This window comes from Bifidobacterium sp. ESL0819, assembly GCF_052606245.1.
Genome location: NZ_CP199587.1, coordinates 1,211,104 through 1,268,774 on the forward strand (window position 1 = coordinate 1,211,104; position 57,671 = coordinate 1,268,774).

51 protein-coding genes and 1 riboswitch (1 of these 52 running past the window's edge) are annotated in these 57,671 nt (G+C 60.1%); of the genes, 34 read left to right on the forward strand and 17 right to left on the reverse strand.

Annotated features, from left to right (window positions below; genetic code table 11):
- Nucleotides 1-82: 82 nt before the first annotated feature.
- The 3 genes from ACUIAD_RS05045 to ACUIAD_RS05055 all read right to left on the reverse strand — a co-directional run bounded on the left by ACUIAD_RS05045 (nucleotide 83) and on the right by ACUIAD_RS05055 (nucleotide 3,107).
- A complete protein-coding gene (locus ACUIAD_RS05045) occupies nucleotides 83-1,375 on the reverse strand; it encodes an MFS transporter (RefSeq protein ID WP_110451848.1) in 1,293 nt (430 codons plus the stop codon).
- A 261-nt stretch (nucleotides 1,376-1,636) separates the two neighbouring features.
- A complete protein-coding gene (locus ACUIAD_RS05050; protein WP_445342959.1) occupies nucleotides 1,637-2,710 on the reverse strand; it encodes a LacI family DNA-binding transcriptional regulator in 1,074 nt (357 codons plus the stop codon).
- A gap of 61 nt (nucleotides 2,711-2,771) precedes the next feature.
- On the reverse strand, nucleotides 2,772-3,107 hold the full coding sequence (locus ACUIAD_RS05055) for an MTH1187 family thiamine-binding protein (RefSeq protein WP_110451850.1): 336 nt from the start codon (nucleotides 3,105-3,107) through the stop codon (nucleotides 2,772-2,774).
- A 200-nt stretch (nucleotides 3,108-3,307) separates the two neighbouring features.
- Between ACUIAD_RS05055 and ACUIAD_RS05060 the strand changes: the two genes are divergently transcribed.
- From ACUIAD_RS05060 to glnA, 16 genes are all read left to right on the forward strand, one after another.
- Nucleotides 3,308-4,825 (forward strand): glycine--tRNA ligase, encoded by a 1,518-nt coding sequence (locus tag ACUIAD_RS05060; RefSeq protein WP_110451851.1) that lies wholly within the window; start codon nucleotides 3,308-3,310, stop codon nucleotides 4,823-4,825.
- Complete coding sequence (gene dusB / locus ACUIAD_RS05065; RefSeq protein WP_110451852.1) at nucleotides 4,812-5,990, forward strand: tRNA dihydrouridine synthase DusB; 1,179 nt, start codon at nucleotides 4,812-4,814, stop codon at nucleotides 5,988-5,990. The genes ACUIAD_RS05060 and dusB overlap by 14 nt, the downstream gene beginning before the upstream one ends.
- Before the next feature lie 230 nt (nucleotides 5,991-6,220).
- Nucleotides 6,221-7,393, forward strand: coding sequence for a cell division protein FtsZ (ftsZ, locus tag ACUIAD_RS05070; protein WP_110451853.1), 1,173 nt, complete (start codon nucleotides 6,221-6,223; stop codon nucleotides 7,391-7,393).
- 18 nt (nucleotides 7,394-7,411) lie between these two features.
- Nucleotides 7,412-7,879: a cell division protein SepF gene (locus ACUIAD_RS05075; protein WP_445342960.1), complete on the forward strand. Its 468-nt coding sequence runs from the start codon at nucleotides 7,412-7,414 to the stop codon at nucleotides 7,877-7,879.
- Between the two features lie 41 nt (nucleotides 7,880-7,920).
- Complete coding sequence (locus tag ACUIAD_RS05080; RefSeq protein WP_445342961.1) at nucleotides 7,921-8,205, forward strand: YggT family protein; 285 nt, start codon at nucleotides 7,921-7,923, stop codon at nucleotides 8,203-8,205.
- Nucleotides 8,206-8,296: 91 nt separating this feature from the next.
- Nucleotides 8,297-9,694 (forward strand): DivIVA domain-containing protein, encoded by a 1,398-nt coding sequence (locus tag ACUIAD_RS05085; RefSeq protein WP_445342962.1) that lies wholly within the window; start codon nucleotides 8,297-8,299, stop codon nucleotides 9,692-9,694.
- A 12-nt stretch (nucleotides 9,695-9,706) separates the two neighbouring features.
- On the forward strand, nucleotides 9,707-10,237 hold the full coding sequence (locus ACUIAD_RS05090; RefSeq protein ID WP_445342963.1) for a signal peptidase II: 531 nt from the start codon (nucleotides 9,707-9,709) through the stop codon (nucleotides 10,235-10,237).
- Complete coding sequence (locus ACUIAD_RS05095) at nucleotides 10,234-11,163, forward strand: RluA family pseudouridine synthase (RefSeq protein ID WP_110451858.1); 930 nt, start codon at nucleotides 10,234-10,236, stop codon at nucleotides 11,161-11,163. The genes ACUIAD_RS05090 and ACUIAD_RS05095 overlap by 4 nt, the downstream gene beginning before the upstream one ends.
- 43 nt (nucleotides 11,164-11,206) lie before the next feature.
- The gene (dnaE, locus tag ACUIAD_RS05100; protein WP_110451859.1) at nucleotides 11,207-14,764 is read left to right on the forward strand and encodes a DNA polymerase III subunit alpha; all 3,558 of its coding nucleotides are present in this window, start codon (nucleotides 11,207-11,209) and stop codon (nucleotides 14,762-14,764) included.
- Nucleotides 14,765-14,846: 82 nt separating this feature from the next.
- Complete coding sequence (gene hisD / locus ACUIAD_RS05105; protein ID WP_110451860.1) at nucleotides 14,847-16,244, forward strand: histidinol dehydrogenase; 1,398 nt, start codon at nucleotides 14,847-14,849, stop codon at nucleotides 16,242-16,244.
- Complete coding sequence (locus ACUIAD_RS05110) at nucleotides 16,241-17,389, forward strand: histidinol-phosphate transaminase (RefSeq protein WP_445342964.1); 1,149 nt, start codon at nucleotides 16,241-16,243, stop codon at nucleotides 17,387-17,389. The genes hisD and ACUIAD_RS05110 overlap by 4 nt, the downstream gene beginning before the upstream one ends.
- A 131-nt stretch (nucleotides 17,390-17,520) precedes the next feature.
- The gene (gene hisB, locus ACUIAD_RS05115; protein ID WP_110451862.1) at nucleotides 17,521-18,123 is read left to right on the forward strand and encodes an imidazoleglycerol-phosphate dehydratase HisB; all 603 of its coding nucleotides are present in this window, start codon (nucleotides 17,521-17,523) and stop codon (nucleotides 18,121-18,123) included.
- Nucleotides 18,120-18,899, forward strand: a complete 780-nt coding sequence (locus ACUIAD_RS05120; RefSeq protein ID WP_445342965.1) for a hypothetical protein — start codon at nucleotides 18,120-18,122, stop codon at nucleotides 18,897-18,899. Before hisB ends, ACUIAD_RS05120 begins: the two co-directional genes overlap by 4 nt.
- Nucleotides 18,900-18,931: 32 nt before the next feature.
- On the forward strand, nucleotides 18,932-19,705 hold the full coding sequence (gene hisH, locus ACUIAD_RS05125) for an imidazole glycerol phosphate synthase subunit HisH (RefSeq protein ID WP_445342966.1): 774 nt from the start codon (nucleotides 18,932-18,934) through the stop codon (nucleotides 19,703-19,705).
- 1 nt (nucleotide 19,706) lies between these two features.
- Nucleotides 19,707-20,438: a bifunctional 1-(5-phosphoribosyl)-5-((5-phosphoribosylamino)methylideneamino)imidazole-4-carboxamide isomerase/phosphoribosylanthranilate isomerase PriA gene (gene priA / locus ACUIAD_RS05130; protein ID WP_445342967.1), complete on the forward strand. Its 732-nt coding sequence runs from the start codon at nucleotides 19,707-19,709 to the stop codon at nucleotides 20,436-20,438.
- Between the two features lie 46 nt (nucleotides 20,439-20,484).
- Nucleotides 20,485-21,822 carry a type I glutamate--ammonia ligase gene (gene glnA, locus ACUIAD_RS05135; protein WP_110451866.1) on the forward strand — a complete coding sequence of 446 codons (1,338 nt, stop codon included), beginning with the start codon at nucleotides 20,485-20,487 and terminating at the stop codon, nucleotides 21,820-21,822.
- A 9-nt stretch (nucleotides 21,823-21,831) separates the two neighbouring features.
- Here glnA and ACUIAD_RS05140 read toward each other — a convergent pair whose 3' ends face one another.
- Genes ACUIAD_RS05140 through ACUIAD_RS05150 form a run of 3 tightly spaced genes read right to left on the reverse strand, consistent with a single transcriptional unit; the run spans nucleotide 21,832 to nucleotide 27,469 of the window.
- Entirely contained in the window at nucleotides 21,832-22,665 is an 834-nt protein-coding gene (locus ACUIAD_RS05140) for a hemagglutinin (RefSeq protein WP_110451867.1), read from the reverse strand.
- A gap of 50 nt (nucleotides 22,666-22,715) precedes the next feature.
- Entirely contained in the window at nucleotides 22,716-26,810 is a 4,095-nt protein-coding gene (hrpA, locus tag ACUIAD_RS05145) for an ATP-dependent RNA helicase HrpA (protein ID WP_445342968.1), read from the reverse strand.
- The gene (locus ACUIAD_RS05150; RefSeq protein ID WP_445342969.1) at nucleotides 26,807-27,469 is read right to left on the reverse strand and encodes a class I SAM-dependent methyltransferase; all 663 of its coding nucleotides are present in this window, start codon (nucleotides 27,467-27,469) and stop codon (nucleotides 26,807-26,809) included. The genes hrpA and ACUIAD_RS05150 overlap by 4 nt, the downstream gene beginning before the upstream one ends.
- A gap of 223 nt (nucleotides 27,470-27,692) precedes the next feature.
- Here ACUIAD_RS05150 and hflX point away from each other — a divergent pair, with 223 nt between their 5' ends.
- The 3 genes from hflX to ACUIAD_RS05165 all read left to right on the forward strand — a co-directional run bounded on the left by hflX (nucleotide 27,693) and on the right by ACUIAD_RS05165 (nucleotide 31,222).
- Complete coding sequence (gene hflX / locus ACUIAD_RS05155; protein ID WP_445343802.1) at nucleotides 27,693-29,159, forward strand: GTPase HflX; 1,467 nt, start codon at nucleotides 27,693-27,695, stop codon at nucleotides 29,157-29,159.
- A gap of 98 nt (nucleotides 29,160-29,257) precedes the next feature.
- Nucleotides 29,258-30,220, forward strand: a complete 963-nt coding sequence (locus ACUIAD_RS05160; RefSeq protein WP_445342970.1) for an L-lactate dehydrogenase — start codon at nucleotides 29,258-29,260, stop codon at nucleotides 30,218-30,220.
- A gap of 72 nt (nucleotides 30,221-30,292) precedes the next feature.
- Complete coding sequence (locus ACUIAD_RS05165) at nucleotides 30,293-31,222, forward strand: cation diffusion facilitator family transporter (RefSeq protein WP_445342971.1); 930 nt, start codon at nucleotides 30,293-30,295, stop codon at nucleotides 31,220-31,222.
- Between the two features lie 105 nt (nucleotides 31,223-31,327).
- On the opposite strand, the gene lexA is transcribed toward ACUIAD_RS05165, so the two are convergent.
- Entirely contained in the window at nucleotides 31,328-32,032 is a 705-nt protein-coding gene (lexA, locus tag ACUIAD_RS05170) for a transcriptional repressor LexA (RefSeq protein WP_375314993.1), read from the reverse strand.
- A gap of 406 nt (nucleotides 32,033-32,438) precedes the next feature.
- Between lexA and ACUIAD_RS05175 the strand changes: the two genes are divergently transcribed.
- Nucleotides 32,439-32,720: a LysM peptidoglycan-binding domain-containing protein gene (locus ACUIAD_RS05175; protein ID WP_445342972.1), complete on the forward strand. Its 282-nt coding sequence runs from the start codon at nucleotides 32,439-32,441 to the stop codon at nucleotides 32,718-32,720.
- Nucleotides 32,721-32,876: 156 nt separating this feature from the next.
- Nucleotides 32,877-33,359 (forward strand): transcriptional regulator NrdR, encoded by a 483-nt coding sequence (gene nrdR, locus ACUIAD_RS05180; RefSeq protein ID WP_445342973.1) that lies wholly within the window; start codon nucleotides 32,877-32,879, stop codon nucleotides 33,357-33,359.
- 125 nt (nucleotides 33,360-33,484) lie between these two features.
- Here nrdR and ACUIAD_RS05185 read toward each other — a convergent pair whose 3' ends face one another.
- Nucleotides 33,485-35,719 carry a HelD family protein gene (locus tag ACUIAD_RS05185; protein WP_445342974.1) on the reverse strand — a complete coding sequence of 745 codons (2,235 nt, stop codon included), beginning with the start codon at nucleotides 35,717-35,719 and terminating at the stop codon, nucleotides 33,485-33,487.
- 273 nt (nucleotides 35,720-35,992) lie between these two features.
- Here ACUIAD_RS05185 and mraZ point away from each other — a divergent pair, with 273 nt between their 5' ends.
- The 12 genes from mraZ to ACUIAD_RS05245 all read left to right on the forward strand — a co-directional run bounded on the left by mraZ (nucleotide 35,993) and on the right by ACUIAD_RS05245 (nucleotide 50,527).
- Entirely contained in the window at nucleotides 35,993-36,475 is a 483-nt protein-coding gene (gene mraZ, locus ACUIAD_RS05190; RefSeq protein WP_110451874.1) for a division/cell wall cluster transcriptional repressor MraZ, read from the forward strand.
- Nucleotides 36,476-36,486: 11 nt separating this feature from the next.
- The gene (gene rsmH, locus ACUIAD_RS05195; protein ID WP_181414425.1) at nucleotides 36,487-37,578 is read left to right on the forward strand and encodes a 16S rRNA (cytosine(1402)-N(4))-methyltransferase RsmH; all 1,092 of its coding nucleotides are present in this window, start codon (nucleotides 36,487-36,489) and stop codon (nucleotides 37,576-37,578) included.
- Nucleotides 37,575-38,066 (forward strand): hypothetical protein, encoded by a 492-nt coding sequence (locus ACUIAD_RS05200; protein WP_110451875.1) that lies wholly within the window; start codon nucleotides 37,575-37,577, stop codon nucleotides 38,064-38,066. Before rsmH ends, ACUIAD_RS05200 begins: the two co-directional genes overlap by 4 nt.
- On the forward strand, nucleotides 38,063-39,844 hold the full coding sequence (locus tag ACUIAD_RS05205; protein ID WP_445342975.1) for a peptidoglycan D,D-transpeptidase FtsI family protein: 1,782 nt from the start codon (nucleotides 38,063-38,065) through the stop codon (nucleotides 39,842-39,844). The genes ACUIAD_RS05200 and ACUIAD_RS05205 overlap by 4 nt, the downstream gene beginning before the upstream one ends.
- Nucleotides 39,845-39,890: 46 nt before the next feature.
- The gene (locus ACUIAD_RS05210; RefSeq protein WP_445342976.1) at nucleotides 39,891-40,772 is read left to right on the forward strand and encodes a UDP-N-acetylmuramyl peptide synthase; all 882 of its coding nucleotides are present in this window, start codon (nucleotides 39,891-39,893) and stop codon (nucleotides 40,770-40,772) included.
- Nucleotides 40,773-40,781: 9 nt separating this feature from the next.
- A complete protein-coding gene (locus tag ACUIAD_RS05215) occupies nucleotides 40,782-42,308 on the forward strand; it encodes a UDP-N-acetylmuramoyl-tripeptide--D-alanyl-D-alanine ligase (protein ID WP_445342977.1) in 1,527 nt (508 codons plus the stop codon).
- Between the two features lie 74 nt (nucleotides 42,309-42,382).
- Nucleotides 42,383-43,486: a phospho-N-acetylmuramoyl-pentapeptide-transferase gene (gene mraY, locus ACUIAD_RS05220; protein WP_110451878.1), complete on the forward strand. Its 1,104-nt coding sequence runs from the start codon at nucleotides 42,383-42,385 to the stop codon at nucleotides 43,484-43,486.
- A 79-nt stretch (nucleotides 43,487-43,565) separates the two neighbouring features.
- Nucleotides 43,566-45,005, forward strand: coding sequence for a UDP-N-acetylmuramoyl-L-alanine--D-glutamate ligase (gene murD, locus ACUIAD_RS05225; RefSeq protein WP_445342978.1), 1,440 nt, complete (start codon nucleotides 43,566-43,568; stop codon nucleotides 45,003-45,005).
- On the forward strand, nucleotides 44,989-46,212 hold the full coding sequence (locus ACUIAD_RS05230) for a peptidoglycan glycosyltransferase FtsW (RefSeq protein WP_445342979.1): 1,224 nt from the start codon (nucleotides 44,989-44,991) through the stop codon (nucleotides 46,210-46,212). The genes murD and ACUIAD_RS05230 overlap by 17 nt, the downstream gene beginning before the upstream one ends.
- Nucleotides 46,213-46,282: 70 nt before the next feature.
- Nucleotides 46,283-47,515, forward strand: coding sequence for a UDP-N-acetylglucosamine--N-acetylmuramyl-(pentapeptide) pyrophosphoryl-undecaprenol N-acetylglucosamine transferase (locus ACUIAD_RS05235; RefSeq protein WP_445343803.1), 1,233 nt, complete (start codon nucleotides 46,283-46,285; stop codon nucleotides 47,513-47,515).
- Between the two features lie 130 nt (nucleotides 47,516-47,645).
- Entirely contained in the window at nucleotides 47,646-49,253 is a 1,608-nt protein-coding gene (gene murC, locus ACUIAD_RS05240; RefSeq protein ID WP_445343804.1) for a UDP-N-acetylmuramate--L-alanine ligase, read from the forward strand.
- Entirely contained in the window at nucleotides 49,250-50,527 is a 1,278-nt protein-coding gene (locus ACUIAD_RS05245) for a cell division protein FtsQ/DivIB (RefSeq protein WP_445342980.1), read from the forward strand. The genes murC and ACUIAD_RS05245 overlap by 4 nt, the downstream gene beginning before the upstream one ends.
- On the opposite strand, the gene dtd is transcribed toward ACUIAD_RS05245, so the two are convergent.
- The 4 genes from dtd to ACUIAD_RS05265 form a co-directional block, all read right to left on the reverse strand.
- Nucleotides 50,520-51,020, reverse strand: coding sequence for a D-aminoacyl-tRNA deacylase (gene dtd / locus ACUIAD_RS05250; protein ID WP_445342981.1), 501 nt, complete (start codon nucleotides 51,018-51,020; stop codon nucleotides 50,520-50,522). The genes ACUIAD_RS05245 and dtd overlap by 8 nt on opposite strands.
- A 144-nt stretch (nucleotides 51,021-51,164) precedes the next feature.
- A complete protein-coding gene (locus ACUIAD_RS05255; protein ID WP_110451884.1) occupies nucleotides 51,165-51,353 on the reverse strand; it encodes a hypothetical protein in 189 nt (62 codons plus the stop codon).
- Nucleotides 51,354-51,411: 58 nt separating this feature from the next.
- On the reverse strand, nucleotides 51,412-51,930 hold the full coding sequence (locus tag ACUIAD_RS05260; protein WP_445342982.1) for a GNAT family N-acetyltransferase: 519 nt from the start codon (nucleotides 51,928-51,930) through the stop codon (nucleotides 51,412-51,414).
- Nucleotides 51,931-51,999: 69 nt separating this feature from the next.
- Nucleotides 52,000-52,317, reverse strand: a complete 318-nt coding sequence (locus ACUIAD_RS05265) for a DMT family transporter (RefSeq protein ID WP_110452275.1) — start codon at nucleotides 52,315-52,317, stop codon at nucleotides 52,000-52,002.
- Nucleotides 52,318-52,325: 8 nt separating this feature from the next.
- A riboswitch (guanidine-III (ykkC-III) riboswitch) is annotated at nucleotides 52,326-52,389 on the reverse strand.
- 200 nt (nucleotides 52,390-52,589) lie between these two features.
- Here ACUIAD_RS05265 and ACUIAD_RS05270 point away from each other — a divergent pair.
- A complete protein-coding gene (locus ACUIAD_RS05270) occupies nucleotides 52,590-54,029 on the forward strand; it encodes an FtsX-like permease family protein (protein ID WP_445342983.1) in 1,440 nt (479 codons plus the stop codon).
- Nucleotides 54,030-54,423: 394 nt separating this feature from the next.
- On the opposite strand, the gene ACUIAD_RS05275 is transcribed toward ACUIAD_RS05270, so the two are convergent.
- From ACUIAD_RS05275 to ACUIAD_RS05295, 5 genes are all read right to left on the reverse strand, one after another.
- A complete protein-coding gene (locus tag ACUIAD_RS05275) occupies nucleotides 54,424-54,603 on the reverse strand; it encodes a hypothetical protein (RefSeq protein ID WP_445342984.1) in 180 nt (59 codons plus the stop codon).
- Between the two features lie 57 nt (nucleotides 54,604-54,660).
- Nucleotides 54,661-54,840, reverse strand: coding sequence for a type II toxin-antitoxin system RelB/DinJ family antitoxin (locus ACUIAD_RS05280; RefSeq protein WP_445342985.1), 180 nt, complete (start codon nucleotides 54,838-54,840; stop codon nucleotides 54,661-54,663).
- A 521-nt stretch (nucleotides 54,841-55,361) separates the two neighbouring features.
- Nucleotides 55,362-57,005: an ABC-three component system protein gene (locus ACUIAD_RS05285; RefSeq protein ID WP_445342986.1), complete on the reverse strand. Its 1,644-nt coding sequence runs from the start codon at nucleotides 57,003-57,005 to the stop codon at nucleotides 55,362-55,364.
- A 34-nt stretch (nucleotides 57,006-57,039) separates the two neighbouring features.
- Nucleotides 57,040-57,342, reverse strand: coding sequence for an ABC-three component system middle component 6 (locus ACUIAD_RS05290; protein ID WP_445342987.1), 303 nt, complete (start codon nucleotides 57,340-57,342; stop codon nucleotides 57,040-57,042).
- On the reverse strand, nucleotides 57,293-57,671 hold the final stretch of the coding sequence (locus ACUIAD_RS05295) for an ABC-three component system protein (protein WP_445342988.1). Its footprint extends 584 nt past the window's final position; 379 of the gene's 963 nt are visible here — the last part of the coding sequence; its start codon lies beyond the right edge, outside the window; its stop codon occupies nucleotides 57,293-57,295. Before ACUIAD_RS05295 ends, ACUIAD_RS05290 begins: the two co-directional genes overlap by 50 nt.

Genomic DNA, 57,671 nt, shown 5'->3' on the forward strand with positions numbered 1-57,671 from the left:
ATCCTTTCCGGTCCCCGCCGGACCTGGCTGGTCGGGCGGGATCCGCTGATGGTCGATGTGCATGAATGGATTTGCACGGGGTTCAGCCCTGAGTGACGGCAGTCTTCTGCGAATCCCTGATGAAGGGGTCGCCATCCACCTGCTGGTCGTCGCGCTTGAGCACGAAGATACCGTAGATCAGAGCGACCAGCACCACCAATGAGATGGTATAAAAGGTGACCTGGTCTCCGGCCCGGTCGTGGAGCATGCCCAGCGGTGTGGACAGAGCTACTTGGCCCACCTGGGAGGCGATCTGGAAGCCAACCATGTAGAGGGTGGCAGACAGCTTGGGGTTGAAGTGCAGTGTGAAGTAGCGGAAGGCCGGCAGGCTGAAGAGCGGGACTTCGATGGAGTGGAAGAGCTTGACGATGGAGACCATGACCGGGTCGTGGAAGAAACCGCACAGTCCGATTCTGGCGAACATGACCGTGGCCCCTAGCAAAAGGGAGTTGCGAACGCCGATCTTGCGCATGATGACGGGTACGACGCCCATCATGGCCGACTCCAGGAAGACCTGGAAGGAGTTGAGGACGCCATAAACCTGGTTGCCTAGCTGCGGAGTGGCGAAGAGGTTGGCATAGTAGGTGGGAAACATCTGCTGGTCAAAGACCGTGTAGAAGGTGTTGGTGAAGATCATGAAGACGATCAGCAGCCAGAGGGCTGGCATACCCAGCACGTGAAGCATATCGCCCAAGGAGGGCTGAGACCTCTCGCCCTCGGGGGTCGACTCGCGGCTGATCTCCTCGCGCTGTTCGTCGGGGATCCAGAAGGCGTAGACCAGCAGCATGCAAAGGCCGAAGGCGGAGCCCAGCCAGAAGTTGATCATGGGGTTGATGTTGAAGACGAAGCCGGCGATCAGAGCCACAATGGCGTAGCCGAAGGAGCCCCAGGCCCGGGACTGCCCATATTCGAAGCCAAACTTGCGAGAATAGCGCTCGGTGATGGCCTCGATCAGGGAGCAGCCTGACATGAAGCCGGCCGAGAGGACCACAGCGCCCAGCATGGCGCCAACTATCATGTTGGTACGCATGAGCGGCGCATAGATGAATTGAACGAAAGGTCCCACCAGAGCGGCGATGGCGGCGATGAAGATGGCCAGGCGACGCTTCACGCCAAGTTCGTCCTGGATGACCCCGTAGACAAACATGATGATCAGGGTTGCCACGGAGTTGATGGAGTAGATGTTGCCTACCTGCGTGTTGTTCATCCCCAGGCCCGTCACCAGCCACCGCTGGTAGAAGGACCACCAGATGCCCCATGCGCAGAAGAAGAAGAATATTCCGGTGGAGGATTCCAGATAGGATGGGTTCCTCCACGCCGATGATTTGGCGGCCATGCTGCCCCTCTCTCCTTAGTTGTGCACCGCTTCTCCGCAGTGCCTCCAGGTTCGCTGCACGTCCTATGTGCAGAGCGAATCCTGGTATGTATAGTAGGCTGTCAATCGATTTACGTCAAACGATTGACGAACGCTGTGCGTTCCTAAGAGCACGACTAGTAGCTAGCAAAGGATCCTGACCGATTGGCGATTGCCGCTAAGCCTGCCGGAATTCGATCCTGGCTTATCATCTTGCTAGGGCAGGGGGGGGCGATCCTGGATTTAGTGGCTGGCTACGACTGGGTCCAAGGCGGCATCGAGTCGAGTGGAGCCCTTGCGGATCAGGGCGCAATGGATCCGCACCCCGTCAGTTTGATCAAGCGGTGGCAGGATGGCACGGGTTTTAGGCAGCGGCAGGGCAACGCGACGGGGGTTGATTTGCGCCAGCAGTCGCCGCACTGCCCAGAAGCCCATCTCGTAGTGGGGCAGTTCGACCGTGGTCAAGGGGGGTGCTGTGGTTTCGGCTACGACCTGGTGGTTGTCCACGCCTACCAAATTGAGGTCCCTGGCGATAATCAGATGCCGGGCAGCGGCGGCCTGATACAGGTAGAAAGAGCGCGAATCATTGAAGCAGAAAACTCCATCGGGATGCTGACCGTCCACCAGATCATTCACCTGGTCCATGGCTTCCTGATTGAAGCCCACTAAGCGAATCAAGGCTTTACTCGCAGGTAACCCAGCCTCCTTGAGAGCGGCCTGGTATCCGCGCATTCTGTCTGCTTGTGCCGGCAAATCCTGTGTGGTGCCCAGGTAGGCCACTCGGCGGCAGCCTGATTCGATCAGGTGACGGGTGGCATCGTAGCCGATCAGAAATTCGTCAGGGGCGATGCTGGGGCAGCGGTTGTCCCGCTCTACCGCGTTGACCACCACGGTAGGGCAGGAGCGCAGAGCCTGGGGCAGGTCGACATTCTGGTCATACATTTTGGCGAAGAGGAAGCCGTCCACCCCATAGCGCTTCAAAGCCCGGATCTGCTCGGATTCCCGGACGCTTCCATCGGTGGAGACGGTGAGAAGCACATAGCCGCGCTCGGCCGCCGCATCCTGTGCTCCCTGAATGATGGCGCCTGCATATGGTGTGGTGGCCACATCTTCGCTGATGAAGCCCAGCATGCCGGTCTTGCTGGTACGCAACGACCTAGCCATGGGATTGGGCCGATAGCCCATAGTCTTGGCTGTACTGCGCACCTTTCGGGCGGTTTCCGACTTGACTCTGCCCTTGTCGTGGCCGTTAAGCACCAAGGAGACGGTGGAGACGGAGACGCCTATGCGTTCGGCGATCTGCTTCATCGTGATCATGGGCATACCTTAACTTGCTCAGGCGATTTCAGCGCGGCCGATTTTCGGTGACAAGGAGGCTTCAGCGATTTTTTCCTTCCAGGATCCGGTCGATCAGCTCCACCTTCTCATGGATCTGGTCCCGCTTGCCGGGGCGGATGTCCAGCCTGAGGCTGACGCCGGTCCGATATCCCTGCTCGGCCAGGACCCGCGTGGCCTCTTCCGTAACCTCCATGACCTTGTGCAGATCCCCTTCGATGACGGTGCTCATGGCGTTGGTCTGATTGGGCAGTCCCGAATCCCTGATGACCTTGATGACCTGGGCCACGTAAGTGGACATCTCCTCGCCCTGGCCAGAGGGTGCAATCGTGACCTCGGCTACGGTATTCAGATAGGATGGGTCATTCATATCGGGCATATCGGGAACCTTTCCACATCGATTGGTGTTCGTAGGCAGGATGCCCGGTGTCCCCAGCGGTCACCTGCGCGGCCTCCCGTTCCTCCTTCGATGGTAGGCCTCTACGCTGACAGCCGGTCATCCGCCGAAGGTATGCTGGAGGCCGGTCATCAGGTCGTATGTCCCCCGAGGAGGGGGTTTCCGAGCAGAAGGTGTGATCAGTGGCAGTATCGAAACTGGATGAGGTCATCTCCCTGGCCAAGCGTCGGGGATTCGTCTTCCCTGCAGGGGAGATATACGGCGGGACGCGCTCGGCCTGGGATTACGGCCCCCTGGGCGTAGCGCTCAAGGACAATATCAAGCGCGAATGGTGGAGGACTATGGTCGTTACCCGCGACGACGTGGTCGGCGTAGACACCTCGGTCATCCTGCCCACGGCGGTCTGGGAGGCCTCGGGCCATGTCTCCGTATTCAACGACCCGCTGATCGAGTGCCTGAACTGCCACAAGCGGCACCGGGCCGACACCTTGGAGGAGGCCTACGCTGAGAAGCACGGCCACGATCCGGAAAATGGCCTCAAGGACATTCCCTGCCCGGATTGCGGCACCAAGGGTCAGTGGACCGAGCCGCGGGACTTCAACATGATGCTGCAGACCCACCTGGGACCTGTCCAGGACGAGAAGAGCCTGCACTACCTGCGCCCCGAGACCGCTCAGGGCATTTTCGTGGACTTCAAGTCCGTCATGGCATCCTCCCGCTCCAAGCCTCCCTTCGGCATCGCCAACATGGGCAAGAGCTTCCGCAACGAGATAACTCCCGGCAATTTCATCTTCCGCACCAGAGAGTTCGAACAGATGGAGATGGAGTTCTTCGTCCATCCCGGTACCGACGAGCAGTGGCATCAGTACTGGATCGACGCCAGGACCCGTTGGTACGTGGACCTGGGCGTCAAGCCCGAGAACCTGCGCCACTATGAGCATCCCAAGGAGAAGCTGGCCCACTACTCCAAGCGGACCGTGGACATCGAGTACCGGTTTGGCTTCCAAGGCTCAGAGTGGGGCGAGCTGGAGGGCGTGGCCAACCGCACCGACTACGATCTCAAAGCCCATGCCGAGCACTCGGGCGAGGATCTGAGCTACTTCGACCAGGCCAGCGGGGAACGCTACATCCCCTACGTGATCGAGCCCGCGGCCGGTCTGACGCGCTCGCTTATGGCATTCCTGGTGGATGCCTATGACGTGGATGAAGCCCCCAACACCAAGGGCGGAGTCGACCGGCGCACCGTACTGCGTCTGGATCCGAGGCTGGCCCCGATCAAAGCCGCTGTCCTGCCTCTATCCAAAAAGCCTGACCTGCAGCGGATCGCCCATGACCTGGCCGCCGACCTGCGCCAGAACGAGTGGATGGTGGACTACGACGAGTCCGGCGCTATCGGACGTCGCTACCGTCGTCAGGATGAGATCGGCACCCCCCTGTGCATCACCGTGGATTTTGACACTCTGGATGACAAGGCAGTCACCATTCGCAACCGCGACTCCATGCAGCAGGACCGGGTGGCCCTGGATCAGGTGGAGGACTATGTGCGCCGGGTCGTCGGCGAGCAGCGGGTGCGTTACCCTATGGGCCCGGCTGATCTGACCGGTGCACGTGCCGCTGACGGCTACACGGACCTGGCCGGCGAGCCGGGCACGGACGAGAGCGAACCGATCAAGGTGGCCGAGGCCGGTGGCCGGTACTGAGACTGATCGCGCCGCTTCCAAGGTCGCTCCGGTTCAGCTCGGCCCTATTACCGTGCCTGTGCCGGTCATGCTTTCACCTATGGCGGGTGTGACCAACTGGCCCTTCCGCCTGATCTGCCGCGAGTATGGACCTGATGGGCTGTATGTGGGGGAGATGGTCACGGCCAGGGCCTTGGTGGCGCGCAATCCCAAGGCCTTCCGGCTCTGCCGCTTCGCCTCGCAGGAGAGGGTGCGCTCCCTGCAGCTGTATGGTGTAGACCCTCAGATTATGGAGCAGGCCACGCGGATGGTGGTCGATGCTGGCTGGGCTGATCACATCGACATGAACTTCGGCTGCCCGGTTCCCAAGGTCACTAGGCATGGCGGCGGGTCCGCCCTGCCCTGGAAGACCGACCTCTTCTCCGAGCTGGTTCATCGCGTGGTAGCTGTTTGCTCTCCTGTCGGAATCCCTGTCACTGCAAAGATCCGGGTGGGCATCGACCACCAGCACGAGACCTTCCTGGAGGCTGCTCACATCGCCCAGGAGGAAGGGTGCGCCGCTGTGACCCTGCACGCCAGAACCACGGCTGAATACTATGGCGGTCATGCCGACTGGGATCGGATCGCTCAGCTGGTCCAGGCCGTCGACATCCCTGTCTTCGGTAACGGGGACATCTGGACCGCTGAAGATGCCTTGGATATGTTTGCACAGACCGGATGCGCAGGCGTGGCTATTGGCCGGGGCTGCCAGGGCCGCCCCTGGCTCTTTGCAGACATCGCGGCGGCCCTGGCAGGTTCTCCGGAACGGCAGGAGCCCACCCTGGGCCAGGTGGGGGCCATCATGGCTCGCCATGCCCGGCTCCTGGTCAAGTTCTACGACGGCGATGAGCGCATGGCCGTCCACGATATGCGCAAGCACGTGGCCTGGTATCTCAAGGGCTTCGCCGTAGGAGGACAGGTGCGCCGCGACTTCATGGCCTGCGAGAGCCTGGATGAGCTGGACCGCTGCATAGCTGATCTGGACCAGGACATGCCCTATCCGCGCGCTGTGGCCGGCAAGCCCCGGGGTCGGGTCCGCTATGCCAAAAAGGTCCGTCTGCCCTATGGTTGGCTGGATTCGCGGACCACCACCCATCAGGAGCGCGAGACGCTCTTCGGCAACGACCCTATGGATGCGTCCTACTGAAGATGGAAATATTCTCGTCGCCAACCATGCGCGCCCAGATCTAGAATCAGGGTTTAGAATACGGACAGAACGGCGTGGAGGTTCTCTTGAAAGCCGGGGTAGTCGGCTGCAGTATCCCGTGCCCAAGGCCCACGGCCGTAAGAGAGGGTCGGAACGCCTGTGGGCAAATGCGTGTTGGCGTATACGACCTGCGCTAGAGTTGAGCGTAACGTGAGTGACAGGAGCATACTGTGAGCGAGATTGCCCAGAATGACAATTTCAACGACAAGACCAACATCAAGGTCGTTGGTGTTGGTGGAGCCGGTGGCAATGCTGTCAATCGCATGATCGCCGAGGGCTTGCAGAATGTCGAATTCGTGGCCATTAACACCGATGCCAAGGATCTCCTGCGCTCCGATGCCGATGTGAAGATCTCCCTTTCGGATGCCAATAGCCGCGGCTTGGGGGCCGGAGCCGATCCGGAGAAGGGCGCTAAGGCTGCTCAGGACCATCAATCCGACATTGAAGAGGTCCTCAAGGGCGCCGACATGGTCTTCGTCACAGCTGGGGAGGGCGGCGGCACCGGCACCGGTGCCAGTCCGCTGGTTGCGCGCGCGGCCCGTCAGCAGGGCGCGCTCACTATTGCTGTGGTCACCCGGCCTTTCACCTTTGAGGGACCCAGGCGCTCCGCTTCCGCCGAATCGGGCATCGAGAACCTGCGCAAGGAGGTCGATGCCCTTATCGTTATTCCCAATGACCGGCTTCTGGATCTGTCCGATCGCACGGTATCGGTCATGGATGCTTTCAAGACTGCTGATACGGCCCTGCTGGCCGGCGTTCAGGGCATCACCGACCTGATCACCATGAACTCGTACATTCACGTGGACTTCTCTGACGTCACCGCGATCCTCAAGGATGCAGGCACCGCCCTCTTCGGCATCGGCGCGGCCAGGGGCGAGGATCGAGCCACCCAGGCGGCCGAGATTGCCATCTCCTCTCCGCTCCTGGAAGAGAGCATTGAGGGAGCGCATGGAGCCCTGATCAACGTCGCTGGCCCCACTGACCTGAGCATGCAGGAGGCATCTGCCGCCGCCCAGCTGGTGCAGGATGCCATCCATCCCGAGGCTCAGATCATCTGGGGTCTGGCCTTGGATGACGCTTATGGGGACGAGGTGCGGGTCACGGTCATTGCTGCGGGATTCGATCCCACTCCCAAGAAGGAGGAGACCCCGGCTCCGACAGTGGATTCGACTGCAGCACCGGCAGTGGCAGCCCCGGTCCAGGAGCCTCAACAGCCGGTGACAGGCCCGTCCGTTCAAGCGGAGTCCGATGAGACCTCCGAACATGATGTGGTGCTCCCCGACTCCGGCGACGACGGCACTTCCGACCCGGGATATCTGGATATCCCCGATTTTCTGCGGTGATGAGGTGAAGGAGCAGATATGGCAGGATTGATGAAAAACGCGATGTCCTTTTTCGGAATGTCGGATGTCGTGGACGACGATGACGACGACCTGGCCGATGATGACGAGGCCCGTGAAGGCTTCGACACTGATCACTCCGTGACCCCCATGGCTGCACAATCCACGTCCAATGGCCAGGAGGCCGAGTCCACGCCCTTCCAGAGCCGGATCAACCGCATCACCACCATCCATCCCAAGTCCTATGAGGACGCCCAAATGGTCGGCAGGGCCCTGCGGGACGGGGTGCCGGTGGTCCTCAATCTGACTGGAGTGTCCGAGTCAGTAGCATACAGGATTGTCGATTTTTCAGCTGGTGTGGTCTTCGGAGTGCGTGGATCCATTGAGCGGGTCACTCCCAGAGTCTTCCTGCTCAGTCCCGCACAGGTCAACATCAAGGTGGAGGAGCCCAAGTCAGGCTCATCGGCCAGGGGGCTTTTCGACCAGTGACCGACGCCCCGAAAGCCTTGCCCGCAGGAGCTTAAAGACGCATGCTTGTTTCCTTTGTTCGATATCTGGTGGACATCCTCATCGAGACCTACCTGCTGATACTCTTCGTGCGGATGATCCTGGACTGGGTTCTGGTTCTGTCGCAGCGCTGGTATCCGCGTGGCTTCATGGCCTCGCTCATCCATGTCATCTATGCCTTGACTGAACCGCCCCTGCGATGGTTGCGCCGCTACATTCCGCCCCTGCCTATGGGCAGAATCCAACTTGATGTTTCCTTCATGGTGCTCTATGCAGCACTGATCATCATCCAGGTGTTGTTGGGGTAGCGACAAGACCGCTGATACGACATATCCCGTGCTAGCATGCAGTTAGAGAACACGATCGGGCTAGTTGGCCTGAAGCGAGGTGGAGAAACATATGGCTCTATTGACGCCTACTGACATAAGTGAGCATACGTTCCAGACAGTGAGGTTCAAGGAAGGCTACGACGTCGACGAGGTTGACGACTTTCTGGATCAGGTCCAGCAGACGGTTGAAGCTCTGGGCAAGCAAGCCATGCAGAGCAACACGGCTTCGACGCAGTCCTTGGGTACGGATGTCGCCTCGCTGAATTCCAAGATCTCCGATCTGACGGCTCAGGTGGAATCGCTGCAGGCGGAAAACCGGGATCTGAAGCAGGCCCAGAGCTATGCGGAACAACAACCGGCCACTGATGCCCAAGCCAAGAGGCTTTTGGCCGAGTCCCAGAACCAGGTCAAGACCCTGGTCTCCCAAAACGACCAGTTGAAGCGTCAGGTTGAACAGCTCAACACTCAGATTGATCAGCTGACAGCCCAGGCCGCTGCAGGCAACGACAGCCAGGCGCTGAACAACCAGCTGACAGCCATGCAGAAGGAGCGCGACCAGGCCCGCCAGCAGGTTCAGGCGCTGGACAACCAGCTGACAGCCATGCAGAAGGAGCGCGACCAGGCCCGCCAGCAGGTTCAGGCGCTGGACAACCAGCTGACAGCCATGCAGAAGGAGCGCGACCAGGCCCGCCAGCAGGTTCAGTCGCTGACCAACCAGCTCAATAGCTCTCAACAGAGCATGGCCACCGTACGCCAGCAGATCGCCCAGGCTCAGAAGACATCTCAGGAACAGCAGCAGCGCACCGAGCAGTTGAACAAGCAGCTGGAGGAATCCCGTCAGCGTGAGGAGCAGCTGCGTCAGCAGGTTTCGAAGGCCGAGCCTTCCACCGAAACAGGCAGTCTGCAACGGATAGCAGGTGCTGGTGCCGACGAGGACAGCATCGAAGCGAGATCCACCGCCATGCTCAAAATGGCCACGACGCTACATAACCAGTACGTGAATAAGGGCAAGGCCAAAGCCGCCGAGTTGGTGGGCGATGGTCAGGCTAAGTACGACGAAATCGTCAAGAAGGCTGAGGAATACTCCAAGCGAGTGCACTCCGAAACTGATGGCTACTCGCAGCGTATACGCTCGCAGGCCGATGAATACTCGACCAGGACCCGCTCTGACGCCGATGCTTATTCTAAGCGCCAGCACACCCAGGCCGACGAGTACGAGACCCAGGTGCAGACTCGGGCACAGGAGTACGACAAGAACACTCGCGACAGCGCCGACCGCTACGCCACCGATGTCAAGAGCAAGCTCATGGACCAGTCCAAGGTTCTGGAGGAGAATATCCAGGGGCTCAAGCAGTTCGAGGCTGGCTACCGCAGCAAACTGACCGAGTTCCTTAACCAGCTTGTCCACCAGCTTTCGGACACCAGCAATTACCAGTCCATGGAGAAGAAGTCCGAACAGGCACACTGAGCCCATCCGGTAATGACGAAGAACATACACGAGGGACGGCTGCGCAGGCGCGTGGCCGTCTTCGTCGCTCTGGCTGCGGCGGCCATTGCTCTGGATCAGGTGACCAAGGCCCTGGCCTTGGCACGGCTAGGTGATGGATCTAGGGTGGCTCTGCCAGGTCCTCTGCGGGGCTTGCGTCTGGTGCGCAACCCTGGAGCCTCCCTAGGTCTGGGGTCCGGGCGCACCTGGGTCATATCCCTGATCGCCCTGGCCGCTTGTCTGCTCCTGATTGTTCTGGCTCTGCGCACCACTTCCATGGTCTGGACCATGGCCCTGTCCTTGGCTTTCTCCGGGGCAGCAGGCAATCTGATCGACCGAGTGGCCTATGCTTCAGGCTTTCTTGACGGCGCCGTGGTCGACTTTCTGGACTACGGCTGGTCGGTGGGCAATGTGGCCGACATCTATCTGACCTTGGCCGCTGTGGTCATGGTGGCTCTCATCGCCTGCAATGTAGAGTTCAGTGACCGGTCCAGAACCCAAGGACATGGGGGAGCGGCCAAGTGACCCGGCTTCTTCCTGCGCCTGATGCTCTGGTGGGTCGGCGCTTGGACATGGCCCTGTCCAAGATGCTTGGCCTGTCCAGGGCCAAGGCCAGCGATCTGGTGGCCCAGGGCCGTGTGCGGATCATGGGCCGCAGGGTGAGCAAGGCCACCATTTTGATGCTCGGCGATCTGATAGAGCTGGATGAGCCCGAGTCGATAAAGCAGGTGGAGCCGGTGGCCGAGGATATGCCTGTGGTTTACGAGGATGAGGACGTGGTCGTCGTCGACAAGCCAGTGGGGGTGGCGGCGCATCCCTCCATAGGCTGGACCGGACCAACCGTTCTGGGCAGCCTCCTGCAGCGGGGCACTCACATCACCTCCATGGGTGCCCAGGGCCGTCAGGGCATCGTCTCCCGCCTGGACGCAGGTACCAGCGGCCTCATGCTGGTCTGCAAGTCCGATCTGGCTTACAAGGAGATGCGCCGACAGTTCGCCCGGCATGAGGTCGTGAAAATATACCACGCCCTGGTCCAGGGCAATCTTTCCGAGGACAAGGCCACCATCGAGGCCCCCATTGGCCGGGCCCGCGTCTCGGACTTCCGTTTCACGGTCACCCCTGCGGGCAAGGAGGCCATCACCCACTGGGATGTGCTGGAGCGCTTCGGCTCGGCTACTCTGGTCAGCGTCAATCTGGAGACTGGGCGTACTCATCAGATACGTGTGCACTTCTCCTCAATAGGCCATCCCCTGGTGGGCGACCATATGTATGGAGCCAACCCCGACCTGGCGGACAGACTGGGCTTGAAGCGACAGTGGCTGCATGCCATGCGTCTTGAATTCCGCCATCCCCGCACCAGGATCTGGACCAAGGTGGTTTCCTCTTACCCGCCTGATCTGCGCCGTTCCCTGCAGATCGAGCGTCAGAGCGCCTCCGGCATACGCAGCTAGCGGACTCCGGCGATTCTGCCAGGGGCCTGGGTAAATTAGAGATATGTCCTCAACTCGGTCAGACTTCGTTCACCTTCATACTCACACCCACTATTCCACCTTGGACGGGGCCAGCAGGATACCCGATCTGATTGCTGAGGTGGGACGGTTGGGGCAGTCGGCCGTGGCCATCACTGACCATGGCAACATGCACGGAGCCTACGAGCTCTGGCGGACGGCCGTGGATGCCGACATCAAGCCCATCATCGGCATTGAAGCCTATGTGACCCCAGAGACCGCCCGACAGGACAAGAGCCGGGTCCACTGGGGAACCGACGAGCAGCGTTCGGACGATGTTTCCGGAGGCGGCTTCATCACTCACATGACCCTCTGGGCCAGCGACGATACGGGCCTGGTCAACCTGATCAAGGCCTCCTCGGTGGCTAATCTGGAGGGCCTGGTCGGCAAGTGGCCCCGTATGGACAAGGACCTGCTGTCCACCTACCACAAGGGGGTCATCGCCACGACCGGCTGCCCCTCTGGCATCGTCCAGACCAGGCTGAGGCTGGGCCAGTTCGACGAAGCCCTGCGGGCTGCCGGGGAGTTCCAGGACATCTTCGGCAAGGAGAACTACTACGTGGAGCTGATGGATCACGGGCTGGAGATCGAGCATCGGGTGACCAAGGATCTGCTGGAGATCGCCCGCCGTCTGGATGCTCCCCTGGTGGCCACCAACGATTCGCACTATGTGCGCAAGGAGGATGCTTCGGCCCAGGATGCTCTGCTCTGCATCAACTCGGGATCCCGGCTGACCGATCCCGGCCGCTTCAAGTTTGACGGCAGCGGCTACTACATCCGCTCGGCCCAGGAGATGCGCGAGATCTTCAAGGAGTTTCCCCAGGCCTGCGACAATACCCTGGAGATCGCGGAACGCTGCAACGTCATGTTCGACGATCACGAGGACGGGGCCTTCATGCCCCGGTTCGACTGCCCGGAAGGCTGGGACGAGACCTCGCTCTTTCTGAAGAAGGTGGACGAGGGCCTCAAGAACCGCTACCCGGACGGGGTACCCGAGGAGGTATCCCACCAGGCCGACTACGAGTGCGGGGTCATCTGCCAGATGCAGTTCACCGGATACTTCCTGGTGGTGGCCGATTACATCAACTGGGCCAAGAACCACGGGATCATGGTGGGGCCGGGCCGTGGATCGGCGGCAGGATCCATGGTGGCCTACGCCATGGGCATCACCGAATTGGACCCGCTCAAGCACGGTCTGATCTTCGAGCGATTCCTTAACCCTGAGCGTGTCTCGCTGCCTGATATCGACGTGGACTTTGATCCTGAGGGGCGCATGAAGGTCCTGGACTATGTGGGCCGCAAGTACGGCTCCGACAAGGTGGCCCAGTGCGTGACCTACGGCACCATCAAGACCAAGCAGGCCCTGAAGGACTCGGCCAGAATCATGGATTATGAGTACTCGGTGGGCGACAAGGTCACCAAGGCCCTGCCGCCTGCGGTCAACGGCAAGGACATGAGTCTCAAGGATATCTTCGATCCCCAGTCCAAGCGCTATCCGGAGGCCAAGGAGTTCCGTGACCTGTACGAGTCCAACCCGGATGTCAAGCGGATCACCGAGGAGGCCAAGGGCATCGAGGGCATCATCCGCCAGACCGGCGTGCATGCATGCGCCACCATCATGGCATCCAATCCCATCACCAATACCTCGCCGCTGATGGAGCGCACCGACGGCACGGTGACCACCACCTTCGAGTACCATACCTGTGAGACCCTTGGGCTGGTCAAGATGGACTTCCTGGGGCTGTCCAACCTGACGGTCATCAGAGACACGGTCGCCAACATCAAGCGCAACGGCAAGGAGCCCATCAGCATCGAGAAAGTTCCCCTGGATGACAAGGAAACCTACCAACTGCTTTCCCGGGGCGATACCTTGGGCGTATTCCAGCTCGATGGTGATGGTATGCGCTCCCTGCTGCGCATGCTCAAACCCGATAACTTCAACGACATCTCCGCCCTGATCGCCCTCTACCGGCCAGGGCCCATGGATATGAACTCGCACATCAACTATGCCAAGCGGAAGAACGGGCTGCAGAAGATCGAGCCCATCCACCCCGAGGTGGCCAAGCCCTTGGCGGGCGTGCTGGATGAGACCTATGGCCTGATCGTCTATCAGGAGCAGGTCCAGTCTGCAGCTCGAATTCTGGCAGGTTACTCCCTGGGCCGAGCCGATGTGCTGCGAAGGGCCATGGGCAAGAAGAAGCCTGAGGTCCTGGCCAAGGAGCAGGTCCCCTTCTTCCAAGGCATGAAGGAGCACGGCTACTCTCAGGAGGCTGCACAGGCGGTCTGGGACGTTCTGGTGCCCTTCTCCGGCTACGCCTTCAACAAGGCGCACTCTGCTGCCTACGCCTTGATCGCCTACTGGACCGCCTACCTGAAGACCCACTATCCAGTGGAGTTCATGGCCGCCCTGCTGCAGAACGAGCGGACCAACAAGGACAAGACCGCCCTCTATCTGGGCGAGGCAAGAAGGATGGGCATCCGCATCCTGGCGCCTGACATCAACGAGTCCGTGGCTGAGTACTCCGCCGTCGGCGACGTGGTCCGCTTCGGCCTAGGAGCCATTCGCAATGTGGGCGACAAGGTGGTGGCGGACATCATCAAGGAGCGCCAGGGGCCCCGGGGCAAGTTCGTCAACTTCATGGACTTCGTCAAGCGGGTGCCCATGGAGGTGCTCAACAAGAGAACCGTGGAATCCCTGATCAAGGGCGGCGCTTTTGACGGCATCGACCCCAATCGAAGGGCTCTCTTCCAAATCCATGACGAGGCCGTCGACCAGGTCATGCCCATCAAGCGCAAGCAGGCCGAAGGCCAGTTTGACCTCTTTGCTGATGCCGATGACGACGTGCCCCAGCAGGACGCCTTGGGTGATGCCCAGGTAACCGTGCCCGACATCGATGAGTGGGACAAGTCCACCAAGCTCAACTTCGAGCGGCAGATGCTGGGCCTGTACGTATCCGACCATCCGTTGAGCGGCATGACCTCGGTCCTTGCCGGCATGCGTGACATGTCCATCGCTCAGCTGCTCAACCGGTCCAACAGCATGGACGGCAAGGTGGTGACCCTGGCGGGGCTGGTCACTGCAGTGGATCGCCGGGTCTCGAAGAAGGGCAATCCGTGGGCCATCGTTACCATCGAAGACCTGGAGAGCTCCATTCAATGCATGTTCTTCGGCAAAGTCTACGAAGCACACGCCGATGACCTGATCCTGGACTCGGTCATCCGGATAAAGGGAATGGTCGAGCTGCGCGATGAGGCCACCAACATCCGCGCCAATGATATGGAGGTGCCTGTCCTTGAGTCTGCGGACGAGCGGCCCCTGACCATCACTCTGCCCAGGCAGGCCCTGGATCGGGGGCACATGGAGCGGCTGGCCCGGATACTCAAGTCCCACCCTGGCTACTGCCAGGTCCGTCTGGCCGTCCGCGACGACCGGGGCAATGTGCGTCTGCTGACGTTCGGCGACGGATTCCGTACTAGGCATGACACATCCATGGTGGCCGAAATCAAGTCGGTCTTTGGGCCCTCCTGCCTGCCGTCGGCCTAGAACGCGCCCGGAACCGTCTCACCATTTGGGATTGGGGAGAGTCGCTGGCTGTGGCGACACAAAAGTTCACTACCATCAAAGTATGTCAAAGCTCATGATGAGAACCATGGATCTGCGTGGGAAAACCATGTCCCGCGCCCAACTCCTCGCCGCCATGCCCCGAGCCGATATGGGCACGCGGGAGGCCAGCGCCCAGGTGCAGCCCATACTGGACCAGGTGCGCGAGCATGGGGCTGCGGCCCTGCGCGACCTGGAGGAGAGGTTCGACCATGTGCGTCCTCATGATTTGAGGGTTCCGGCATCGGCCATGCAGGAGGCCCTTGAGCAGCTGGATCCCAGGGTCAGGGCAGCAATAGAGGAATCCGTTGCCCGCGTTCGCAAGGTCTGCACCACCCAGGTGCCCAAACCCTTGGCTACCGATCTAGCCTCTGGCGCCCGGGTCAGCGAAAGGTGGATCCCGGTCGAACGGGTTGGTCTGTACGTGCCCGGAGGCAAGGCCCTGTATCCCTCCTCAGTCATTATGAATGCTGTGCCAGCCCAGGTGGCCGGTGTCGATTCTCTGGCTGTAGCCACCCCGCCCGTCTCTGATGACCCCCGCGGTCTGCCAGCGGCAATCATCCTGGCCACTTGCGCCATCCTGGGAGTGGACGAGGTCTATGCCGTGGGCGGCGCGCAGGCCGTGGCCATGTTCGCGTACGGGGCCAGGGGATCCGAGCCGCAGGACGGAGAGATTCTCTGTGATCCGGTCGATAAGATCACCGGCCCGGGCAACATCTTTGTGGCAACAGCCAAGCGGATGGTCTCCGGCATGGTGGGCATCGACGCTGTGGCCGGACCGACGGAAATCGCCGTTCTTGCCGACGGGCAGGCCAACCCAGACTGGGTTGCGGCAGACCTGATCGGTCAGGCTGAGCATGACGAGCTGGCCGGTTCGGTGTTGATCACTGACAGCCAGAAACTGGCTCAGGGTGTGCAGGAGGCTCTGGAACGCAGGGTGCCTCGAACTGAGCATGCCGACCGGGTGCGCACCTCCCTAGGCGGCAACCAGTCAGGAATCATCCTGACCGACGGGATCGACCAGTCCATCGACGTGGCCAATGCCTATGCCGCCGAGCATCTGGAGGTTCAGACAGCTGATCCTGATGCCGTCATCGACAGAATTCGGAATGCCGGCGCTATCTTCCGCGGCCCATACTCTCCTGTGCCCCTGGGCGACTATATGTCCGGGTCCAATCACGTTCTGCCCACTGGCGGCACGGCCCGATTCGACGTAGCCTTGGGCGTCCACACCTTCATGAAGCCTGTGGAAGTCATTGAGTACGACCAAGAGGGACTCAAGCCCATTGCAGCCAAGATCAATGATTTCGCCGTATCCGAGGACCTGCCCGCCCATGGCGAATGCATCCTGAGCCGGTTCCTGGACGACCCCTACGACAAGGCCGACCTGGAGGCCAACGAAGAGAAGGCTGGTCTGCGGTGAGTGCCATACCTGCCGATCTTCCTCTCCGTACGGATCTGGCGGGGGAGGAGCCCTACGGCGCTCCCCAGCTGGACGTTCCAGTCTGCCTGAACGTCAACGAGAACCCCTACCCCCTGGACCAGGAGGTGGTCGAGGCCATCTGCCAGCGCGTGCGCCAGATGGCGCCCGGCCTCAACCGTTATCCGGACAGGGAGCATGTGGATCTGCGGCGGGCCCTAGCCGGCTATCTCAAGAAGGAATCAGGGGCCTCGCTTGAGCCTGAGCAGATCTGGGCAGCCAACGGTTCCAATGAGATCATGCTCCAGCTCTTCCAGGCCTTCGGAGGGCCGGGCAGGACCGCAATGGGCTGCGACCCGACCTATTCCATGTACCCCGAGTACGCCAGAGACACCTTCACTGACTGGAATCTGGTTCACCGACTGCCTGATTTTAGCTTGGATATGGATACGACCATCGAGCGCATCAAGGCTTTGGGGCCAGCCATGGTTCTGGTGACCAGCCCCAACAATCCTACAGGGACGCCTTTGCCCATGGATCAGCTGACCCGGCTCCTGGAGGTCTGCTCTACGGTCCCGGTATCGGGCGCGGATCCGTTCGCCCGGCCCATCGTGGTCGTGGATGAGGCCTACATCGAGTTCCGTGACCCGGGCACGCCCTCAGCGGTCAGTCTGGTCGGGCAGTACGATCACCTGGCGGTCAGCCGGACCATGTCCAAAGCCTTCGCCTTCGCCGGAGCCAGGGTGGGCTACCTGGCTGCATCCAGGGGGATAGTCGACGCGGTCCGCATCGTTCGGATGCCCTATCATCTGAGTGCCCTGACCCAGGCTGCGGCCCTGGCTGCCCTGGAGCATACGGACCTCCAGCTGGCTCGGGTGGATCAGCTTCGCCAGACCCGTCGAAAGACCGCTGAGTGGCTGGCTGGGCAGAAGTTTCATGATCAGCCGCTGACCGTAGTCCCTTCGGCCTCCAACTTCATTCTCTTTGGCACTTTTCCTGACCGCGATGCGGTCTTCGAGTCCATGAAGGACGAAGGCGTACTGATCCGGGCCGTGGGTCCTCAGGGCTACCTGAGGGTCTGCATGGGCACGGACGCAGAGATGGATCAATTCCGCCGAACCCTGGTCGATGTCCTCAAGCGATTCTAAAAGGATGCGGACCAGCGGCCCGGCTATGCTGGTGGTCTAGACGCCGTGCAGAAGATACAGTGCGGGCCGACTCGATGGCTTTCTGGCCCGTGGCGCAAGTGGAGTGTGCGGCAGAAAGCGGAGGAGCAGCAATGGCAGGCAGAACAGCCACCATCACCCGCCAGACCAGTGAATCCAAGGTGAGCCTGAGTCTGGACCTGGATGGCACAGGAGTGACCGATATCGACACTTCGGTTCCTTTTTATGACCATATGATGACGGCCCTGGGCAGGCATTCCTTGATTGACCTGACCATTAAGGCCAGCGGTGACACCCAGATCGACGTGCATCACACTGTCGAGGACGTGGCCATCGTCTTTGGCGAGGCCTTGGCCCTGGCCTTGGGGGACAAGCGAGGCATCAAGCGCTTTGCTGATGCCACCGTGCCCTTGGACGAGGCTTTGGCGCGAGCCGTGGTCGACATTTCCGGCAGGCCATATGCGGTTTGCACCGGCGAACCGGAAGGGTTCGAGTACGCCATGATCGGTGGGCATTTCACTGGCTCCCTGGTCAGGCATGTCATGGAGTCCATCGCTCTGCATGCCGACATCTGCCTGCATCTGACCCTCTTGTCGGGAAGGGATCCGCACCATATCGCCGAGGCTGAGTTCAAGGCCCTGGCCAGGGCTCTGCGTTTCGCTGTGGAGCCTGATCCCAGGGTGAAGGGCATCCCCAGTACCAAGGGGTCGCTATGAGCGCCGATGAGCACGAGGACAGGGACAGCAAGGATCAGGACCTGCCGGATTCCGGTCATCATCTGAGCGAGGAGGAGGTCGAGCGGGCCCTGGCCAGCTTTGAGGCCGAGTTCAATGAGAACCAGGACCAAGTGGATCATCCTGCCAGGAGCGATTCCAGTGTGGATCCTGCCGGAAGCTCCGGATCAGTCGTGGATAACGAGACCGGGCTCAATTCAGGGTCCGCTGACGAATCCTCGGCGAAACCGGATGAGGCCCATGGAGTTGCCGCTGATTTCGATCAGGAGCTTGAAGGTCTGATCGGCAACCGTGCCAAGGCCGCCGTCATGGTGACCCGCCTGGCTTCTGCAGAGCTTCTCGCAGCCTTCTGCCAGATATCCGATATCTCTGCCTGGTGCGTCCAAGCCCGCGAAGGCGCCGTGGCCGTCCTGAGGAATCTGGACGGTGGCGGACCAGAGGCGGCCATCCGCGATCTGACTACAGTCGTATCCGGGCTCAGCGCCATCCTGGCGGTCAACCGGGCCGACAAGCTCGAAGCGACCCTCTGGATCAGCGGACAATCAGGGCAGACGCTTGCGCCGCCCATTCTCTTTGCCGCCACCGCCGACTTTGTGGAGGATCTGATGATCGGGACCACCACGGTGGACAGGCTGCGCCAGGATGGGGCCACCATCTTCGATTCAGGAGAGTACGACCGCGAGAAGGCTATGGGCATCATAGCCTCGCACACCAGGTTCGGGGCCGGAGGATCGACTCGAAAGGGTCGCGTGGAGTAAATGTTCAGGTAAAAGGTTTGGCTAGGAGGAACATGACCAGGATACAGGTGTTTGACTATGGATTCGGCAATGTCAGATCCATGGTGCATGCCCTCTCCCAGCTTGGGGTTGATGCGCGAATCAGCGCTGATCCGGACCTGGCCATGAAGGCCGATGGCCTGGTCATTCCCGGCGTGGGTGCCTACGGGGCCTGTATGGCGGGGCTGCGCGCTGTCGGTGGCGATCGGATCATTCTGAATCGCCTGGCCCAGGGTCTGCCGGTTCTGGGGGTCTGCATAGGCCTCCAGGTCATGTTCCAGTTCGGGGACGAGGACGGTCGCAGCGAGCCCGGTCTGGGCCTGATCCCCGGTCGGGTGACCAAGCTTGACGCCGACGTGGTGCCCCATATGGGCTGGGACCATGTCCAGGCGCCTCAGGAAACACGACTTTTAGCGGGAGTCCAGGATCAGCGTTTCTACTTCGTCCACTCCTATGCCGCCATGGCGGCGCAGGGGGAAGACTACGCCAGCGGGTCGCAGATCGATCCATCCTTGCGTGTATCGGCAGTGGATCGAAAGGGCGAAATCCGGCCAGGGTCAGTCCAGCTAGAGTCTGACAAGACCTCACAAGGCGCATCTTTCAGTAGGCCGCTGGTTACCTGGGCCGACTATGGACGAAGCAGATTCGTGGCTGCCTATGAATGCGGTCCCTTGAGCGCCACTCAGTTTCATCCTGAAAAATCCGGGCAGGCCGGTGCACGGCTGCTGACCAATTGGGTGCGAACCCTTCCCGGATCTTCCACGCTTCCGTCCGAGAAAGGTGAATGAGATGCTGACGCTCCTACCTGCTGTCGATGTTCGTGACGGAAAGGCGGTCCGCCTCAGGCAGGGGGTATCCGGATCCGAAAAAGTCTACGGGGAGCCTGCCGACGCTGCCAAGGCCTGGGTCGATCAGGGTGCCGAGTGGCTCCACCTGGTCGACCTGGATGCGGCCTTCGGCACCGGAGACAACCGTGACAAGCTGGCCGCTCTGGTCAACGAGCTGGGCGATCGCGTCAAGATCGAGCTCAGCGGCGGCATCCGCGACGATGCCAGTCTGGAGGCAGCCCTGGATGCCGGTGCCACACGGGTCAATATCGGCACTGCAGCATTGGAAGATCCGGAATGGACCGGTCGGATCCTGAGCCGCTACGGTCAGAAGGTCTGCGTGGGGTTGGACGTGCGCGGACACACCCTGGCCGCCCGGGGCTGGACCAGACAGGGCGGGGATCTTTTCGAGGCCATGAAGCGACTGGACAGGGATGGGTGCAGCCGCTACGTGGTTACCGACGTGAGCCGCGACGGGATGATGACAGGCCCCAATCTGGACCTGCTGGGCCAGGTGGCTGACCGGACTCCAGCCAAGGTGACCGCCTCGGGCGGCATATCCAGCCTGGATGACCTCAGCAGGATCATGAACCTGGCCGATCGGGGCGTGGACAGCGCTATTCTGGGCAAGTCCCTCTATGAGGGCGCCTTCACCCTGGAGCAGGCGCTGGACCTGGTCTCGGGTCATTGTTAACGCTATAAGCAAGTCTGCGAAATATAGGAATGGGAGCATGAGCTCTATGGATAAGCAAGAGGAGTTCGCGCTGCGCACTGTCGAGGAGCGCGATGTCCGGTTCATTCGTCTTTGGTTTACCGACGTCTTAGGCACGCTGAAGTCAGTGGCCATAGCGCCCACCGAGCTGGAGGTGGCCTTCGAGGAGGGGCTGGGCTTTGACGGCTCAGCCATCGAGGGCATGACCAGGGTTTCCGAGGACGATATGATCGTAAAACCCGATCCGTCCACCTTCCAGATACTTCCTTGGAGAGGCGGACCGCAGGGCACGGCGCGAATCTTCTGCGACGTGCTCACCCCGGATGGCGAGCCCAGCAGCGGTGACCCACGGCACGTGCTCAAGCGGGCGCTGGCCAAGGCCAAGGAGAAGGGCTTCATCTTCTACACTCACCCGGAGATCGAGTTCTATCTGTTCGAGAACCAGGAGGACTGGTCCCAGACCCCGACCCCCATCGATGAGGGCGGCTACTTCGATCATGTGCCCCGTAGCCCGGGGATGGACTTCCGCCGGGCCTGCGTCAACATGCTGGAGCAGATGGGCATTTCGGTGGAGTACTCCCACCACGAGGCCGGACCAGGACAGAACGAGATCGACCTGCGCTATGCCGACGCCCTGACCACGTCCGACAACATCATGACCTTCCGGACCGTGGTCAAGGAGATCTCCCTGGAGCGGGGGATCTATGCCAGCTTCATGCCAAAGCCCTTCACTGACCAGCCCGGATCGGGCATGCATACCCATCTGAGCCTGTTCGAAGGGGACGCCAATGCCTTCTACGAGGTGGGTCAGGAGTTCAACATGTCCCAGACGGCCAGGCAGTTCGCCGCAGGCATCCTGGCCCATGCGGCCGAGATCTGCGCGGTGACCGACCAGTACGTCAACTCCTACAAGCGTCTCTGGGGCGGAGCCGAGGCGCCCAGCTACGTCTGCTGGGGGCATAACAACCGATCCGCTCTCCTGCGCATCCCTCAGTACAAGCCCGGCAAGGGCAACTCGGCCAGGATGGAGTTCCGCGGGCTGGATCCGGGGGCCAATCCCTACCTGGCCTACTCGGTGCTGCTGGCTGCCGGGCTGGACGGGATCGAGCAGAAGATGACCCTGGGCGAGCCCACCAGCGACGATGTCTGGGAGCTGACCGACGCCGAGCGGCAGGCCATGGGCATCGAGCCTTTGCCCGACAGCCTGGACGCGGCGCTCAGGGTCATGGAGAAGTCGGACTTCGTGGCCCAGGTGCTGGGCGAGCAGACCTTCGAGTACTTCCTGCGCAACAAGCACCGGGAGTGGGCCGGATACAGCCGGCAGGTCACCCCCTATGAGCTGGCCTACTACCTGCCCAGGCTTTGAACCCGGGACCTACTGGTCCGATCGGCCGAACCAGCTGTTGTAGATCATGACGAAGTTGCGGTTGCCATAGCTTGAGCAGTGATTGCCCTCGCCGCCGCCTGCCCGCAGCGCTGCTTCGTTGGGCTGATAGGGCGTATAGATGTAGAGCAGGGCAGTGGCATCGTTCTCGATATAGACCTGACCGCTGCCGCAGGAGGCATCGGGGCTGAAGCGCACATCGTTCAGGGCCCTGGTCTTGTAGGGATACTGGTCCCGATGGGCCTGGTAGTAGCGGAATCGGTGGGCGGCCCCGTAGACCTGGTTGAAGAATCCGGCGTAACGGGTGTCGCATTCTGCATCATCAGGGCAGGAAAGGCCCATGGCTGACTGGAGCTGGACCTGTGTGGCGGGCTGGTCGGTGGCTACCAGGTGCTGTTCCTTTTGCAGCATGGTCAAGAGGACCTTTTGACTGATCCCACAGGCACGAGCAGCTCCGTCGATGATCTGGGCCGCGCTCTGTCCCTTACCGCCCTTGTATGCATCGCATAGACCGTCACCGGGACGGTCGGGGACATCCATGTGCAGGCTGCGCAGGCAGGTGGACCCGTTGCATGCGGCTCCCTTCTGATCCAAGAAGGCCTGGACATCGTCTGTGTTCATATCGACGATGTCATGAAAGCGATGGTCCGTGATGATTCTGCCTGGGTTGAAGACGTACTCCTGGGACAGCTGCTCCTGGTGGCTGACGACGCGATTGACCATCAACCGGTAGGAGACGAAGCGGACTGCCAGGATGCACAGGGCGACCACCAAGACCGCGGCCATCAGGGCGGCCCCTAGGGTTTGCGCGCGGCTGAGGGTCATTCTTCTGCCCTTAGCGCCGCTTCTGCGTGTTCGCCTCCATGGTTTTGTGCTCATGGCTTCTCTTCCAGCGCCTTTCTGATTCGCTGCAGACTGACAGGGATGGCCGTTCCCAGCTCCTGAGCCCAAATGGAGACGAAGTACTCCTCCATCATCCAGCGTCCCCTTCGCGCGCGGTCCATGGCATCATCTCGTCCTGGCCCGGCGGGGAGAGCCTGGGCCGTCTTGACCGCTTGGTCCACCAGATCCTGAGCGGTCTGCGCCTGCCATGCCCATCGTACGTCGCGGTCCTTGTCCCTGCGGGCCTTGTCCAGACGCATCAGGTCGGCTTTCAAATACGTGCACAGGCGAGGGAGAGCATAGGGCGGATCAGCACCGATGAAGCCCTTGGCCATCAGCCCTGCCAAATGCTGGCGTATCCATTGCAGGACCGAGAGCAGAGGGAGATCAGCCGGTCCTGATACGGCCTTGTCCACCTTGGCGTAGGTCTCCAGAATGGCGACTACATCCTTGGCCACCTGGTAGACGGTGTCCTCGTAGACCTGACTGACGCTGGCTACGGCCTCCTGCAGGGTTCGGTCGTCGGTAACGGCCTCGGTATGCGGAATAAGGCGCTTTACAGTAGCCAGCTGCAGGTCCTCGGCCAGGGCGGAGGTATCCGGGTAAGGGGCAGAGGCCAGCATCAGGGTCTCTCTGCTCAGCCAGCGGGAGGATATCCGCTGGGCGGGCAGGCGGAGCTTGTCCAGTGCGGCCTGCCAGATCAGCTCCTCCCGTGGCCTGGTCGTGGCACCGGACTGGTGGAGCAGATCGACGCTTTTGACCACCTGGCCCTGACGGGCGGCCTTGGTGGCCTGGGAATCCACCCGGGACCGGGCCGACTGTCGGGCCTGTCCCGCCAAGTCGCGTTGCAGATCGGTCAAGGACTTGGACCGGCCCAGGATCTTGGGGTGGCCTCGGTCCTTGCGGCCGGAACCATGGCCGTGGCGCCGATCCTCCTCCACCTGGAAGGTTGGTCGCAGGTAGTCAGGCAGTCTTTCCAGCCTGGCCTGGGTGAAGACCTCCGGATGCAGCTGGGCTCCGAGAGTATCAATGGCCGCGGCAGTGAAGGCCTGCTCGAAGTCCGGCCAGCCCTCGGCGGGGATGGTGCCTGCATCATTCTCATCTTCTTCGGCAGGCTGTTCCGCCGATCCGTAGGTGGCCCGTGCTGCCGAAGCGGGATCGGCGCCGGGCAGCAGGGGATAGTGACCGTCTATCCAGGCGCGGATGGTTCGGGCGGCATCAGGGGCGGGGACGAACTGTACTCGCAGGGCCTTGGGAAGGGACTTGATGGTGGCTGTGATCAAATCGTCCAAAAGGCCGGGCACAGTCCAGCTGAACTGTCCGGGCGTCAGCTGATTCAGGCAGTGCAGGGGGATATGGATCGTGATGCCGTCGTCCGGCTCTCCTGGCTGGTAGCGGTAGGTCAGGGGCAGATCCATGGGCAGGCCGTCGGTGCCTAGGGTGTGCCAGTGGTCGGGGTAGTCTCCAGGTCGGTAGGAGGCGGACTGGTCGTTCAGACGCTCCACCTTGTCAGGATCGAAGTCCAGTAGATGTGGATCTGCATCGTGGTGCTTCCGCCACCAAGAGCCCAGTGCGGCCAGGGAGGTGGCCTCCTGGGGAATTCGCTCCTGGTAGAAATCATAGAGGTCCTCCTCAGTGACGGTGCCGGTCACCTGGCGGGTCCTGCTGGTCCGCTCGCCCGCTTCGCTGAGCACCTGCCGGTTCGCCTGGATGAAGTCGTCATGCGGGAAGCGCTCGCGCACATCGCCCTGGACCAGACCTTGGCGTATCAGCATGTCCCGGGCCTGGCCGGGGTTGATGCGAGCCCACTGGACGGTCCTGTCGCGCACGATGGGCAGACCGTAGAGCAGGACCTTGGAAGTTGCCACTGCGGCACCACGGGAGGCCGACCAGTGGGGCTCGGCATAGGTGGTCCTGGTCAGGGATTTGGCCAGAGGTTCGGCCCAGGCCGGATCGATGGCCGCGCAGCAGCGAGCCCAGAGCCGGGAGGTCTCCACCAGCTCGGCGGCCATGATCCAGGGCGGATTGGCCTTGGAGAGGGCAGAGCCGGGGAAGATGGCGAAGTGCGTGCCGCGTGCCCCCTGGTAGTCGTTCTTGGCCTGCCGACGCGCTCGCTTCATGGCTTTGGCCCGTGCCGAGCCGTGCAGACCGGCGAAATCTGAGGCCTTGGGTTCGTGGACCACCTGCATGCCCAGGCTGGAGAGCAGGCCGGCCAGCATGGATCGGTGGATGCCTTGATCATCCCAGGAGCAGACCAGAGCATGTGCCGCCTGTTGCCCAATAGGTAGGGCCAGCAGGGCCTGATCCGGTGCCTTGACGGGGACCGGGGAGCCTACCTTCATATGCAGTCCCCGGCACATTTGTGTCAGCTGCCGGTAGAGGTCATGCCACTGTCGCATGCGCAGGAAGGCCATGTATTCCTGCTTGCAGGCCTTGCGCAGGGCTCCGTTGGAGGGCTCCTTGTCCTGCGGGAAGAAGCGGTTCCAGATGTTCAGGGCCGTCAGGAAGTCGCTGGAGGGGTCCTCGTAGCGGGCATGGATCCTGTCGGCCTCCTCGCGCTTTTCCTCCGGGCGTTCCCGCGGGTCCTGCAGGGAGAGGAAGGCCACGACAACCAGAACGGCAGCCAGGGTGTCCGGGGTGGCATCCTGCCCGGCCTGCAGGATCATTCTGCCCAGACGGATGTCGATGGGGATCCTGGCCAGCTGCCTTCCCAGGCTGGTCAACCGAATGAGACCCTGCCGGCGGGAGATGGCCTGCAGCTCGGTCAGCTCCCGCAGACCGTCGCTGACCGCACGGGTATCGGGCGGATCAATGAAGCCGAAGTCAGTGACGTCCTCGGCTGTATGGGCCACGCCCACCGAGAGCATGTGCAGGATGACCGACCCCAGGGAGGTGCGCAGGATCTCCGGATCAGTGAATTTGGGACGGGTATCATAGTCATCCTTGGCATACAGACGGATGGCGATGCCGTCGGCCACGCGCCCGCAGCGACCTGCCCGCTGATCGGCCGAGGCCTGGGAGATTGGTTCGATGGGCAGGCGCTGGACCTTGGCCGATTTGGAATAGCGGCTGATCCTGGCCATTCCCGGGTCCACCACGTATCGGATGCCCGGCACTGTAAGAGAGGTTTCGGCCACGTTGGTGGCGATGACGATGCGCTGATGGCCATGTCGTTCGAAGACCCGGTGCTGCTCCTTGGCGGACAGGCGGGCGAAGAGCGGGATGATCTCCAAGGCATCAGGGCGGCGCATATCGGAGGTTCGCGGGCCGAAGTGTCGCCGCAGGGCGGTCTCGTACTCGCGGATGTCGCGCTCTCCAGCGGCAAAGACCAGGATGTCCCTGGGGCCGTCCACGTGGGAGGAATGGATGACCAGCTCGGCGCAGGCACGGGCCACTGCCTTGGGCAGGTCCGGCTCCTCCCTGTCCTGGCCATTCTCATCGGAGTCAAATCCGGGGACATGCCGCATTAGTGCCGGCGCCGATCCGGCGGGCTCGTAGAGGGTCTGGACCGGATAAGTGCGGCCGGAGACCTCCAGTACGGGCACCTGGGTGTGCAGGGCCTTGGCGAAGTGTTCGCGGAACTTGACCGAATCGATGGTGGCCGAGGTGATGATCAGCTTCAGATCCGGCCGTTTGGGCAGCAAGGCGGTCAGATACCCCAGCAGAAAGTCGATGTTCAGGCTGCGCTCGTGGGCCTCGTCGATGATGATGGTGTCGTAGGCCCGCAGCTGGGGATCACCCTGGATCTGCGCCAGGAGAATGCCGTCGGTGACCACTCGCAGGCGGGTGCTTCGGCTGGACTTGTCGGTGAAGCGGACCTGGTAGCCGATCTGGTCGCCCAGCCTGGTGCCCGTCTCCGAGGCGATGCGTTCGGCTACTGTTCTGGCGGCGATCCTCCTGGGCTGGGTGTGCACGATCTGGCGGCCGTGGTCGCCGCGGCCCATCTGAAGAAGAATCTTGGGGATCTGGGTGGTCTTGCCAGATCCGGTCTGTCCTGAGACGATGACCACCTGGGAGGACTGCACGGCATGGACAATATCCTCCTTGGCCGCGCTGATGGGCAGTTCGGCGGGATACTCGAACTTCATGCCCGGCCTACCTCGATGATCCGGTAGCCCTTGGCCGAGGCATACTTCTCGGCCGTCCAGCCGGAGTCCAGGGCATCAGCCAGCCAGGGAATCAGGGAGTCGGCGCCCAGATTGCGCTGGACCACCAGATAGGCGCGGCCCTGCTGCTTCAGCCTGGGCAGGTAGGTCATCAACAGGTCGTGCAGGGCCGCCTTGCCCACTCGGATGGGCGGATTGGACCATATCAGGTCGAAGCGCAGATCGTCCGGCACCTGTTCCGGAGTCAGGGCGTGCACTCCATGAAGGTCTTGGGATCGGGCGTTGCGGGCGGTCAGATCCAGGGCCCGCAGGTTGGTGTCAACGGCATAGACGTTGGCCTTTGGCGACTGCATGGCCATGCTTAGGGCGATGGGTCCCCATCCGCAGCCGAGGTCCAGAAAATCGCCCTCGGACGGAGGCTGAGGGACGCGTTTGAGCAGGACCGAAGTGCCCAGATCAAGCCTCCCCGCCGAGAAGACCCCGTGGGAAACCTCCACCTGGCAGGTATGACCGGCCAGCTCCACCTGGATGGTCCGCCTTTGATCGGGGGAGGCTGGACGGGCTACGAAATACTGTTCGCCTCCGTACGTCCCGGTCTTGGAGGATTGCCTCCGACTGCTGCCATGGTCCCTTTGCGTCATGTCCATCCCGTCCGTCTTTGAAGCCTGCCCGTCCCTTGGGCGCCCACTGATGTCTGCTAAGAAGATGATAATAAAGACTGTGTCATGATTCCGCCTATACCGGATTCGTTCCCTAGTTCGTAGAACCAGTGCAGAGGTGCCTTTGACCCAAGAAAAACCGACCCAAGAGCATGGCTCAGCCGCCTTTGATGCCCGCCAGGACCCGCTTTCCTCCGAGTCCGAGGTGTTGACCGGCAGTAAAGGGCAGGTCGGGCAGGACCAGGATCAGGAGTGGCAGGAGCGCAGCCGGCGCAATGCCTTCCGTCATGTCGAGGGGCTGGGCGAGCTCCAGGACGTGACCGAGGTGGAGTACCGCAAGGTCCGTCTGGAACGGGTGGTCCTGGTTGGCGTCTGGTCGGGTTCGCGGACCACGGTAGGGCAGGCCGAGGAGTCTCTGCGCGAGCTGGCCGCACTGGCACGGACCGCTGGGGCCGAGGTGCTTGACGGATTGCTCCAGCAGCGAGTCAAGCCGGATCCGGCCACCTATCTGGGTTCAGGCAAGGCGCGTGAGCTGGCAGATATCGTGGCACGGCTGGGTGCCGACACCATCATCACCGATGACGACCTTCATCCCTCCCAGCGACGAGCCCTGGAGGATGTCACCAAGGTCAAGGTGGTCGACAGGACGGCACTGATTCTGGATATCTTCGCCCAGCATGCGACCAGCCGTGAGGGCAAGGCCCAGGTGGAGCTGGCTCAGTTGGAGTACATGCTGCCCAGGCTGCGTGGCTGGGGTGGATCTCTCTCCCGCCAGGCCGGGGGGCAGGCTGCCGGACAGGCTGGCGGCATAGGCTCCCGTGGCCCGGGGGAGACCAAAATCGAGACCGATCGGCGCGTCATTCGACGGCGTATTTCCCGGTTGAAGCGTCAGATCGCTCAGATGGCCCCCTCTCGCCAGGTCAAGCGTGGATCGCGTCGGCGCTATCAGCTGCCGGCTGTTGCCGTAGTGGGGTACACCAACGCTGGCAAGTCCTCGCTGACCAACCGGCTGACAGGGGCCGAGGAGCTCGTGGAGAACGCCCTCTTCGCCACTCTGGACACGGCTGTAAGGCGCACCAAGGCGGCAGATGGCCGACTCTACGTCTACGTGGACACGGTCGGATTCGTCCGCCGACTGCCCACCCAGCTGGTCGAGGCCTTCAAATCCACCCTGGAAGAGGTAGGGCAGTCCGACCTAATCCTTCATGTGGTGGATGGCTCCCACCCCGATCCCTTCGGTCAGATCAGAGCTGTGGATGCTGTGCTGGCAGACATCCCCGGCGCGGAGTCCATTCCCCGTCTGCTGGTTTTCAATAAGGTGGATCTGATAGACCAGGATGCCAGGCTGCGGCTTGCCAACCTTGAGCCCGAGGCCTTCCTGGTTTCGGCCAGGCAGGGTCATGGTCTGGAGTCTCTGCGCAGGCGAGTGGAAGAGCTGCTGCCAGCCCCCGCCGTGCATGTCCAGGCCATCCTGCCCTACACCAGCGGCTCCCTGCTGGAGCAGGTGCGGAAGTTGGGACGGGTGGAATCATTGGAATACCGAGCCGACGGGGTTGCGCTGAGCGCTGATGTGGACGACCGGCTGGCGGCCGCTGTGCTTGACCAGGCCGTTGACCAGAAGACTTCGCAGGCTCCGGGTCGTGACACGCCAACAGCTAGGCTGAGCTCCTGAGAACAGGTGCGCCTCAGGTCATCTATGCTGGGTAGACTACCTATGTTGTCAGCGGCAAACCCGTTTCCAGGGTTCCGATAAGAGAGGTCCATAAAACTATGGCGGAATCACCAATCAAGCCAACCAAGCTAGCGATCGTAGGAGCCGGAGCCGTGGGGTCGACCCTGGCCTTTTCGGCGGCCCAGCGCGGTGTGGCTCGGGAGATCGTCCTTGAGGACATCAACGCCCAGCGTGTTGAGGCCGAGGTCCGCGACATGCAACACGGATCCAGCTTCTATCCCACAGTCACCATCGACGGTTCGGATGATCCGCAGATCTGCGCCGATGCCGACATGGTGGTCATTACTGCTGGGGCTAGGCAGAAGCCGGGGCAGACTCGACTCGATCTGGCCGGTGCCACCATCAACATGATGAAGTCCATCATCCCTCAGATGGTGCAGGTGGCTCCCAACGCCATCTTCCTGCTGATCACCAACCCCGTCGACATCGTTACCAGGGTATCGCTGGAACTGTCCGGACTGCCGGTCAACCAGATGTTCGGTTCTGGAACCAACTTGGATTCCGCCCGCCTGCGCTACCTGATCGGACAGCAGACCGGAGTCAACGTCAAGAACGTTCATGCCTACATCGCCGGCGAGCATGGCGACTCCGAAGTCCCGCTTTGGAGCTCGGCCACCATCGGCGGAGTGCCCATGTGCGACTGGATGGAGCTTCCCGGCCACGAGCCTCTGGACGCAGCAAAGCGCGAGGAGATACATCAAGAGGTGAAGAACGCCGCCTATCAGATCATCGAGGGCAAGGGGGCGACAAACTTCGCCATCGCCATGTCCGGCGTGGATATCATCGAGTCCATCCTCAACGGCACCGACCGGATCCTGCCAGTCAGCTCCCTGCTGGAGAATTTTCATGGGATCTCTGACGTGTGCATGTCGGTGCCCAGCGTGCTCAACCGCGACGGCGTCAACACCCACATCAACACACCACTGAGTGATGGCGAGCTGGCAGCCCTGAAGCGTTCCGCCGAGACCCTCAAGGAGACGGTCAGCAAGTTCGGTTTCTGAGTATTTCGCAGAAGACTCTTGCCTTCTGGACCCCTGGTGGCATACCTTGGTTACTGATGAATCGGGGTATGCATGAGTAGTCATGAAGGTAGCATCCAGGGTGGGGGATCCGCCCATCGTCGACAGTTGCTGACGACCTTGGCTCTGACGGGATCGGTCTTCGTGGCTGAGGTCGTCGGCGCCTTGGTCACCCGCAGCCTGGCCTTGCTGGTCGACGCCGGACACATGATGACCGACATGGCTGTGCTTATCGCCTCCACGGTCACTGCTGTGTTGATGGAGCGTCGTCCCACGGATCGTCGCACCTGGGGCTGGTCCCGTCTGGAGGTCATCACGGCGGCTGGCGGTGCTCTGGTTTTGCTGGCTGTAGGTATTTACGCCATTGTGGAGGCAGTTTTGCGGCTCTGGTCGCCTGGGCGCGACCAGGTTCATCAGCAGGGATTGCTGCTCTTCTTTGGCATCTTGGGTCTAGCCGCTAATGTGGGGTCCATCCTGGTTCTGGCATCAGGGCATAAGGACAATTTGAACATGCGTGCCGCTTTTCTCGAAGTGGTCAACGACGCATTAGGCTCAGTGGCTGTCTTGATATCAGCTGTGGTAATGATGATCACCGGTTGGTCCGGGTTCGACGCCGTGGCGGGAGGACTGATCGCTCTCCTGATGATTCCTCGTGCGATTAAATTGCTGTCCAGCAGCGTCTCCGTGCTTCTTGAGGAGACTCCAGCGGAGCTTGATATGGCCAAGGTCAGGAAGCACCTGGAGGATGTGCCTGGCGTGCTTGAGGTTCATGATCTGCATGCCAATAGTGTTTCCACCGGCCTGCCGCAGCTGACGGCGCATGTGATTGTGCGACAAGGCACGTCGGCTGTCGAGAACGAGCGTATTCTGACCAGCATGCAGCGTTGTCTGCGTGATCATTTTCCGGTCTCAGTCGAGCATACGACCTTTCAGATAGAACCGCAGGGACACCGAGACAGCAGCGGCGAGCATCTGGACATCTAGCTCTCGCTGCGCTCTTTCAAAAAGGCGCTTCGCTAAACTCATCCACCAGGATTTGGTCCACGAAAGAATGCAAGTATCTGCGGTATGAATACAAGGCTGCAGGCATCAGATCTTTCGCAGGACGGTGACCACCTTGCCCATGATTGCGGCATGGGTGCCGTCAATGGGGGAGTAGGACGGGTTGTGGGGGATCAGCCAAACATGTCCGTCCTCGCGGCGGAAGGTCTTCACCGTAGCCCCATCGTCCAGCAAAGCTGCGACGATATCGCCGTTCTCAGCTTCCTGTTGGCGGCGGACCACCACAAAGTCTCCGTCGCAGATGGCGGCATCGACCATGGAATCACCATGGACCTCAAGCATGAAGAGTTCGCCGGAGCCGGTCAGTCGTTCGGGCAGACGCATGACATCGTCCACGTGCTGCTCGGCTAGGATAGGCTGGCCGGCTGCGATTCTGCCGACTAGAGGCACATCGCGCGACTGCATGATGGCCTCGTCGGTCTGCGTATCAGGGAAAGGCATGATCCTGGCGGTTCCTGCTGCCGGTTCAGGCTGATCCTGGACCAGCTCTATGGCGCGTCCCTTATTGGCAGTCAGACGGATGTAGCCCAGATCCTGCAACACCTGAAGCTGGTGCTTGACGGAAGAAGTGCTGCGCAATCCCGCATCTCTGCCGATCTCTCTGTAGGAGGGCAGGAATCCACGCTCTGACAAGTGACGCTTGATGGCTTCCAAGACCTTGGCCTGGCGATCGGTCAGCTTGGGTCTAGACCCCTGGCTCAGACTCTTGGTGCCGCTCGCGTTTTCTCCCACGCCGCTCTTAGTTGAGGTCTCAGCGGTTTCCTGTGAGGTGGCGTTACTAGAAGTGGACTGCCTGACGGAGCTCATAGACGTGGACCCGACAAAGGGGATGGTGCTCACAATGGGCTCCTTTCCTTGAAAACTGAACCAAGTCTAACCCGACTAAAGCAGAAAATCAAACAAATGTTCGAATCGGCCTTGCCAAATGACGATTCAGGTGCCAGAATAAGAACATCTGTTCGATAGAACAAATGTTCGAAAGGGGTGTGCCGTGGTTGTTCATACTTGTGCTAGTTCCCACATGTCTACGCTGTCGAACCTGTCCTCGGCCTGCAAAGCTTATGCTGGTTCTGCATTTTCGTCTGTCATGCTTCATCTCCGTAAAGCCGTCAAAGCCTGTGTATCCGAGCAGGGTTTTGTGGGTGTCATCGTACGCAGATTCGGGGCTTTTCTGGTTGCCGGGGCACTGATCCTGGCTGGAATCGGATGGATGGCGCGACCGGCCACCTCCGCTCCCGGGCCGCAGGAGGTCGTCACCAGAACAGTTCGACCGGGCGATAATGTCTGGTCCTATGCGACCTCGATCACGCCTCAGGGCGAGGATGTCACCAAGAACGTTGACCGCATCATGCAGATAAACAATATGTCCTCACCCAATCTGCGCGTGGGCGATCGGATTCTGATTCCAAGTGAGGATTGAGGCGGCGATTTTCGATTCAGGGCGTCTGCGACGGGGTTTCGACAATTTGTAGCTAGGAAAAAGCTGCTTGCTGAATTCGAGGAGTTTGTTCAGGTTTATAAGCTCATAGGCCCGGTATACGTGGGTCTTGCGGCCTTTGGCGTTAAGATGTTGCCTATGCACTGTCCTTTCTGCCAGAATCCCGATACCAAGGTTGTGGATACGCGAATCAGCGACGACGGCCATGCCATTAGACGCCGTCGTGAGTGTCCGCAATGCTCGCGTCGGTTCACTACGGTGGAGACCTCGATCCTCCTGGTCATGAAACGTTCAGGCAATGCCGAGCCCTTCAACCGCGACAAGGTCATCTCTGGCGTTAGGAAGGCCTGTCAAGGCAGGCCCATTGATGAGAACGACCTGAAGCTCCTAGGCCAGCAGGTCGAAGAGGATCTGCGTTCGCGTGGCCTGGCCCAGGTCGATTCGGAAGAGGTCGGCAGGGCCATCCTGAAGCCCCTTAGAGAGCTGGATGAGGTGGCCTATCTGCGCTTTGCTTCGGTCTACCGCAACTTCAGCAACCTAGAGGACTTCCAGCAGGCCATCGATACTTTGCGGGCCGAGGACCAGTCAGCTGAAAGCCAGTCTGCTGCTGCACAGCCCTGAAGTGAGTAATTTCAGTATCAGCTGTGCTGGTTGTAGTGGTCTCGAAAGCTTCGGTCAGCCTGTGACGGGTACGGATTATTTGGCAATCAATGAGCAGCGGCAGGCATGTCGAAGGCTTGCGCCTGTCAACTGAGATCCAGCAGCCTCTGATCCTCGGCGGTTTGGGCGATTATTAATTCCTGAGTGGCGCGCGTCATGGCCACATAGAGGTCGGCCGCTGCGCTCAGCCTGGAGGGGGCTTCGTTCTGGATGGTCCCGGGCTCCACAAGAACCACTGCATCAAACTCCAGGCCCTTGGTATGGCCGGTGGTTGTGACCATGATCTGATGCTTCTGCCCCTGATTGATGTGCAGCCGTGAGCTGACCCTGGCTTTCAAGGAGCTGGGAACGATGATCGCCAGGCGTCCGGTACCGTCCTCGCCCAGATGACGTTCTGCCAGTTCGCCCACTAGGTCAGGCAACTGGTCCAGCAGATTCGCCCGATCCTCTGCACGCAGGTGGCCCACTGAGCCTTCCACATCGCGCACGGCTTTGAGCGTTGAAACTTCAAGACCCTCGGAGGCTGCGAAGGAGGAGGCCAGGTTGGATACCTGACGAGGATTGCGATAGTCGATGGTCAGCTGCCGCAGGTCCCATCCATCCGGGCCGAAGAGCGCATCCATGGTGGATGTCCAGGACCGGGTGCCGCCCAAAGCTGCCGTCTGAGCCACGTCTCCGACAATGGTGAAGGAGCGTGAGGGGCAGCGCCTGATCAGCATCCTCCAGTCCATGGCCGTCAGTTCTTGAGCTTCGTCAACCACGATGTGCCCGTATACCCATTCACGGTCTGCAGCCGCCTGAAGGGCTGCCTGGTTCTCACCCTGGCCGTTGATGGAATCCAGCAGCATCTGCGAGGTCACGATGCCTGTTCCGATCCCGTTCTGAGCCAAGGTATCGCTGGCGAATCGGCGTTCCTCTTCTCGACGGGCCTTTTCGGCCTGGTCGCGATCCGCCTGACGGGGGTCAGGGCCCAGCAGCTCCATGGCCTCATCCAGGATCGGGATGTCAGATACGGTCAGTTCGGCGCCATTCTGTCGGGTCAGCAAATCAATCTGTTCCGCATTCAGCCAGGGAGCGAACCGGTGCAGGCGGTCCGGCCTGGACCAGAGGTCGTTGACCAGCCAGCGGGGGTTCATAGGCAGCCAGGCCAGGTTGAGGGTCCGTCGCACCTGCTCGTTCAGCCGCAGCAGGGAGGTGACCCGGGCAAGTTCCTCGGTTCCGGGCTGATAGTCCACTCCCTCGGCATAGCGGGCAGTCATGGCATTCAGCGCTGAGCGCACGAAGGTGTTCCTGGCCTTGTTGTGGGGCTGGTGGCTGCGTCGTGCATCGACCAAGGCCTGCTCCAAGTCGACTGCCAGCATGGGTACGGCAACTCCATCCACCTTGACCGTGGGCAGGGAGGCAGGCACCCGCTCCCGGGAGGTGACGGCGTTGGCCACGGCCTCGGCCATGCGGATGTCTCCCTTGAGTCGGGCCACGTGCGGGTCCTCTCGGCGTTCGGTACTGATGCCGGGAATGAGGTCGCCCATGGTTCGGCTGAGCACTCCGGTCTCGCCCAGGGAGGGCAGCACCTGGTCAATGTAATGCAGGAAGGCGTTGGTGGGCCCTACGATCAGCACGCCTGAGCTCTCCAGTCTGCGCCGATGGGTGTAGAGCAGATAGGCGGCCCGGTGCAGGGCCACAGCCGTCTTGCCGGTGCCCGGTCCTCCCTGCACTACTAGTGGACGAGTCATGGGGAAGCGGATGATCCGGTCCTGTTCGGCCTGAATGGTGGCTACGATGTCGGTCATCTGACCGGTGCGACGGCTGGACAGGGAAGCCATGAGCGCGCCCTCGCCGGCTAAGGTCCCTCCTTGGGCTGCCCTGTCCACTTCTGGGGACGACATATCCAAAACCTCATCCTCGATGCCGGCGACCTGGCGGAAGTTGAGGGTGATGTGCCGACGCATGACAATGTCGCCGTGGTCTGCCGGGGTGGCCTCGTAGAAGGGGCGCGCGGCCTCGGCCCGCCAGTCGGTCAGGATGGGTTCGTGGTTGCTGTCCAGAAGGCCCAGTCGCCCGATATATCGGCGACTTCCCTGGACCGTATCCAGTCGGCCGAAGACCAGACGGTCCTCCACGGCTCGCAGCTGGGTGAGTCGATCCTCGTACATGTTGGCGAAGGAATCCCGCTCGGTGCGCTGGGTGGGGGATCCGTGGGAGCCGGCGGCACGAACCGCGTCCAGTCTGGCTCTGGCCTGCGTCCGCAGCTCGTCTAGACGGCCGTAGGCCCTGTCCACCGCCCTCTGCTCTTCATGCAGCTGTGAGGAATAGCTCGACATGTGCGTCCGTTCTGTGCAATGTTCAAAATCGGATGATCCAATATACCGCTCGTCCTCTACTTTTCCGGCCTGGCGGACCGTTGGTCACCTTCTGTTTGCCGGGTGGCGAAACGCCGAGGCGGATCCTTCGGCGAGGCGAATGGCCGGGTTTGAGCCTGAAGTGGCGTTAAAGTGGTGATAGATGGGGGTAAGTGGGGTAAAGTGGGGAGCATTCCGTAGGGGGTGCAACCTGATGAGGCCTCCCAAGGTGACCAACAGGCAAGGAGGTGAGGCATGACCGATATATACGACGCAAAGGCTGCCTCGCCGTCCCTGCCTCCTATGCTTCTGGGCACCTACACTCCCAAGATGGATGCTAAGGGGCGCCTGGCTCTGCCGGCCAAGTTCCGTTCTCAGCTGGGTCAGGGGCTGGTCATGGCCCGTGGTCAGGAACGCTGTGTCAGTCTGTTGCCCCCTGATGAATTTCAGCGAATGGCCGTGCGCATCCAGCACACCTCCATGGGCGACAAATCGGCCAGGGACTACCTGCGCGTATTCCTGTCCGGTGCCGTCGACCAGGTCCCTGACAAGCAGGGCCGCATCCTGATCCCGCCCATGCTCCGTTCCTATGCACGGCTGACCGGCCCTGTGGCGGTCATCGGCGTGGGCACCCGTGCTGAGATCTGGGATCAGGATTCCTGGTCCGCCTACCTGGAGAGCAAGGAGCAGGGCTACGCCGATATCGCCGACGATGTTCTTCCGGCGGTGGATTGCTGATGGAGGCCCTCATGGAAGATCGCAATCCTCCCGACCAGGAGGCTGTGGACAAGGGCATAGTCCATCGTCCAGTTCTGCTGGAGCGCTGCCTGGCGCTGGCAAGACCTGCCTTGGAGCACAGGGGGGCCGTGGCTGTGGATTGCACGCTAGGCCTGGCCGGGCATGCCACCGCCTTCCTCAAATCCTGTCCTGAGGCCCGTCTTATTGGCATCGACAGAGATCGTCAGGCCCTGGATCTGGCTACTGGCCGGATGCGCGATGAGGGTCTGGCCGACCGTTTTACACCGGTGCATGCCCCATTTGACCAGCTGGATGAGCAATTGGATGCCCTGGGTGTGGGCCAGGTGGATCTGGTCTTTATGGATCTGGGTCTATCCTCTTTGCAGATCGACCAGCGTGACAGGGGTTTCACCTACCGGCAGGATGCTCCGCTGGACATGCGCATGGACACTGGCCAGGAGCTGACAGCAGCCCAGATCCTGGCCGAATACGACCAGGAACGTTTGGCTGATATCTTCTCCCGGTACGGGGAGGAGCGTTATGCAGGACGCATCGCACGGGCCATTGTCGAGGCCAGACGAGATCAGCCGCTGACCACCTCGGCGCAGCTTGACCGTCTGGTCGATATGGCAGTGCCTCGTGGCCGCCGTCCACCAGGCAATCCTGCTAAGAGGGTCTTCCAGGCCCTGCGCATCGAGGTCAACGGGGAGCTGGATCGTTTGAGGCGCACCCTGCCCCAGGCCGTTCTGCGGCTGGCTCAGGGAGGTCGTCTGGTCGTGGAGTCCTATCACTCCCTGGAGGACCGCATGGTCAAGCGCTTCATGGCATCAGGGCTGCATGTGGACCTGCCGGCGGGCATGCCGGTGGTGCCGGATCAGGCCCGCCCTTATCTGTCGGATCTGACGCATGGTGCCATCAAGGCCGACTCTGCCGAACGGGAACGCAACCCCCGTTCCGCCTCAGTGCGTCTACGAGCCGTGGAGAGGATCGGAGCCATCCCTGAGGAGCGTCGTCGTCGGCTTCAGGCCGAGGCCAACGGGGAGAGCTCAGATCGACATCATCGTCACGTCGACCATGGTTTTGGATCGAGGCGTCAGCCATGACCATGCCAGCACGTTCAGTCCGTTCCAAGGCCTCTCCGGATAGGGGCCATCCACGCATCCAAGAGTTGCCCACCAGGCCTGAGCTCAGTCTGATCAAGGGTACAGGCAAGCCAGGCAAGGCCCGTCATCCCGAACGGGGTCCAGTAGCTGAGGGGGCCATGCGCCTGATCGGCTGGACACGGACCCGCGGCAATCCCTTGTTGCGCATCATGGTCTCCGTGGTCTTCCTGGCCGCCTGCATGTTCGGATCACTGATGCTGCGCACCCAGATGGTCCAGGATTCCTTCGAGGCTACTCGGGTCCAGCATGAGATCAGCAATCTCACTCAGGACGTCCAAGACGACCAGAACAAGCTCGACCAGCTTCAGGCCTCCCTGCCGGACAAGGCCCAGCAGCTTGGCATGCAACCCCAGCAAGGTCTGAATTCCATTGATCTGCAGGGCTATAAGCCCCCTCAGACCCCCCAGGGCAAGGCGGGTAATCCATGAGCGGTAAGGAAACCAAGCGCTTCTGGCACCTGTCTTTCTGCAAGCGCTCGCTCTCTGTGGGCCTGATCCTGGTTCTGGTGGCCTCGCTGGCCTTGGGCAAGCTGGCCTACATCCAGCTCTTTGATGGAAGGTCCATGGCACAGGCCGCTGCTGCGGGTCGCACCGTGCCCCACGCCATCAAGGCCCAACGTGGCCGCATCCTGGACGTCAACGGCCGTGTGCTGGCCCAGAGCCTGGAGCGATACAACATCGTCGGCGACCCCGAGGCGGCAGCCTCCTTTATGCCTGTCAACTGCACCAAGCACACTGGCGACAACTGCCATAGCATCAAAGGACATCCGGTGGGCGCTGACGGTGCTGCCGGGGTGGCCCGCCTCCTGGCACCGGCTCTGGGAATGAACGCCATGGAGCTGGGTGGCAAGCTCAGCGTCCCTGGACGGTACGTGGTCCTAGCCAAGAGGGTGACTCCCGAGGTCAAGCGTGCCATCGACAAGCTGGGGTTGCAGGGGATCATTACAGCCGAGCTGAGCAGCGAACGCACCTACCCTCATGCTGATCTGATGGGAGCTCTGATCGGGGGCATCGACGACAGCGGCAAGGGGGTAGCCGGGATTGAGCAGATGGAGAATCGGCGGCTGACCGGCTCTGACGGCTATACGGTCTATCAGCAGGGGATGCTGGGTCAGGAGATTCCCGGAACCGTAACCCGTCAGCGCAATCCGGTCAACGGCAAGGACGTCACCCTGACCATCGATCAGGACGTGCTCTGGTACGTCCGTCAAGCCCTCAAGTCAGGCTGCGAGCGCTATCATGCAGACTGGGCCCTGGCGGTGGTTCAGGACACCCGCACCAACGAGATCCTGGCGCTGGCCGACACCGATGATTACCAGGCGGGCAGCGACCAGGCCAAGGTCAACTCCTCCCGGGCAGTGGCGGAGACCTTCGAGCCCGGCTCCGTCGGCAAGACCATCTCGGCTGCAGGCATGCTCCAGGAGCAGGTGCACTCCATGACTGATCGCTTTACGGTGCCGGACCATATCACTCTGGACAACCAGCAGTACAAGGATTCCTTTGATCATGGGGCCGAGCATTGGACACTTGCCGGCATTATACAGAATTCCTCCAACGTGGGCATGGTCATGGCCGGCCAGAACTATCCGGACCAGAAGCGCTACGACTACCTGACCCGCTTCGGCATCGGACAGGTCTCAGCCTTGGGTCTGCCTGGGGAGTCCAAGGGGTTGCTGACCGCGCCTCAGACATGGGACCGCCGCACCCGCAACACGATTCTGTTCGGCCAGGGCTATGCCACCAACGCCGTCCAGTTGACCAATGCCGTCGCCACTTTGGCCAACAAGGGGGTCCGTTCCGACCAGACGATAGTCCGCAGCCAGGGCGCGGTCAAAGCACATCCGGTCAGAGTCGTGGACGAGAAGGTGGCCGCTGAGGTCATGAACGCGATGGAATCAGTGTCTGAGAAATACGAGAAGATGGTCAAGGTGGAGGGCTATCGAGTGGCAGCCAAGACAGGCACCGCCGAGGTGGCCGATAGCTCCGGCGGCCTGGGCGGCATCGTCAGTGACTGGGTGGGCATACTGCCCGCTGACGATCCGCATTTTGTGGTCACCGTGGTGCTGAAGAACCCTCAAAGCGCCTCCGGGGTTTACGGTGGCATCACCGCAGGTCCCATCTTCGCTCAGATCGGTGAATTCCTTATGCAGAAATACCAGGTCCCCACGTCTTCCCCCAGAACCGATGCTATCCCGGTAACATGGTGATACCGGCAGGCATCATGGCGTTTCCGAACGAAGGAGAGATTGCAGCATGAGCGCGCTGAATGAATCAATCTCCCGACGGTTGACCTTGGGACAGCTCAAGGGGCGCTACGGACTGACCTTGGTACCGGACTTTGCTGAACCGGTCACAGTGACCTCAATGGTGGACGATCTGCCCTCAGTGCGCCCCGGCAGCCTTTATGTGCCTGCAGACCAGCAGGTGGATCAGGGCATGGTCGAGGAGGCCGAGCGTCGTGGAGCCTATGCCGCCCTGTTGCCGACTTCGGCTCGTCAAGAGGTGGGACGGGCACGCATACCTCTGCTCTTCGGCACTATGCGCGCCTGGCAGATGGGCCAGTTGCTAGCCAATGCCGCCGGCGATCCCTCGGGAGCTCTGGCTGTGTTCGCCTTGGTAGGTTCCCAGGTACAGGACCAGGTGGACCTCTTGGCTGACTTCCTGCAGGTGCTGGGCAATCCTGTCGGTATGCTCAGCGCCAAGGGCTCGTGCTCGCTGGACCGACGACTGGATCTGGAATATCCCCTGAGCATGTTCGATGTGCAGCGCGGTCTGTCCATCGCTTTGGAGGATGGGGCGGCCGCCATGGTCATTTCCGTGGAGGATCAGACCTTGGCCATGGACGCTCTGCAGGGGGTGGACCTGGATGTGGTGGCCCTGGGAGCCCAGGAGGGCTCCACTCGGGATGCGCGGCACGTGCGGCTGATCTCCAAGGCCCGCCGCTACGGGTTCAACCTGGGCGGGCACACCATCGTGGCCCGGCGCAACGAGGAATCAGACGGGTTGGCTCGTCAGTCTCTGCCCGCTGATGCGCTGAGCGACGATTTGTCCCTGTGCATCGCCATGACTATGGCTGCTGGCGTCAAACGCAACAACATCAGGAGCGCCCTGCGCGTCTCCCGGGAAATGTCCTGAGAGGTGAGGATGAGTCAGTCTGTAGGGGCCGGATCCATGCCCATGACCCTGGATGAGGTCGTTGGATATGTGCACGGTCGGCTGGTCGAGGTCGGCCCTGCTCTCGAACCCGATCTCGGATCCGTGCGTATGCGGGTGGTGACCGACTCACGGCAGGCGGGGGTCGATGGTCTTTTCGTGGCCATCAAGGGCGAGCACGTGGACGGTCATGACTATGTTCCCGGCCTGGGGGCCAAGGGCTGCCGTGCGGCCCTGGTGGACCACCTGGTTCCGGGCGCTGATTTGCCGCAGATTCTTGTGGATGATACGGTCGGTGCCCTGGGGCTGCTGGCCCGGGCCAACATGGACTGTCGGCGTAAGGCTTCAGGCTCCTTCACGGTCATTGGCATCACGGGGTCTGTCGGCAAGACCACGACCAAGGATCTGCTGTCCTCCCTGCTGGCACTCTTGGGTCCTGTAGTGGCGCCGGTCGGATCCTTCAACAATGAGATCGGTCTTCCGCTGACTGCCTTGGCGGTCGGACCGGACACCCGCTACCTGGTGGCGGAGATGGGCGCCAACCATGTGGGCGAGATTGCAGACCTGACCCGCATGGTTCCTCCGAACATAGCCCTGGTTCTCAAAGTGGGAGTGGCCCATCTGGGCGAATTCGGTTCTGTTGAGCGTATCGCCCAGGCCAAGAGCGAGATCGTGCGAGGTCTGGTGTCGGGCGGAACCGCTGTTCTCAATGCAGATGATTCCCGGGTGGCTGCTATGGCTGATCTGGCCTCTGGCTCTGTTTTACGGTTTGGCATGGCCGATGAAGACGGCGGGCAGGACCGTGACCTGGACGGTTCGGCTCGTTTTCTGGACAGCGACAGCCTGGATAGGCCTGCCTTCGAGCTGCGACTGCGCGGTCAGCAACCGGTTCGGCTGCGATTGGGCATCCCGGGACGGCACAATGTCATGAACGCCCTGGCCGCCGCCACGGTAGCCCATGCCCTGGGTCTGGATGCAGAGCGCATTGCCAATGAACTGGGTCGACAGAGGCGTATCAGTCCGCATCGAATGGCTGTATCGATGGTCCGGTTGCCGGATGCTGTCTTCAGACTGATTGATGATTCCTTCAATGCTAATCCCGATTCCATGCGGGCGGGTCTGGACGCTCTGGCTGCCTGGAGCGGGTTCAACGGCCCGGCCTACCGGATCGCAGTCCTTGGGGTCATGCTCGAGCTGGGGGATCGGGGGGAGCAGCTGCACCAGGAAATCGGTGCCTACTGCCGCCGTTTAGGTATTGATGCATTGATTGCGGTGGGCTGCCCGGATCAGCAGATGAACAGCCTGATCCAGGCCTTGGTGCGTGGTGCAGGCGGTACGTCTGATCCCAGCGATGGCCAGCCAGGGTCCATGCGTGTCCTCTTTGCCCGCGATGCTGACCAGGCCGACCAGATGGTTCGTCAGCTGTGCGCCAAGCATTCGGATCGGCAGAATCTTGTTTTGCTGAAAGGTTCGCATATGTCTGGGCTGTCCGATCTGGCCGACCGGTGGCAGGGCTGAGACATGTATCGACAGGCATCCCCGCAGCGGGTTCGAACGTTCAAGGACGGAATCCAAGAGTTGGAGTACACACTGTGATTGCACTCATCATCGGAATCCTGGTCGCCCTGGTGGTGACGCTGGCGGGAACCCCGCTGCTGATAAGGCTGGTCCACCGCTTGCACTACGGCCAGTACATCCGCCAGGACGGCCCCAAGTCCCACCTGGTCAAGCGCGGCACCCCGACTATGGGCGGGGTGGTCATCAACCTGGCCATCCTGCTGGGCTGGGCAGCCTCGGCGCTCTACCGCTACCTGTCGCGGGGCGAGTCCGTGTCCCTGTCGGCTATGCTGGTCCTGTTCGCCATGCTCTCCATGGGTTTCCTGGGCTTTATCGACGACTTCGCCAAGGTGCGCAAGAAGCAGAATCTGGGTCTGTCGGTCAGGGCCAAATTCGTCGGCCAGTTCATACTGGCCACCATCTATGCGGTGCTGGCCCTGAAGCTGCCCACCAAAAACGGCTATCCCAGCGCTCAGGCGGGCATATCCTTTGTGGAGCAGCCCATCATCGACTTCCGAATGGCAGGCAGCATCCTGTCCGTGGTGCTTTTCATCATCTGGGTGAATCTGCTGATGACGGCCTGGAGCAATGCCGTCAACCTGACCGATGGCCTGGACGGGCTGGCTTCGGGCTCTTCCATGATCGCCTTCGTGGGATACACCGTCATCGCCTTCTGGGAGAGCTACCACTTGAAGGGCGGTGGCCATGCCGGTCACGCCTACGCGGTCTCCGATCCCCTGGACCTGGCCATTATCGCCTGCTGTGCGGCCGTGGCCTGCTTTGGGTTCCTCTGGTACAACACCAATCCGGCCTCCATATTTATGGGCGACACCGGATCCCTGGCTCTGGGCGGACTCTTTGCAGCCCTGTCCATCGCCACCCATACCGAGCTTCTGGCGGTCATTCTCGGCGGGCTCTTTGTGGCAGAGGCCGCTTCCGACGTCATCCAGGTGGGCTATTTCAAGCTCACCCACAAGCGGGTCTTCAAGATGGCGCCCATCCATCACCACTTCGAGCTGATGGGCTGGCAGGAGTCCAAGGTGGTTGTGCGGTTCTGGATGATCGACCTGATCTTCGTCCTGCTGGCCTTGGTCTGCTTCTATGCAGACTGGGTGGTCCGCTCTGGGCTGACCATCTGATTCCGTCCATTTATGGTGCCAGCCCTCGGCAGCCGGTATCATGCCAAGCAGATGCCGGAGCTAACGGAATGAGGTGTTCGTGGATATGGACTTGAGCCGGAAGCGAGTGTTGGTAGCCGGACTGGGCATTTCCGGACGGAGCGTGGCTGCAGCCTTGCGAGGCCGGGCTGCCGGGGTGACCACTGTGGACCAGTCCGCCCCGCATGCCGATCTTCGTGACTTCGATCAAGTGGACTGGGACCAAGTGGACCTGGTCATGGCCTCGCCCGTCTTCAACCCGCGCACTCCTTTTATTCTTGAGGCGCAGCGTCGGTGCATTCCCGTGGTCAGCGAGGTGGAGATGGCTTGGATGCTGCGGGTGCCTTCAGCACGGACCGGCCGGCCAGCGCCCTGGATCGGGATCACCGGCACCAACGGCAAGACCTCGACCACCAGAATGGTCGCCGCCATGATGCAGGCCAGCGGGTTTACGGCTCCTGCGGTGGGCAACATCGGCAAGGCCGTCTCGACAGCCGTCCTGGACCCAGCCAATGACCTGCTCTGTGTGGAGTTGAGCTCCTTCCAGCTGCACTTTACCTTCTCTGCGGCTCTGGAGTGCGCGGCCATCACTAATCTGGCCGACGACCACCTGGATTGGCACGGGGGCTTCGAGGCCTATGCGGCCGACAAGGCGCGCATTTACCGGGGCGTGCGCAAGTCCTTGGTCTACAACGCTGACGACCCCCGGGTTTCTGATCTGGCCAGACAGGCTCAGCCAGCCTCCGGTTGCCGAAGGGTGGGCTTCACTCTGGGTAGGCCCGAGCCTGGGCAGCTGGGTGTGGAGGACGGCTGGGTCGTGGATCGCAGTGGATTGACGGGTCAGGATCTTGAAGAGGGCGTCAGACTGGTCCAGGTGGCCGAGTTGACGGACCTGAGCGAGCCTGACGGCACTGTCTATCCCCATCTGCTTGCTGATGCCCTATGCGCTCTAGCCTTGGCTCTGGGTGCTGGAGCCCGCGTCGACGCGGCCATCGAGGCCATGCGCGCCTTCACGCCCGGCGACCATAGGATCAGCACCGTGGCCACCCTGGGTCAGGGTTCGCAGGCCATTCGCTTTGTAGACGATTCCAAGGCCACCAATGCCCATGCCGCCGAGGCTTCCTTGGCCAGCTACCATGACGGCCAGGTGGTCTGGCTGGCTGGTGGGCTGGCCAAAGGCGCCCGCTTTGACGATCTGGTTCGGTCCCGCAGGTCCAAGCTGGCTGCAGCCGTGGTCATCGGCCAGGATCAGCAGCCCATGGTCCAGGCCATCAAGGACCAGGCACCCGATCTGCCGGTTACTCTGATTGATCCTGGCGATGGAGATCAGGTCATGGCCCGGGCTGTTCAGGCTGCAGGCTCCTATGCGCAGCCCGGTCAGGTGGTTCTGTTGGCGCCTGCCTGTGCATCCATGGATCAGTTCGCATCTTATGCCGACCGAGGCGACCAGTTTGCCAACCAGGCCAAACAGTGGGTCCACGAGCATGAAGCGCGACACTGATCCACACACGGCCTCCTCCCGCGGGTCTGACGGCAAGGGGGACTACCGGGGCTGGCGGGCTATTCTCAACCCGCTCTGGTGCTACTACGGCTTTCTGGCTACGGTCGTCGCTACTACAGTCTTCGGTCTGATGATGGTCTTCTCCTCCTCGGCTGTGGATCTGGTGGCCCAGGGCAGCTCACCCTGGAGTCAGGTCATTCGCCAGAGCATATATGCAGTGGTGGGGCTGTTTCTGGCCCTTTTGGCTGTGAGGATCAGCGTCGACCACTACCGGAACTGGAGCACTGGGTTTCTGATCGTCAGCCAGGGCGTCCAGCTGCTGACCCGTACGCCGCTGGGGCGGTCTGCCAACGGCAACGAGGGCTGGATCTCGGTGGGCGGCATTTCCATGCAGCCGGCTGAGCTGCTCAAGCTGGCCCTGTGTCTGTGGCTGCCGCAGGCCCTGATCGAAGCCCAGCGGCAGGCTGGCAAGGATTCTGACTTGAAGACCCTGGCGAAGGCCTATGCCAAGCCGGCCGTCGGCTTTATAGTCAGTTTCCTGCTGATCATGCTGGGCAAGGATTTGGGAACCGCCATGATCATTGTCATCATCGGTTTCGTGGCCTTCCTGGTCTCAGGCTTCCCCCTGCGCTGGCTGCTCAGCCTGGCGGCTCTGGGGATGGCTGCTGTCATCGGTTTTTCGGTCTATGGCAACAGCAACCGGACCCAGCGGATCATGGCTGCCTATGGCAAGTGCTCGGCGGATGACATTCAAGGGGTCTGCTACCAGTCCATCCACGGGCTTTATGCCATGGCTTCTGGGGGATTGACCGGAGTAGGGCTGGGCAACTCAAGGGAGAAGTGGAACTACCTGCCCGAGGCGCACAATGACTTCATCTTCGCAGTCATCGGCGAGGAGCTGGGCTTCGTAGGGGCGGCCATGCTTATTCTGGTCTTTGTGGTCATGGGCTGGTGCATGCTGCGAATCGCCCTGACAACCAGGAACCGGTATGCGGGCATGGTGCTGATCTGTCTGGATGTGTGGCTGGTGGGCCAAGCCCTGATCAACATCTGCGTGGTTCTGGGCCTGCTGCCGGTCATCGGGCTGCCTCTGCCCTTCGTCTCGGCTGGAGGGACCGCCCTGATCTCGTGCCTGGCATCGGCCGGGGTGGCTCTGAAGATGATTCGGACCCAGCCTGACGTGAAGGCAGCCACGGAGGGGTCCTGAGAAGCGGAATGGACGTGATGGGAAGGAAGCGGATTCGAGGATGACGACAGCGACGAGGGCTGAGAACGAAATGCCTGGGCATGACCAGAAGCATGCCGAAAGAGGTGCTGGTCCCCATCTGGTGCTGGCCGGAGGGGGGACGGCAGGGCATGTCAACCCTCTGCTCAGCGTGGCTGCGGTCATTCGGGAGCGCCGCCCCCAGGCTTCCATCAGCGTGATCGGCACCGCTGTCGGCTTGGAGCACGACCTGGTGCCGGCTGCTGGACTTCCCCTGGACCTGATTGAGAAGGTGCCCTTCCCTCGTCGCCCCGGCAAGGCCGCCCTGGACTTCCCCCGGCGCTGGCGGCGTGAGGTGCAGCGGGTCCGAGGGTACCTGCAGGATCGGTCGGCCGACCTGGTGGTCGGCTTTGGCGGTTATGCCTCGGCGCCGGTCTACAGGGCCGCACGGAATCTGGGTCTGCCCATCGTCGTCCACGAGCAGAACGCCCGGGCGGGCATGGCCAACAAGCTGGGCGCCCGCTGGGCCGATTTTGTAGGTACAGCCTACGAGGATACGGGCATCCGGGCCCGGGCGGGAGTACCCGTGCGCCGCGTGGGTCTGCCCCTGCGGCCAGCCATCGCCCGACTAGCCAAGCAGATGGAGACTGACCGCTCCGGCGCCCGTCGTGAGTCGGCACGGTCACTGGGTCTGGATCCCGATAGGCCCATCCTGCTGGTCACCGGCGGTTCCCTGGGCGCGCTCAGCCTGAACAAGGCGGTAGCTGGCGCGGCTCGGCAGCTGTTGGACCGAACCCAGGTGATCCATCTGACCGGTCGTGGCAAGACCGGTCAAGTCAAAGAACAAGTGGCTGCGAATCTGTGCGATGCAGCCATCAACGATCTGGATCCGGCTCACCGGGGCCAGGGGGACTACCACATGGCCGAATACCTGGAGCGGATCGATCTGGCCTTCGCCTGCGCTGATCTGGTGGTCTGCCGGGCCGGTGCCGGATCTGTCAGCGAGCTGGCCGCCTTGGGCGTGCCCGCCATCTACGTGCCCCTGCCCATCGGCAACGGCGAGCAGCGATTCAACGCCCAGCCGGTCGTACAGGCCGGGGGAGGGCTCATGGTGGATGATGCGGCACTGGACGCCAAATGGGTGGGCGAGCACGTCCCTGCGCTTATGGCTGATAAGGATAGGCTGGCTGACATGCGCCGCCGAGCCTGGGGGTACGGGATTCGCGATGCCGCTCAGGTGATGGCTGAGCAGATTCTGACCATGGCCGGCCAACACATTGCTCGCAAGGACTCAGGGAGGGCCTAATCGGGCATAATGGAGGCAGGTGAAGGGTGACCGTCCTAAATGGTCCTGAACTGTTGGAGGAGATGCAACTACTGTGCCAAAGCATGAATTGAATACTGCGCCCGGTCGGCAGGGTGACGGCGACCGGTCCCTGCCGGTTCTGGACCCCTGCCTGCCTGCCTTGGCCCAGGCCGGAGTGTGCGACCCCAAGGATCTGGGGCCCACCCACTTCATCGGCATCGGCGGGGCTGGGATGAGCGTGCTGGCCGAGATGCTTCACCAGGAGGGGGTACAGGTCTCGGGCTCCGACCGCGCCGAGGGGGACAAGACCCGCCGTCTGCGTCAGCTGGGAATCCCTGTCGCCATCGGTCAGGATGCCAGCAACGTGGCCGGGGCCCGCACAGTGGTTTGGTCCAGTGCCATCAAGCCCGACAATCCAGAGATTCTGGCTGCTCGTGACGCTGGTGCCCGACTGGTTCATCGCAGTGACATTCTGGCCCTGCTCATGGCCTCCAGGATTTCGGTCACCGTGGCTGGAGCCCATGGCAAGACCACCACCAGCGCGCTCTTGGCCCACCTGCTGACCAAGGGCGGCCAAGGGGATCTGGCCGATCCCAGCTACGCCATCGGGGGCAGCCTTCAGAGCGACCAGGGGCCCATGGACGGAGGCCATGTGGGAGCCGGGCGGGTTCTGGTGGCCGAGGCGGATGAGTCCGACGGCAGCTTTGGCAAGTACACTCCCGACATCGCCATCATTACCAACGTGGAGCCCGACCACCTGGACCACTACGGCACCGCTGACGCCTTCCACCAGGCCTTTGTCGAACATGCCCGGCAGGCCCGCCGCTTCCTGGTGGTCTGCGGGGACGACCGGGGCGCACTGGAGGTCTTGCGGCGGCTGCATGGGGACTGCAGAGCCGGAATCATCATCTATGGTTCAGATCCCCGGCTGAGTGCTGAATCCTTGCCCGGAGTCCTTGGCCTGGTTCGCATCGAATCCGAGTCCGAAAGCAGTGGCAGCGGTCGTGAGCATTGCCGTCTAGCTCTCCCGGCGCAGGTGCTCCAGGCAGCAGGATTGGAGGCCGGCAAGCCGCTCGATCTGCAGGTGGATTTGGCGATTCCCGGTATCCACAACGCCCGCAATGCCGCTGCGGCAATCATCGCCGCTATCCTGCTGGGAATGGAACCTGATACGGCCGCCGCCTGCGCCGCCGATTTTCGGGGGGCCTCCAGACGCTTCGAGGTCCGTGGATGCCAGCACGAGGTCACCGTAGTGGATGATTACGCCCATCATCCCACGGAGATCGCAGCACTGCTGACTGCCGCCAGACGACGTTATCCGGGTCGGACCATCAGAGTGCTCTTCCAGCCCCACCTGTATTCGCGCACCGCCATCTTCGCAGATCGGTTTGCGGACGCTTTGTCCCTGGCAGATGATGTGACGGTAACTGACATCTTCCCCGCCCGTGAGCTGGCCAGCGACTATCCAGGCGTGGATGCCGGGACCATTCCCTCCGCCGCCCGCAAGATTGCGGCTGCTGGGCCTCTTGTCGGCCGGGACTCGGACCAGAAGCCTCAGGATTCCGGCAATAGATCGAACGGGACAGTCTTCCGGTCCTGCCCGAACATGCGTCAGGCCGCTTTGGATCTGGCCGAGCGGGCTGAGCCGGGGGATGTGATCCTGACCGTAGGGGCCGGTGATGTCACTGCCATGGGGCCAGTCATTCTTGACAGGCTGGCTGAACGGGACCAGCAGTGAAGACCGGCAAGGGTCGCAGCGCCTCCGGCGGGGCCTCGTCCAGGGCTAAGGCCGTCCGGGCTGCCAAGGCTGCGCGGACGGCCCGGTCTGGGCAGGCCAAGCCTTTGAAAAAGGAACCGCAGACCGGCACAACTGCCAGATCGGCGAGGTCAACCGTCTCCGATGCTGCATCCGTGACCGACAGGTCCAAGGCTAAAAAAACAGGCAACGGAGGCAAACGCCTCAAGCGATCCGGAGATCTCAAGGGGTCGAAACGTCTCAAGGGTCGTCCGAATCGTTCCAAGAATGCAAGCGGATCCCGGACGCGTAGCCCCAGGTCGGCCTCCTCATCCTCCCGTTCGCTGGTAAAAGGCAGCAGCGCTTCCGTATCCGAATCCGGGGCATCCAAGTCTGCGCTCTCACGTTCGACGAGTTCGACCGGGGGGTTCGTCGATGCAAGGACCATACCGCCGGACCGACCGGTGTCAGGCAGGATAGGCACCGACCTGGAGGACCGGGGGCTGGGGATCTTCGTTCGGCCTAAGGTGCTGGACTTTCAGGCCCGGGTGCGCGAGAAGAAGAAGGTCAGTCGCAGGCTGGTTCTGATCCGAACAGGCGTCGTCCTCCTGGTCGTGGCTCTGATCGCAGGACTGGCGTGGCTGTTCTTTCTTTCTCCGGTCTTCCGCCTGCAGACTGACAAGATCAATGTCAGTGGTGGCAATGCATGGGTGTCCGACGAACGTGTCTCCTCAATCGTGGCCCATCAGGGAGATCGCTCGCTTCTGCTGATTTCCACCAATGGCGTCGAGCAGGAGATCAGCGGCATGGCCGGGGTGACCGATGCCAAGGTCCGCAAGAGCTTTCCGCACGGGCTGAAGGTGACCTTCGAGGCACAGGAGCCCACTGCGGTCTTCAAGGACGCCCATGGCAAGCTGACGGCCGTTGACAGACAGGGCAGGACGCTCAATACCGTCTCCAAGCCGGTGGACGGGGTGCCGGTCATCCAGGTGGCCACTGTGAAGCGGGCCCAGCAGGATCAGGCGGTCAGGCAGACCTTGCGGATTCTGTCGACCATGCCGGAGGCCATGCGCCATTCGGTGACCAAGGTGACTGCAGAGACCCAGGACTCCATCACCACCGAGCTGGATCAGGGCAAACATGTCATCATATGGGGCGACGGATCTGACCTGAAGCTCAAACAAGCCGTGGTCGACAAGATCATCAACGACCCTTCCAAGATCGGCGACAAGCATCAGCTGGATGTGTCGGCGCCCCTGCGGCCTATCGTCAAATAGCTGCTGAAGAGGATGTTGTCTTCATCAGCCTGTCAGTGTCCAGCAGGATTGTCACAGGGCCGTCATTGATGAAATCCACTCGCATGTGGGCGCCGAATTGTCCCACGGTAACGGGGACACCGGTTGCTGCCAGAGCCCGGTTCAGATCCTGCCAGACGCTCTGGGCGTGCTCAGGCTCTCCCGCAGCTATGAAGCTTGGACGGTTGCCGTGACGCAGATCCGCATAGAGGGTGAACTGGGAAATGGAGAGGATGGAGCCGCCGCAGTCCAGGACCGATCGATTCATCCGGCCCGCCTCGTCGGCGAAGATACGCATTCGGGTCAGCTTGCGTACGGCATAGTCCACTTGGGTATCGCTGTCGCTGTCCTGGACGGCCACCAAAAGCAAGAGCCCCGTGCCGATGCTTTGGGGTTTAAAATCAGGATCCGGCTGTCCCTGCTCGTCGACCACATCGACCCGGGCATGGCTGACCCGCTGTATGACGATTCTCATGGTTCCAGTCTAGAGAGTTCAGGCATTGTTATAGTGCCGAAAGGAAAAGCTGGACCGGTACTTGGTGGGGAGCAGGCAGAGAACTGTTTGAAGACCCGCATGAGGGAAGCTCACCTCAACGCAGGCATGACAAACGGGTCCTTGTCAGTGGTCCAGTCGATGGCTGTCTCTTTCAGCCCTTTTGGCGGGTGGCTTCAGGTCGAAGTGCACGGTGCTCATGTTGCCAATGTAATCGACGGGCTGATCTTCGGTGCAATCCTGATCGGTGTGCATCGATGATGTCATGATGAGTGACCTGCTTTCTCCGCCGATATGCGGATTCTGGCCGGTCATGGCTTCCCTTGGGTCGTCTCAGATTCGTCGGCGCCGCTTGGTTGTACAGACGCATCCGTCAATTGACCGCTGCGGTCATGATCCAGTCGGTCTGTAGATCCTCGCCCAAGATGAAGGTGTGGTCTCCGGTCCGTTTGAAGCCCATGGCTCGGTAGAAACGTTGGGCGGGCTCATTGTGCTCCCATACGCCCAGCCAGATTTTGCTCAGGCTCTGGTTCCAGGCTTGTTCGAAGGCCTGATTGATCAGCATGCTGCCCAGTCCCTGGCGTTTGAAGTCCGATAGGACGTATAGCCGCTCGATCTCCATCGAAGTGTCACCGAACTGCTCTGTCTGGGCCTTCCCGGTGTTGAGCTGCATATAGGCTGCGGGCGTGCCATTCACGCTGGCCAGAAGAAAAACGGACTCAGGTTCGGACAGTTGTGACTTGACCAGTTCGGGGAAGAAGGAGTGCCGGAGGTAGTCTGCCATGTTTTTCCGGCTGTTGTCGGCGGCGAAAGTGTCGCGGAAGGCGGTCATGCCCAAGGAACGTATCAGCCTGGTGTCATTCGATGTGCATCGCCGTATTACTGCGGTCATGATGGCGATTCCTTTCCTCTTGCTCTTGATTCGATCGCTCGGATGTATCTGTGTTGATGAGCGCTGTTCTTAATTGATGACCTTGAGTCCGACCACGCAGGCGACTAGACCGATGATGAGTAGAATGCGGGCGAGTGAAACAGGCTCCGATCCAATAGCCATGGCGTATAGGACAGTCAAGGCAGCTCCGATGCCGACCCAGACCGCGTAGGCCGTGCTGGCAGGAATGCTGCGCATGGCAAAGGCCAGACCCGCCATGCTGGCAATCAGTCCCACAATAAAAACGATGTCAGGGACGATTTTGGTAAAGCTTTGAGACTTGCCTAGGGCGGTGGCCCAGACCGATTCACAGATGCCAGCGAGTATGAGTACGATCCACGAGGACATGGTTCCCTTTCGGCAAGTCTTGTCACTGTCCGGGTACTTGACCATCGTCCGGGAACCTGAACCAGATTCTGAACATCAGAATAGCACGGGGGCAACTCTGATAATGAACTGAGCACGGGAGTGATCGACAGTCCATCGTGAGAAGGAATCAGGGTTGATTCAGGGTCGTTTCAGGGGTTTGCCGGATGTTGCATTCCGCGTCGATCGACTATTCATATAAATAGATGAATGTAGCCGAGTGTACGCACCAGGATGTGGCAGGTGAATGAATCATGACTTGGGCCTTGCGTGACCTGAAAGCCAATAGTGGCATCTGGGCTGGCGTCTTTATCGTTCTTGTGGTTACCCAAACCCTGCTCTGTGCCATGAGCGTGAGCATGGGCGTCAACAGCTATTACCAGGGTTTGTCAGTCAAGACCAGGGATCCTGCCAAGAGTCTGGCTTCGGCTCTGAGTCTGGTCTTCCTCACGGTTATTGTGCTCGGCTGCCTGGTGATCAAGCAGACCCTGCAGGCATCAATTCGCCAACGTCGGCAGGGGCTGGCCCTTCTCTCGCTGCTGGGAGCTACGCCTAAGCAGATCCTGGTGCTTACGCTTTTGCAGGTGATGATTCTGGCTCTTCCGGCCTTTCTTGTTGCTGTGGCTCTTTCACCTGCGCTGGCTGGAAGGATCCTCGATTGGTATTCCACAGGGATGCGAATGCCGGTACATTTCGCTTTTACCTGGCACGGTTTTCCCAGGTCTGCCCTGACTGGTCTCGCAGTGGGGTTGGCCACGGCCGTCTTGGCGACCAGCCGGACATTGCGGGATTTGGGGGAGATGACACCCGTCCGGATGGTGCGCCGTGCTGAGGAGAGCGAATCGATTGACCGGCCCCGACATGGACGCGGTCTTGTATCCCTTTTCCTTGGGCTGGCCTTGCTGCTATTGCCATTGCCTGTCTTTGCCTATCTTTCGCACAGCGGCTCTGTGTCCTTAGAGCCTAAGCAGGTCAAGGCAGTCATAAGTACCGTTGGAAGTGGACCGCTGTTTGCTATTCTCTTGTTGCTGATTGCCTTGGCGCGTTCTGGGGGGCCTGTTATAAGCAGGGTCACTCAACTTTGGACCGCTCTAGTGCCGTCGTCATCTGCCGTTTGGCGGATAGCGCGTTCACAGGCTGTAGTCAGGAGTCGAGACACCACATTCGGCTCAACAGTTATAGCTCTGACTGCCTGCATGTTTCTAATCGGCGGTCTGCTGGCTGCTGGAGGCACCAGTACCGTCGCCATGAACAAGGTATCGGGAATAGAGAACGTCACATCGGGAGGAACCTTGGAGTTGCTCTATGGTTTCTGGGCAGCGCTGCTGGTCGCCTTGGTCGGCGTCATCGCGGGGTTCGCCATCGCCGCTCGGGATCGTGACCTTGATCTGGCGCTCCTGTCAATTGCCGGCGCAAACCCGCAGCAGCTGACTGCTATATCCATATTGGACGGCACCATCGTGATGACTACAGGCATTATCATCGCAGCAGGCGGCACCGGACTAGTTGGACTGAGCACGGCCGTGGTCTATTGGCCCCTTGTCCACAGCCTGTCCATAGTCTTTCCATGGCAGTTCTTCCTCATATGCGGGTTGCCGATCATCGTTGTCGGTTCGTTGGCGACCATGCTGACGGTGCGGCCTGCTTTGAAGCGCTCGCCCATAGCCATTCTGCAAGGCGCCATAGGCGAATGATAGACAATGAGCTTTACTCCCTGGACCTGTGAAGTGTAATTGAGCTGTCATGCAAAGACGGTGATTTCGGCCACGGTTGTGTGTTGCATATTCATAAATAGGCAGTGCTTCGTGGGCTTGGCCAGCACTAGTCAATGAGTCAAATGCAGCTGGATGCTCGCTTTGGTAAGCCAATTTCTATGCGCTCCGGTGCAATATCTATGAAGTGAATAAATTGCGACCAAACTGGTGGCTTAATTACAGTGATTCGAGTCAGTCGGAACCAGCCTTAATTGCCAAGATTCTCGATTGCATCATAATGTTTGTTTATGGCTGCTGTGGTCATCACAGTGAGAATCAGTCGACTCGCGTCATGTTTGTACACTAAAGCCAGTCTACGTTGCCATGCAAATACTCATATCTGAACCAATATACTCCAATTGGTGGTCTCGATATCTTCGCTTAGGGAGTTTAAATTGTAATCGGCCACGTCGTCAAGCATTTGATAGAGCCAGCTCAAGCCGAACTGCTGCTTGCCGATTTCCTTGATCTCATATAGAAACTTTTGCGTATATGCAAACTCAAACTCAATCATGATGGATGGTGTCTTTCATGTTCACTGCATTGCCCGCTTGAATGAGCGGGCAATGTCTCAACTTCTTCTATCTCTGTCGAATTTGGAAAGTCGAGAGCGAAATGGAAGTTCAACTTCGCACAACGACTGAGAGAGAAACATATTAATCGCCGTGTCGGGATCTAGGCCTAGATCTTCAAAAAGCTGTGAGGCCCGGCGCTTCATATCTGCGCTTACGTAAATTTGAATTCTTGCCATCTCTTACATTGTTAGCAACCGCCAGTTAAGCTACTTGTCTTTTGGGCTCCAATGCAAGATCAATATCACCCTTAACGGATTAATTTTGGAGATTGGATGAAAATCGGCCTAATTGAAAAAGCTGCCGTATGGCATCCTTGATACGAGTGATTTTGCAAGCATAGAGAATAAAAAACTGTTGAATCCAAATAAATAGGAATAGGTATGTGCGATACTGTATACAATCAGTTTATTTAGTTTTACATACTTTTGGACCCCTGCCTTAGTTATAGAGACTAAAAGCATCGGTTTATTTGACGCTTGACACCTAACGTACTCGGTTAATACTGTCTTGCCAGATTTGAGGTACTCAGGCAAAACACGAATTCACGGATACGCTCTAACGGATTTTCACACGCATCCCTCTTTTCTAGTGGAGGTGGATGTAGTTGTTATAGGGATAAAAGTTCCTCATGAGCAAATCATTGGAAACTTAAATAGGCTGCACGAGAAAAGAAAACATATGACTTTATCAAAATAGCTTAAAAGCGGAAACCGAATAATCCCCCTGACTCACCATAATCAGTAAGCGTAGGCTTAACTTGATACTCTTCCTTATTCTCGAAGCCTTCAGCATTCCGTAGATTGTCTGAATTTACAGTTACCACATACTGAAATCCTATTTTGTCGGCAAGCCTGGCTCCGATATTTAGGCATGATCCTAGCTGTCTGCTATCCATTGAATCAAACAACCTACTATCATGAAATATGAATCTGGGAGATCGGCCAAGTTCCATTGCGTTCGTCAAGAAGACCATGTCAAGTAAGAACATTTCTACTTGTTTTATACCCGCTGACGCATCACCTATAATCGAGGGGGTTACTGAAAGCTGGCCGTCGGCGGCATCTACTATAGATAAATTGGCTTCTCTATCACGATAGATTTCGTTGCCCAACTCAGTAAATCTGCTGATAACGTCCTCTTCTCTTTCACGATTTTCTTGCGAAATAATATCATTATGTAATTCAGCTTGGGCATCTGCCGCCTTCCTTTTAAGCTCTATATGATTCGCATTCAAGTTCGTTGCGAGATCAAGTTCTTTTTTTAATCTGATTATTTGGTCTTCAAGCTTTTGGACCTTCTGCTGCGCCTTTTGAAACGTTTCCAAAGCTATACCAGTATTTAGTATTTCCATGATTGAGGCTCGCTGTGCATCCAAACAAGCAATTTTATTACTGTCCTTTTCTAGTTGTTCCAGAACCGATCTAAGTTCGGAATCCAAGAATATTTTGCGATTTCTTACTATTGATTTGTTGAAAGCAAGGACATCCTCATATCGCTGGAAAATTGCGTCTGGAAGTACTATCTTCATCTCGGCATACAACTGTTGAATTTGATTTTCATTATCTCTATCAAAAAGGGTTTTTTCATTTGAATTAGCCTTCATCGCTTTTTCAAGACCATCTTTGCGCTTCTTAAGGCTTAGCACTTCTTCGTTTAAATCCCGAATTTGTTGAGATAACTCATCGGCTTTTTCCTGATGGTCTCGGTATTGTTCATCGACTTTGAAGTGCTTGAGTTCATTTGACATTCGATCACGCTGTTTTTCGGCATTGATTAATTTCGAACGTATTGTGCCCTCATCCAGTGATATTCCAGGCAGGGCGCCGTCTTTAATGGCTTTCTTTATATTTTTTTGATTTTTCTTCAGCGCTTTTACCGATTTCACAGCGTTGAGCTTGTATGGCGATAATCCAAGTAAATATCCCAGTCGAACTCCATCTTGCCAGTCAGAATCGTGCGGATCAGTTTTTATCGGATTATTGAAATCTGTGCGGATAGTTTGGGAAACGAGCTCTCCAAGCGTCGGACGGGAAATCTCTTCAGTGAGACTGTATGCATGGCCTACTAAAGCTTTCCAGGTGTCAATTGTCTCTTCTTTTCCGTTGATTGTAATTCTAGTCATCGGATGCATAGGGCGTTCTACGTAGAATCTTCCTTCAGGCAATGTGAAGTTGGCAGAAAAAGTGAAATCTTTTAATGCCTCTACTTTGAGTGGATTTCCCCTAGTCATATTTCCACCTAGCAGATATCGTAATATTCTAGCCAAACTGGTTTTACCAGCACCATTTCTGCTGTCATTATCTTCTGACTCTTGCGTACGATCAGCTGTGACAATGTTCATACCATCATGGAATAATAGAGTTTTGAACCTCGAGTCATTTGCGCTGACTTTGTGAAGGAACATTCTTCAGCTCCAATCTTCCGAACTTGTCATATTTGATGACACCGAGAGTAAACAACATGGTAAGAGCAAGTGAGAACCAATCAAATGTAACTAAAGGTATATCGTTCTGCCGTGAAATCTTCTCTTGATAAGCGTCCCATATTTCAGACTCTGACATATGTCTCTTCATCAGTGATATTATTTGAGCGCCTATCGTCAGAAGCGCTCTATCAGAACTTAATCCTTTAGTTGGTAGCAGCATCAGAATCACCTGCCTGCAGATATTTGTGTTCATAAGGATCTTTGAAGATATCACAACGATCAAAAAAATATGAGACTACTGCATAAACTGCTGTCTTTCTCGAGGTGTCAAAGCGGAAATCCGTGCCTCCTACATAGACGTATAGGTTCTCTAGTATCTCATCGGAATCTTGACACGTCTTGCTGAGCTTTTCATAACGTTTCCGTATCAAGCGGGCTTTAACATCATATAGGTTTGCATCAGATTGGAGATCAAACCATTTCTCTATCTCTGGAGAAAGTTGTCGCCCTTCATTGAATGCAATCTTGTTCATAGGACTTATTTCATTGTATTCCATTTTTTGGGGAGAGACTTCTCCAATA

Bases quoted from the DNA above. Each gene is read 5' to 3' on its own strand.
- ACUIAD_RS05275 (WP_445342984.1), bottom strand. From the start codon at position 54,603: ATGATTGAGTTTGAGTTTGCATATACGCAAAAGTTTCTATATGAGATC.
- ACUIAD_RS05265 (WP_110452275.1), bottom strand. From the start codon at position 52,317: ATGTCCTCGTGGATCGTACTCATACTCGCTGGCATCTGTGAATCGGTC.
- priA (WP_445342967.1), top strand. From the start codon at position 19,707: ATGCTGACGCTCCTACCTGCTGTCGATGTTCGTGACGGAAAGGCGGTC.
- ACUIAD_RS05055 (WP_110451850.1), bottom strand. From the start codon at position 3,107: ATGCCCGATATGAATGACCCATCCTATCTGAATACCGTAGCCGAGGTC.
- hisH (WP_445342966.1), top strand. From the start codon at position 18,932: ATGACCAGGATACAGGTGTTTGACTATGGATTCGGCAATGTCAGATCC.
- dtd (WP_445342981.1), bottom strand. From the start codon at position 51,020: ATGAGAATCGTCATACAGCGGGTCAGCCATGCCCGGGTCGATGTGGTC.
- ACUIAD_RS05215 (WP_445342977.1), top strand. From the start codon at position 40,782: ATGAGTCAGTCTGTAGGGGCCGGATCCATGCCCATGACCCTGGATGAG.
- hisD (WP_110451860.1), top strand. From the start codon at position 14,847: ATGTCAAAGCTCATGATGAGAACCATGGATCTGCGTGGGAAAACCATG.
- ACUIAD_RS05290 (WP_445342987.1), bottom strand. From the start codon at position 57,342: ATGAACACAAATATCTGCAGGCAGGTGATTCTGATGCTGCTACCAACT.
- ACUIAD_RS05255 (WP_110451884.1), bottom strand. From the start codon at position 51,353: ATGACCGGCCAGAATCCGCATATCGGCGGAGAAAGCAGGTCACTCATC.
- ACUIAD_RS05280 (WP_445342985.1), bottom strand. From the start codon at position 54,840: ATGGCAAGAATTCAAATTTACGTAAGCGCAGATATGAAGCGCCGGGCC.
- ACUIAD_RS05235 (WP_445343803.1), top strand. From the start codon at position 46,283: ATGCCTGGGCATGACCAGAAGCATGCCGAAAGAGGTGCTGGTCCCCAT.
- ACUIAD_RS05075 (WP_445342960.1), top strand. From the start codon at position 7,412: ATGGCAGGATTGATGAAAAACGCGATGTCCTTTTTCGGAATGTCGGAT.
- ACUIAD_RS05185 (WP_445342974.1), bottom strand. From the start codon at position 35,719: ATGTCGAGCTATTCCTCACAGCTGCATGAAGAGCAGAGGGCGGTGGAC.
- ACUIAD_RS05080 (WP_445342961.1), top strand. From the start codon at position 7,921: ATGCTTGTTTCCTTTGTTCGATATCTGGTGGACATCCTCATCGAGACC.
- ACUIAD_RS05150 (WP_445342969.1), bottom strand. From the start codon at position 27,469: ATGACGCAAAGGGACCATGGCAGCAGTCGGAGGCAATCCTCCAAGACC.
- glnA (WP_110451866.1), top strand. From the start codon at position 20,485: ATGGATAAGCAAGAGGAGTTCGCGCTGCGCACTGTCGAGGAGCGCGAT.
- ACUIAD_RS05230 (WP_445342979.1), top strand. From the start codon at position 44,989: ATGAAGCGCGACACTGATCCACACACGGCCTCCTCCCGCGGGTCTGAC.
- ACUIAD_RS05205 (WP_445342975.1), top strand. From the start codon at position 38,063: ATGAGCGGTAAGGAAACCAAGCGCTTCTGGCACCTGTCTTTCTGCAAG.
- hisB (WP_110451862.1), top strand. From the start codon at position 17,521: ATGGCAGGCAGAACAGCCACCATCACCCGCCAGACCAGTGAATCCAAG.
- ACUIAD_RS05210 (WP_445342976.1), top strand. From the start codon at position 39,891: ATGAGCGCGCTGAATGAATCAATCTCCCGACGGTTGACCTTGGGACAG.
- ACUIAD_RS05085 (WP_445342962.1), top strand. From the start codon at position 8,297: ATGGCTCTATTGACGCCTACTGACATAAGTGAGCATACGTTCCAGACA.
- hrpA (WP_445342968.1), bottom strand. From the start codon at position 26,810: ATGAAGTTCGAGTATCCCGCCGAACTGCCCATCAGCGCGGCCAAGGAG.
- ACUIAD_RS05050 (WP_445342959.1), bottom strand. From the start codon at position 2,710: ATGATCACGATGAAGCAGATCGCCGAACGCATAGGCGTCTCCGTCTCC.
- nrdR (WP_445342973.1), top strand. From the start codon at position 32,877: ATGCACTGTCCTTTCTGCCAGAATCCCGATACCAAGGTTGTGGATACG.
- ACUIAD_RS05140 (WP_110451867.1), bottom strand. From the start codon at position 22,665: ATGACCCTCAGCCGCGCGCAAACCCTAGGGGCCGCCCTGATGGCCGCG.
- ACUIAD_RS05090 (WP_445342963.1), top strand. From the start codon at position 9,707: ATGACGAAGAACATACACGAGGGACGGCTGCGCAGGCGCGTGGCCGTC.
- ACUIAD_RS05165 (WP_445342971.1), top strand. From the start codon at position 30,293: ATGAGTAGTCATGAAGGTAGCATCCAGGGTGGGGGATCCGCCCATCGT.
- ACUIAD_RS05160 (WP_445342970.1), top strand. From the start codon at position 29,258: ATGGCGGAATCACCAATCAAGCCAACCAAGCTAGCGATCGTAGGAGCC.
- ACUIAD_RS05260 (WP_445342982.1), bottom strand. From the start codon at position 51,930: ATGACCGCAGTAATACGGCGATGCACATCGAATGACACCAGGCTGATA.
- ACUIAD_RS05120 (WP_445342965.1), top strand. From the start codon at position 18,120: ATGAGCGCCGATGAGCACGAGGACAGGGACAGCAAGGATCAGGACCTG.
- ACUIAD_RS05285 (WP_445342986.1), bottom strand. From the start codon at position 57,005: ATGAACATTGTCACAGCTGATCGTACGCAAGAGTCAGAAGATAATGAC.
- ACUIAD_RS05270 (WP_445342983.1), top strand. From the start codon at position 52,590: ATGACTTGGGCCTTGCGTGACCTGAAAGCCAATAGTGGCATCTGGGCT.
- ACUIAD_RS05045 (WP_110451848.1), bottom strand. From the start codon at position 1,375: ATGGCCGCCAAATCATCGGCGTGGAGGAACCCATCCTATCTGGAATCC.
- rsmH (WP_181414425.1), top strand. From the start codon at position 36,487: ATGGAAGATCGCAATCCTCCCGACCAGGAGGCTGTGGACAAGGGCATA.
- ACUIAD_RS05200 (WP_110451875.1), top strand. From the start codon at position 37,575: ATGACCATGCCAGCACGTTCAGTCCGTTCCAAGGCCTCTCCGGATAGG.
- dnaE (WP_110451859.1), top strand. From the start codon at position 11,207: ATGTCCTCAACTCGGTCAGACTTCGTTCACCTTCATACTCACACCCAC.
- mraZ (WP_110451874.1), top strand. From the start codon at position 35,993: ATGACCGATATATACGACGCAAAGGCTGCCTCGCCGTCCCTGCCTCCT.